Genomic DNA, 52,686 nt, shown 5'->3' with positions numbered 1-52,686 from the left:
CTACAATTGTGTGCGAATTCAAGAAAAATTAAACCACCTATCCCCTAAAGAATTTAGGGAACAAGTGGTTTAGGTGTTTTGATTGGTGTCCCGTTTTCGGGGTTCACTTCAATGATTAGAGGGCTCTTATTTTTTCGTTATGTGTCGGTAAGTCGATATATTAAAAAAATCGCTGATATAATTCGAGTTGCGCCGATATATTAAAAAAATCGCCGATATAATTCGAGTTGCGCTGATATATTAAAAAACCGCCGATATAATTTCATTTACTGTTACGCAACACAAAAAAGAGCTATTCCTAAACGATGGGAATAGCTCTTTTTCTTATGCAACCTTCTCTTCCGAAGTAACTCCGCGAATTTCATCAGCAGAGCGGATTGGATATTTACGGAACACAATAGATCCGATGTATCCGACAATAGTGGTAACGATTCCACATAATATAGCAGCAATTGTTACTTTTACAACGTCATTAAATCCGAATAAGACAAGAAGTCCTGGGATTGGTGATGCTGTTCCTGGTGCATTATTAACGAGCTGGAAAAGAGAGGTAATAATACCAGCAAGTGCACCGCCAACGAAGTTTGTCGCATAAATTGGAATCGGATTTGCTGAAACAACATCGGCTTGTGTTAAAGGCTCGATTGCTACAGCAATTGTATCTTTCTTTGAACAAATTTTTAAGCGTTTAAAGAAAATAAAGTTCATTGGGGCTGAAGCTGCTACAGCCAGACTACCAATTGCCATTGGTAAACCTGTTAATCCAAGCATTGCAGTTAGTGCCATAGAACTCAGTGGAGAGGTAGAAATAACTGTTATTAATCCACCAAGCATAATACCCATAATGATAGGACTTTCTGTAGTTGCAACTGAAATCATAGAACCGATTTTACCAAGTGTGGCGTTAACGAGCGGATCCATAAGCATTGCCATTCCGCGTGAGATTGGTGCAGCGATAAATAGGATTGCTAAAAATTCCACACCAGCTGGTAATTTCTTTTCGAGAAATTTCACGACGAAGGCACAAACGTATCCAGCGAAAAATCCTGGTAAAATACCAAATCCACTAGTAGCGATACCAATTAAAACAGCATATACGGGGGAAACACCGATTGCTAATGCGACTAAAATCGCTGCTGCGACACCGCTCATACTACCGGAAGCTTCTCCTACTGATTGTAAAAAGTCATTATGAAACATTTCTCCACCTATATAACGGTGAAATGCTTCAATAAGAAAACTTGCAATTGCTGCATTAGCTAAAGCGCCCATCGCCTTCATTCCGTAAGGCGCACGGTAACTGAAAAGTGTAAATAGACAAAGTACAACAAGTAATAGTGCTAAACCTTGCAAGATAGCCATTTGAAAACTGTCTCCTTTGATTTTTGTAATAAAAATTCGTATCATTCAATAATAATATAAAAGTGTATGAAACGGAAAAATTTTTTCTTGGGAACTGGTTGTAAGAAAAAATCCCTTACAATAATGTAAGGAAAGTGTAAGACTTTTAGATAGAGTATAGTATGCTCTTTTCCGTATAATACAAGTATAGATATAATACTAGCGAGAAAGAAGTGCAAACAGGAGGTTCATGTATGAAATTGGTAATTAAAGTTTTAGCTGTATTCGCCATTATTCTAGGTGGAACAGCGTATTATTTGAACACAAAAACAGAAGGTGTACATGCTTTTGTAGACAACTTCTTTTCAAATAAAGAAATACAAGATTATTATGCGGTTATAGATAAAGGTGAGAAAAAAGACGGAGAATACTTGTATACTTTTAAAGGGTATACAGAAGATGGAAAGTTACAGGTTATTAAAAGAATGATGAACCGTGAATTGCATACGGGGGCGTTTATAAAAATTTATGCAAAAGGTATGCAAGGAAAAGGATGGGCTGAAATCCCGAAAGAATCCATTCCGCAAAAAGCGTTGGAAAAAATAGAAAAACCATAAAAGGAGCGACTCATTCGCTCCTTTTTTAGTACGTTAAAATAGTGATAGATGTCTTCTCTTTGTGAGAAATAATTTTTGCACGTCCACCAATTGGAAAAGTGAAAATCGGGGTTGTATGCCCGAAACTTGCGTTTGCAATGATAGGGATATGTGCAAGTTCAGGTTTTGAAGCAATCATTTCTTGAATGTCTTCTATCGTACATTCTGCACCTTTTTGCATCTTTCCTATAACGATTCCCTTTATGTATTCAAAACCTTTCTGCTGCATAAGGGAATGTAAATAACGATCAAAAGTTTTAAGAGTAGATGTTCCAGTTAAACTATCTTCTTCAATAAATAAAATTTTCTCCTTTAAATTTGGCATATATGGTGTACCTTGCAGTAAGTTAAATGTGCTCATATTGCCACCGATAATATCTCCCGTAGCTTCTCCTTCTTGAATTGAAACATATCCTTCATTTTTAATAAATTCTCGATTTTCCTGATCTATATACCAAGAATCATCGCTCCATGTTTCAGATGGAAGGACTTCAATAGGCTCATTAGAAGTTAAGCACTTTAAAAAGTAATCGGTTGTATACCCGAGCCCTTTCTCCATTCCAAACGAAGAGAAATGGGGTCCTGAATATGTAACAAGCCCTGTTTTTGCGTAAATTGCATTATTTAAGGCAGTAATATCAGAATAACCACAGAAAAATTTCGGATTTTCACGAATTAAATCATAATCGAGATGTTTCAATAAACCATTTGAGTTGTATCCGCCAAGTGTAGTCAAAATAGCTTTTACATTAGAGTCTCGAAATGCTTCATGGAGGTCTTGAATGCGGGAAGAAATAGAGGAGGAAGCAAATCGATCTATCTCATCAGCATATTTTGAGAATGTAACTTGAAAGCCCATGTCAGTTAATCTTTTTATAGCAAGTTTTCTATTTTCATTTGAAACAATACTTAAACTACACGATGGTGAAATCACTCGTATTTCAGCACCCTTTTTTAACTTTGTTGGTATCACTACATTCACCTCTTTAATTGAAAGAATATTTAGATTTAAAAAATATTTTATCATATGAAATAAAGTAGAAGTGAATTATTTTTTGAAATGGAGTTTTCCTGATTTTTCAGCAGACAGACAGAGTCTTTTTTTGATATGATAGGAAAAGTGATTTATTATAAGTAGTATTTAATATCTATAACATTTGAAAGGTGTGCAAGACGTGGAGAAACAACTTGCAGGCTTGCCGGTACACGTTCATTTCGTAACAGAAATCCGTGAAGGGGCGAGGAAGGAAACCGTTGCTTTTGAAGCAAATGGTCAATACTATGTAAAAGGTCAAGGTACATATGTAACATTCCAGGAGCCGAACGAACAAGGCGAAGTGAAAACAATTATTAAAATTCAAGATGAACAAGTTCTCATTATGCGTTCAGGTGCTGTTTCTATGCGTCAGACGCATGTGAAAGGTGAATGGACAACTGGTACGTATACGAGTGAACTTGGTACGTTTGCATTGCAAACAAAGACTGATAACGTTCTTTTTAAATGGTCGGATGAAAAGAAAAAAGGACAACTCTTCTTAACGTACGCATTGCTTCTAAGTGAACAAGAAGCTGGCAGATATACTATTACAATTAATTTGAAGGAGGCAAAATAATGAATTCCTTAGAACAGGTAAAAGGATTGATTAAAGAAGAAATTCAGGCTGCTGTATTAAAGGCAGAATTAGCGACAGAAGAACAAATTCCAAACGTTGTATTAGAATCTCCAAAAGATAAAACAAATGGTGACTTCTCTACAAATATGGCAATGCAACTTGCACGCGTTGCGAAAAAAGCACCTCGTATGATTGCAGAAGAACTAGTTGCAAACTTCGATAAAGCAAAAGCTTCTATTGAAAAAATCGAAATCGCTGGTCCTGGTTTTATTAACTTCTATATGGATAATAGCTACTTAACAGATTTAATTCCAACAATCGTAAACGCTGGTGAAGCTTACGGTGAAACGAATACTGGTAAAGGTGAAAAAGTACAAGTTGAGTTCGTATCTGCGAATCCAACAGGTGACCTTCACTTAGGACATGCACGCGGTGCGGCAGTAGGTGACACTTTATGTAACCTATTAGCAAAAGCAGGATACGATGTATCTCGTGAGTACTACATTAATGACGCTGGTAACCAAATTCATAACTTAGCTCTTTCTGTTGAAGCTCGTTACATGCAAGCTTTAGGCTTAGAGAAAGAAATGCCAGAAGACGGATACCATGGTGCGGACATCATTGGAATCGGTAAACGTTTAGCAGAAGAGTTTGGCGATCGTTATGCGAAAGCTGATGAAAAAGAAAGCTATGAATTCTACCGTGAGTACGGTTTAAAATATGAATTAGCAAAACTTCAAAAAGACTTAGAAAGCTTCCGCGTTAAATTTGATGTATGGTTCTCAGAAACATCATTATACAAAAACGGGAAAATTGATCAAGCTCTTGCGGTATTAAAAGAGCGTGACGAGATCTTTGAAGAAGACGGCGCAACTTGGTTCCGTTCAATGACTTACGGCGATGATAAAAACCGTGTATTAATTAAAAATGATGGTTCTTACACGTACTTAACGCCAGATATCGCGTATCACCGTGATAAATTAGAGCGTGGTTTCGATAAGTTAATTAACATTTGGGGTGCTGACCATCACGGTTATATTCCACGTATGAAAGCTGCTATTCAAGCACTTGGTTACGATAAAGAAACACTTGAAGTAGAAATCATCCAAATGGTACAACTGTATCAAAATGGTGAAAAAATGAAAATGAGTAAACGTACAGGTAAAGCAGTTACACTTCGTGAGCTTATGGAAGAAGTAGGCGTGGACGCAATGCGTTACTTCTTCGCAATGCGTAGCGGTGACTCTCATTTAGACTTCGATATGGACTTAGCTGTATCAAAATCTAATGAAAACCCAGTATACTATGCACAATACGCTCACGCTCGCGTATGCAGTATCCTTCGTCAAGGTGAAGAATTAGGATTAGCTACAGGCGGAGACGTTAACTACAAACTTGTTACTTCTGAAAAAGAAGTAGAGTTACTGAAAAAACTTGGTGAATTCCCAGCGGTAGTTGCGGATGCAGCACAAAAACGTCTACCACACCGTATTACAAACTATGCATTTGAATTAGCAGCAACATTACACAGCTTCTACAATGCAGAAAAAGTATTAAACCAAGATAATTTAGAATTAAGTAAAGCTCGTTACGAGTTAATGAAAGCAGTACGCACTACACTTCAAAATGCATTAGCAATCGTAGGAGTATCTGCACCAGAAAAAATGTAATTAAGAAAAGCGGAAGCGGCTCGTTTAGAATAGGAGGGGGATGGAGCTCCTGACAGAGAGGCGTACTTTGCCTCGGAGGAAGGCGCGAAGCCACCGAGTATTCTAGCCGCTGGAGCTAGACAATTAAGAAAAGCGGAAGCGGACTTTCGTTTTTAAATAAAAGGCAATCACACGATGTTGTGATTGCCTTTTTATGTGGAGATAATAAAAAATAAAATTTTATCAAACAAAAAGGGAATTTGCGTCGTCTTATATAAATGACAGGAGGCTTATGATGGAAGAAAAGGTAGAAGAATTAATTGATATATATAAGAAGCAAATATATTCCTTATGCTATAAGTTAGCAAAGACGAAAGAAGACGCGGAAGATATTTTTCAAGAGACATGGATAAAAGTTTTTTCATCGCGGCACCAACTTTCTTACGTGGAGAATTATAAAAAATGGATTACTACAATTTGTGTTCGTACGTTTTATGATTTTTATCGTAAGAAAAAAAGGTGGAAAGATCGAATATTGGATTTGTTTCATAAAGAGGATGGTGGAGAAATAGATTTCGCAGATGATGTGAATATATCAGAAGAATTTATTCAAAAAGTGGAAGCGGAAATGATACGGGAAGTTATACAGCTATTGAATGAAAAATATAAAACCGTGCTCGTACTCTACTATTATGAACAATACTCTTATAAAGAAATGAGCGAAATATTAAATATACCGATTGGTACGGTAAAGTATCGGCTTAATTATGGGAAAAAGAAAATGCGAGAACATTTGGAGGGGTTCGTTCATGAAGGAAGATAAATTTGAACAGAAAATAAAGAGCAGTTTAGCAGAAGAGATAACTCCAAGCGAAGAGCTAATAAATAACACGAAGCAGGGCGTGCGAAAGGCTCAGAAGTTAGAGAGGAAATGGATGATTTGTATTCATACCATTTGGATTGTTTTGCTAACAATTGTTATAGAACAATTTGTCACTCATTTGGATTATAAAATTCCTATGTTAATAGCCATTGTGATTATGATGCATGTATACATTCCGATATATGTTGTAATACAGTCATTTTTAAAGAAGGAGTATAAATTACATGAATGAGTTCGCTAATCCGTTTGTACTATTTGAAGTAGCTGGAGTGACGATGTTTTTAGCTTTTATAGCACTTTTAATATGTGTTGCATCATGGGTATATACAGATGCTAAAGCACATCAAATGAGTAAAGGATGGAGTGTCTTAGCGGTTATATTTCCATTTTTTATCGGTTTTTTGTTATATATGGTAAGAAGAAGTAAAAAGAAAGTTGAAGGAGAATATAAGATGAACTTTGTTAAAAAACAGAAAGTAACATTAGTTGCGATATTGGCAAGTACAATGTTTGTATTACTTAGTGGTTTTGCTTTTGCACAAACGTTAGATGACGCGTGGAAAGCAGGAGATATATATTTAGAAAATGAGAAGCAAGGGGAGACAAGTTACGAGGCAAAATTCTCATCATGGGATATTGCCGGTAAAGATATTGAACTTCAGTATGAGAAGGACACAGAAGTGACATTTTCTTATGAGACAGATGCAAAACGAGGGAACTTATGCTTTAGCGTGTATGAAAGACGAGGAGAAGGTATAAAAGAGTTAAAGGAAATCTGTGAATCGAAAAAAGGTAGTTTTACAGTTACTTTAAAAGCAAATGAAGAGTATGTATTGAATATAAGTGGATTAAAAGTGAAAGATGGATTCGTAAAAGTGAATTGGCAAGAGAAATAAAAGGGGCCCTATAAAGGACCTCTTTTTTATTGAATAGTATAAGTAACAGAAAAACTAACAGGACTATAGTAAACGTAAGGTGCATGAAATTGAACATACATATTTCCATCTGTTTTTGCAGTGAAAATTCGGCCGTAACCATCAGAATAACGTCCAATTAGGTTATGATTTGAGTCATAAACACTGTAACTAGGAGTTTTGCTGTTAGGATGAATTGTTAGTTCTTGTCCTTTTTGAAGGAAAATAGGTTCTTGTTCAGAACTACCTCCAGTTTGCAAAGAATAAAATTTTGTAAAGCTTTGTTCTTGAGCGGCAGCAGCGACTTTTGTTTCAGGAATAAACGCAGTAGCTCCAGTAATTCCTGCTAAAGTTAATGCACTTGCTAAAATCATTTTTTTCATAATAGAAAAAGCCTCCTTATTAGTTGTAATCGGTGTTGTTACATTTAATATTGTATACGATAATGGGTAGGATAAAATATGCTTTTATGCATATATATTTTTTCTCAATAAAAGACCACTGATAAAATCAGTGGTCTTTTAAATGATTAAGCAGCTTTCTGTTCAGTTTGAGGAACAGGTTTTTGAAGCGAGTTATAAACTCCTGTTCCGATAACGTCTAATGCCATTCTCATTCGTTCAGGTGAAATGTTTTCTAATACGTTATCTTGAGGTGTATGGTATACCTTCTCAATATGATAGATTAATGGATTCCAACTATCGACACCCATCCAAATGAATAGAGCAGCAGGAATACCAGCTTCAGCAAATGGAACATGATCACTAGAACCAAATTTACCTTGTAGGACGAGGTCATTATTTAGTTGTTTACCTGCTTGCAAGGCAGCATCTGTTACAAAGTTTGTAGAGCCATCAGGTGTCATAGCGTATAAATTCTTTGCTTTATCATAATTTGTTGCAACCATGTCGGCGTTAAAGACACCTAAAATACGGTCGCGTTCTTTCTGGGATAGACTATTCACGTAATAATCCGAACCAAGTAATCCAGTTTCTTCAGAACCAAAGGTAATAAAGCGAATTTCTTTATCAGTTTCTACATTTTGAAAAGCACGAGCTAGTTCTAATACTAATCCAGTTCCAGAAGCATTATCATTTGCGCCAGGTGCTCCGACAACACTATCATAGTGCGAGCTTACAACGACTGCTTTCTCATTACCTGTACTCTTTTTTGGTTTCTTTTTGGCGATAACATTTAGAGATGTTAATTTAGATTCATGTCTCGCTTTTAGGGAAAGAATTGTTGTCCCTTTTTTAGCGATTTCTTCTTTAAATGCATTTCCTTGCGCATAAGCAAGACCAAAGACAGGGATAGATTGCTTTTTCGTTAGGCGGGGATTGAAGGTTTGTCCATAATTTCCGCGTCCGCCAATTAAACTGTATAAAAGAACACCTTTTGAACCTTTGCTAACAGCATTTTCAACTTGTTTATTATAGTCTGTAACTGTCGTTCCTCTTTCAAATAAAACAATTTTACCGTTTACTTCATTTGGAATATCTTCTAATTTTGTCCCACCTTGAACAAAGATAAGGGGAGCTGTAACAGCTTCTGTAGAAATGAGTGCATTAGGAGCAGCACCAGCTTGCCAATTACGTTTTGTTGATAGTGGTGATTCAATGAATCCAACGTATTGATCGGGCACCTGAAATGGTTGATATTCTACGTCATAGCCCATTGATTTAAGCTGCATACCAATGTAACGAGAAGCCCATTCTTCGGATTTTGTTCCACCGGGGCGAGGACCAATTGTTTCAGATAAGAAACGAACATGTTCAATCGCGCGGTTTGGATCAATCTGTTTTGTAATAGATGGAGTTTGTGTAACCTCTGACGTGGAATCCGCTTTTGCTTGCCCAATTGGAGCTAAGCTAACAGCGAGTGATACAGCAAGCAAAGAGCTTACTATTTTTTGTTTCAATGATTTTCTCATTTTTTCCTCTCCTATTCTTCTATTCTCTGTGACTGACAAAAGAAGACGGATAATGACTTTATTTTACCTTCGAGTCTTTTATTTTTCAATATTCTGACATTGAGAAATAAAAACAATATATGCATATTTGCATATTTTTGAGGAAGATATGTATGCTATCATTTTAAACGAAGGTTCGCTTTCTACTCTGAAAGCTCCTACATTGCATGAATCTAGTGTACCCAAACTTTAGATTATGTAGAGAAATGGAACCACTGTAGGGTTTCATTTCTCATGTTTGAATCAGTTGATGGTAATTATGTTTCCGCATTTCATAATTATTATCAGTGATATATGTAAGGCATCCATATGAAAATAAGAGGCTGTTCAAAGGTTTTCCGTACCTTTGGGCAGCCTCACCCCGTTAAAAGGACGATACTTTATGTATCGTCCTTTTTGTATAAAAAAACATCCAATCAATTGAGAGATTGATTGGAGGTGAAAAAATTATTAATAATTTTTTTTGCGTTTTGTAGCCAAAATACTTAATAATCCAGCTAGTAGAAGAAGGATACCTACTATTTGTGTAGGGTCTTCTTTATGACCTGTATTTGGAAGGTGTTTATCCGTATTTCGATCATCTTGCTGTTTGTTATCTGTTTTATTCGATGTTTCTTCGGAAGTTCCGTTTTCGTGTTTCTCAGATGTTTCATTGCCTTTGTTCTCTTCTTTATTTGGAGGAGTAACTGGCTTGTCATCTCCACCTGACGAAGATTCAATCTTTTTATTTGAAACTGTAATTTGTAGTGGTGTAGCTTGGGCTTTATCAATTGTAAAGTTTATTGGTGATGCATCTAATTGATAGCCTTTAGGAGCCTGTGTTTCTACTAATTGATAATTACCAGGTTTCAAATCATTTACGATTACTTTTCCGTGTTGGTCTGTTTTTAAACCTTCTCGGATGATTTTTCCATCTTGGTCTAAAATATTGAAAATGGCACCTTCAAGTGTTCCATGGTGATCAATATCAACTTTAGTTAACTCAATTGAACCTGTTGTTAAACTATTTAAAGCTGTAACAGAGGTAATCTGAGATTGTCCTTTCGTAATTGTGAAAGGAATTGGTTTAATGTTTAAATCATAGCCAGTTGGAGCTTTCGTTTCAATGAACTGATAATCTCCCGGACGTAAATCAGAAACAGAAATCTTCCCATCTTTATCAGTAGTTAAATCAGAACGAACATCCTTGCCGTCCATATCTACAATTTTAAAGATTGCTCCTTCAAGAGTAGTACCATCGATGTCATCAACTTTAGTTAATTCAACTGCGCCTTTAGTTAAGCTGTTAGTAGCAGTAACAGAGGCGATTTTTTCTTGTCCTTTTTTAACTGTGAACTTAATAGGTGTTTTGTTTAAGTCATAGTGTTCAGGAGCTTTCGTTTCGATAAACTCATAGTCTCCTGGCGGTAATTCATCCACAACTAAACGGCCGTTTTTATCAGTAGTTAAATCGGTAAGAACATCGTGTCCATCCTTATTAACAATTTTAAATACTGCACCTTCAAGTGTTGTGTTTTGCTTAGCATCATCAACTTTAATTAACTCAACACTACCTTCCGTTAAGCTATTAATAGCTGTAACGAAGACATGCTTTGTTTGACTTCTTTCGATTGTGAACTTAATTGGTTCTTCATTTAAGTCGTAATGTTTAGGAGCTTTTGTTTCAATAAATTGATAGTCTCCTGGTTGTAAGTCTTTAGCGATGATTTTTCCGTCTTTATTGGTAACTAAATTCGTACGAATGTCGTTACCGTTCAGATCAGTAATTTTAAATACCGCACCTTCTAGCATTTCTTTCTTATCTATAGAGTCAACTTTCGTTAATTCCACGCCACCTTTTGTTAGGCCATTCTTAGCAGTAACAGAAGCGTGAGTTAGTTGACTTCTTTCGATAGTGAAGCTAATAGGTGTTTTATTTAAATCGTAATCTTTCGGAGCTTTCGTTTCAATGAATTGATAGTCTCCTGGGCGTAAGTTTGTAGCAGTAATCTTCCCATCTTTATCAGTAGTTAAATCAGTGCGAACAATTTTACCTTTCGCATCGATGATGTTAAACACTGCATCAGAAAGTTTTGTATCTGGATTTATATCATCTACTTTTATTAATTCTACAGAACCCTCAGTTAAGCTATTTGTAGCAGTAACTTGGAGCTTTTCTTTTTGGCTTTTCTTAATTGTAAACTTAATAGGTGTACTATCTAATTTATAGTGTTCAGGAGCTTTCGTTTCAACAAACTGATAGTCCCCAGGACGTAAATCAGAAACAGAAATTTTTCCGTGTCCATCTGTTGTAAGCTCAGTACGAATGTCTTTACCATTCAGATCAGTAATTTTAAATACCGCATCTTTAAGAGCAGTACCATCTACATCATCCACTTTAGAAAGTTCCACAGCGCCTTTCGTTAAGCTATTTGTAGCTGTAACGGAGATAGGATCAGCTTGGCTCTTTGTAATTGTGAATGGAATTGGCTCTTTGTTTAAATCGTAGTGTTTCGGAGCCGTTGTCTCGATGAATTGATAATCACCAGGACGTAGGTCAGAAACGCTAATTTTACCTTGTTGATTCGTAACAAGATTTTTGCGAATTACAGTACCATTCATATCCACAATTTTAAATACTGCGCCTTCAAGAGTAGTGCCATCGACGTCATCCACTTTAGAAAGTTCCACGCCGCCTTTTGTTAAACTATTTTTCATAGTAACGGTAGCAATATCTTTTTGGCTTTTTTCAATTGTAAATATAATTGGTTTTTTGTCTAAATCATAGTGTTCAGGAGCCGTTATTTCAACGAATTGGTACGTACCAGGACGTAAGTTTTCGATAACGATTTTACCTTCACTGTTTGTTTTTAAATCTGTTTTAAGTACTTTGCCATCTTGATTTAGTAAATTAAATACCGCATCGGCAAGTTTTGTTTGAGTGTTTAAATCATCAACTTTAAGTAATTCGATACTACCTTGTTTTAAGCTATTTGTAGCAGTTAAAGAAATAGCTTTCTTCTGTCCTTTTTCAATAGTGAATTTGATTGGTGTTTCATCTAAAACGTAATGCTTCGGAGCTTTCGTTTCGATAAATTGGTAATCACCAGGACGTAGGTCGTTAATTTCGATTATTCCTTGTTCATTTGTAACAAGGTCTTTATGAACTACATCACCATTCATATTAACAATTTTAAATACTGCATCTTTAAGAACAGTGCCATCAACATCATCAACTTTAGCAAGTTTAACTGCACCCTTTGTTAAAGCATTTGTAGCAGTGACATGAAGAGTTTCAGTTTGGCTCTTTTTAATTGTAAATACGATAGGTTTTTTATCTAAATCGTAATGTTCAGGAGCAATTGTTTCAACGAATTGATACGTACCAGGACGTAGGTTTTCAACAACAATTTTACCTTCATCATTTGTTTTTAAGCCTTCTTTAACTAGCTCTCCGTCTGCATCTAATAAATTAAATACGGCGTTAGCAAGTTTTGTATTTATATCAATATCGTCAATCTTTGTTAGTTCAACGCTACCGTTTTTCAAAGCATTTTTGCCTGTAACATTGATCTCTTTCGTTTGACTTCTTTCAATTGTAAATGGAATCGTTGTTTCATCTAATACATAGTGCTCAGGAGCTTTTGTTTCAATGAACTGATAGTCTCCAGGGCGTAAATCAGAAACAGAAATTTTACCGTTTTTATCTGTAACAAGATTCGTATGAACTTCCTTACCATTCATATCAACAATCTTAAAGATTGCACCTTCGAGCATCGTACGATCGATGTCGTCAATTTTTGTTAATGTTACTGCACCTTTCTTTAAACTGTTAGTAGCAGTAACAGTAATATTCTCTTTTTGACTTTTTTCGATAGTGAATGGAATAGGGTCTTTGCTTAAGGTATAGTCTTTTGGAGCTTTTACTTCAATAAATTGATAGTCTCCAGGACGTAAATCAGAAGCAGAAATTTTACCGTTTTTATCAGTCGTTAAACCTTTGCGAATTACCTTTTTAGTATCATGAGCGTCAACGATTATAAATTCTGCACCTTCAAGAATAGTGCCATCAACATCATCAACTTTTGTTAAAGTGACGCCACCTGTAAGTAAACTGTTTTTTACAGTAACAGGGATAGGAAGATCTTCCTTACTACCTTTTTTAATTGTGAACTTAATAGGTGTTTTGTCTAATTTATAATGTTCAGGGGCTTTTGTTTCGATAAATTGATAATCCCCTGGTGCTAAATCAGGAATAACTAATACTCCGTAATCATCTGTTGTTAAATCTTTCATAATTTCTTTGCCAGTTGCATCTTGCAATGTGAATACAGCGCCGGCAAGAGCTTTACTACTTTCCACATCATCTTCTTTAATAAGTTTAACTTTTCCTTTCGTTAAACTATTTTTAAATGTAAGTGGAAGGAGTTTTTGTTGTCCTTTTTCGATTGTAAATTCAATTGGTTCTACATTTACATCGTAATAAGTTGGAGCCTTTGTTTCGATAAGCTTATAGTTACCAGGACGTAAGTCATCTACAACTAGCATTCCTTTACTATTCGTAACAAGGTCCGTACGAACATCTTCATTAGTATCTCTATTAACGATTTTAAATACTGCACCTTCAAGTGTTTCCTTTTCATCTGCAGCATTCACTTTTGTTAACTCAATACCGCCTTTTGTTAAGCTGTTTTTAGCGGTAACAGTAGCCTGAGTTGTTTGACTTTCTGTAATCGTAAATTTAATTGGTTTTGTATTTTTGTCGTAATACTTCGGTGCTGTTACTTCGATAAATTTATAATCGCCAGGGCGTAAGCCAGTAGCGATAGCTTTACCATCCGCACCAGTTTTTACATTTTCGCGAATAACTTTCTTTTCATCATTTGCATCAACAATTTTAAATACAGCACCTTCAAGAGCTGTACCATCGATATCATCAACTTTTGTTAATTCAACATCTCCTGGTTTTAAAGCATTTTCAGCTTTCACAAGTAGAGTTTCTTTCTGACTTCTATCGATTGTAAATTCAATAGGTTCTGCTCGTAAAACGTAATGTTCAGGAGCAGCTATTTCAATAAATTTATACGTACCAGGACGTAGGTTACTAACTTTAACTTTACCGTGTTTATCAGTAGTTAAGTTAGTGTGAGGGGAAACGTCATTATTATTTGTATCGACAAGTTTGAATACAGCACCTTCTAGTGGTTTTTTCTCACCAAACTCATCAACTTTTAATAATTCAACCTCGCCCGTTTTTAAGCTGTTATTTGCCGTAACAGTAGCAAGAGCTTGTTGGCTTTTATCAATTGTAAACTCGATAGGGTTTGTACTTAACGTATAATCCTTAGGAGCTTCTGTTTCGATAAATTTATAAGCACCAGGCTCTAAATCTTTAACGGTAACTTTTCCATCTGAACCTGTTTTTATATTTTCACGAATTACTTGTTTCTCGTCATTCGCATCGACAATTTTAAATACAGCACCTTCAAGGGCAGTGCCATCGACATCATCGACTTTCGTTAAAGTGACACCACCTTTAATGAGGTGATTTGTCGCTGTAACAGTAAGTGCTTTCTTTTGACTTTTTATAATTGTAAACTCAATTGGTTTTTTATCTATGTCGTAATCTTTAGGTGCTTTTTCTTCGACAAATTGATAGTCTCCAGGGCGTAAATCTTTTGCTTCGATTTGTCCTTGATCATTTGTCGTTAATTTTTCATATCCACGAATTACTTTGTTATATCGATCGCGTACACTGAACTCCGCACCTGCTAAAGTTTTTCCATCTTTATCGAATTTTGTTAAAATGGCCGATCCTGGAATCAAACTGTTTGTTGCAGTTCGGTTTATTACTGTTGTTTGATCTTCTTTGATTGTGAATTGTATAGGTGTACTGTCTAATTTATAATGCTCAGGAGCAGTTGTTTCTTGTAAGTAGTAAGTTCCTGGTTTTAAATTATCTACAGTAATTTGTCCTTGATTATTTGTTGTTAATTTTTCGTGTTCTGAAATTATTTTTTTGTCTTTATCAAGTAGTGTGAAAACGGCACCTTGCAGTGTGACGTTTTTATTCAGGTCATCAGACTTTGTTAAAACTACTTTACCGACAAACTTCTTATTTGCAAGTTTATATGTTGTAGTCTCTTGTGTACCAAGTTCAACAATTTTCCCTTGTTTTAAATCCCAGCTAATTACATAGCCTTCAGGAGCCTTTGTTTCTTTTAATAAATATTTATCGCGTTTTAAATTATTAAATTTAGCGATACCGTCTTTGTCTGTTGTAATTTTACGTATAACAGTTTTACCTGTACGATCGTATAAAGTAAATTCTGCCCCAGCTAATAGTGCGTTCTTATTGTCGTTATCTACCTTTATAATTTCAAGGTTTCCACGGCCTTTAGTAGCAGATCCTCCGCCTGAACCAGAAGACATTCTCACTTCAATCGTTTCAGTAGTTTCTGTGTTTTTAACTGTCAACTTATTGCCTGTGATTTTCGCTTTATTACTTACTTTTTCTTTATCGTCTGCATTAATAAGTGAGCGATATTCTAAAATATAAGCTCGATCAATTTTTTTCAAGAAGGCAATTTCGAAATGTTGCTTTCCGGTATTATTGTCTGTTGTTATTTTGAGTTTATAGTCTGTTCCTTCTTTTAATTCGTTTACTGTATCTTTTGTTAAATTTCCATATGGATCAACAGTTGTAGGATATAAGTGGAATGAATCTTCCACAATTACCTGATTTTCGGTTGGATCATCTGTTACAACGGCATCTGCAATGGTTGATTGGCTTTCGTTAATTGCGATACTCCAATTAATATAGTTGTCGTCTTGCACAGCTTTTTTAGTAACGAAGCTGCCACCTTTATTTACTTGAGTGTCACCTGTAAGGGTGTTTACGATTTTAGAGCCATCTTTTAAATCTGCCTCGTTTTTGTAGGTGCCTTGGATAAGTTCACCATCAAGGCTTGTTTTAAAGATAATATAGTAAGGTGAATTAATTGATTGTTTGAAATGAACCTTTAGGGTGTTTTTATTTTTCTCTGTAGGTTCTTCAAGTTCATATTTCTCAGTTGGTACAGCATTACCAGGTTGTGCATTATCAGGATTTCCATTTAGAATCATATCACGCACTTCAATGGATCCAGGCACTAATTTTTGTTTATCTTGTATTACGTCTATAACATAAGGATCTTTAATCTCAACATTATTATAGTTAAAGCCTATTATCCAAGTAATTTCCTTCGTTTGGGCGTTATAAGAACCGTATTTATAACCATTTGCCTTTGTGAAAGTATCAGGATCGAAATTAGCTTCAACTTTATTTGATTGTGGATTAGAATCCGTATCTATCCAAGAAAGGTTACCTGTATTTTTAAATGAAGTTTTACCACTTTCTAGCTTTGTATAATCAAAGTCTGTCGTATATTTTACGACTAATGTCTTTGTCATATTAGACTGATACGTACCTATAAGAGTAATTTTGAAGCCTTTATCTGTTACATCTAAAACATAGTCAGTCCCAGCTTGAAGGGTATAATTTCCGTCTTTAATTTCTAGTTTCTTATCTTTTAATTGTAATCCACCATGATCAAAGGTGTCCGTAATAATCGCGTTGCTTAATGGATAGTTGTTATTATTTACTATAATTGTCCAAGTTGTTGTTTTGTCTTTATAATTTGTTTCAGCTTTATTATTAGATTTAATAATATTTTGCTGCTTGAAGCTAGCTTCATTTTCTTTACTTGAATCATTATCAGCTGTAACTTTATTTTTTACTTTTCCATCTTCTATAACTTTATTAGTTGGCTTGGTTTTATAGGTAATCACATAAGCACTATTAATATCATCATTAAACTGTAAATCGAATCCATTCTTCTTGTTATTTACAGTGTAATTATTAACAGCGTCTCCTGTTACAAGCGTTCCTTTTTCATTATATGAAGCGTTTTTTACAACAATAGAATTTGCATCTAGTTCGTGTGTATCGTCAAAAATATCTTTTAAAATCGCATCAGCTTTTTTGATCTCTCTTTGATCACCATTGTAAGTAATTGTCCACTCAATTGTTTGCGTCTTTGGATCATATTTACTTGTTTTATTTAAGTGTGTACCACGAGAAACCGTCACAGTAGAACTTGCGTTTTGTTGCTTTTGATTATCACTCGTTATCGTAACGTTATTTCGGAAACTTTTAATATTTTCATCAGTAATTTTTGTGGCATATTCGATTTGATATGCTTTATTGATAGAATCTTTGAAAGCAATCTCCAATTTTGAGCCATCTGATGAAATAATATTGTAATCTGTTGGCTCAGCTTCTGCACCACGCGTTACATTCCCATTAACATCAACTTCTAAATAATAAACTTTAATAGAATCTTTATTTAAGCTTGTACCTTGTGGAATGTTATCTTTAAAAACAGCGTTTTTAAGGGGGGCTTTCGTTTTGTTCATCTCTACTTTCCAATTAATTTCATTTGTATTAATTGGTCTATCAGGTAAACCCTTTTTATTCGTAGCTGTTTGTACATTAGGCTTAAAGTCAACTGTAATAGAAACATCCTTATCTTTAATCGGGAAAGGAATTTCTTGTGTTGTTGTACCTTTAATTTCAGCTTTATTAAATTCTGTCTTTAATTGTAGGTTACCAGCAACATCTGGATGCTCTTCAACATAATCGTTGAATGTCATCGTGACTTTTCCATCTTTTGTAACAGTAAAATTACCAATTTGATGGTTTTCACTATCATATAAAGGACTGTTAATTGTATTGTAAATCTTAAAATGTTTAGGAAGATCAAAAATATAGTAATCTCCATTTTTCACATTCATTGATTTTAAAAGTTCCCATGTAAACTCAATATTGGCAGGGGAATCTGTACTTGGACGGTTATCCTCTGTAAATGGTTTTCCGTCTTTATCCGTCAACTTTACACTGGTTAAAATGTTTGTTGTTATTTGCTTTGGACCTGAATTTGTATTCTCAGCAGGGTCGCTTGCTAGCTTTTGTTCTGGATTGTCAGTAGCAATTTTAGCTGCTGGGTTTTGTTCCGGATTATCAGTGGCAGTTTTAGCTGCTGGGTTTTGTTCCGGATTATCAGTAACAGGTTTAGTTGTTGGGTTTTGTTCCGCATTATCAGTAACAGGTTTAGTTGCTGGATCTTGCTCCGGATTGTCAGTAACAGGTTTAGCTACTGGATCTTGCGCTTGTTTATTAGTATCCTGTTTGGTGCTATCTTCTTTAGAGTTTTCTACTTGAACAGGAACTGATATAGGCTGAACCATTGTTCCTAAAGGAAAAGCGATTTGAACTGATTTTTCTCCAGTTTTTAAAGTTGAGTTAAACACGGTATCAACTTTAATTTTTCCTTTAGCGTCTTTCAAATTTTCTACTTGATTATTAAATATTAATTTTAATTTATTATCTTTAGCTGTTATAAAATATTGACCAATATTTTTTTGATCTGTTACTAAATCTCCTTGCAAATCTTTAGATACTTTTAATGCAAGTGGTATTTGAACTACTGCTGTATCATTTGCGTGTGCAGCTTGTTGATCCTTTATTGACCAAGCGTATTCTACTTGAATGATTGATCCTATCTTTATTAAATTGTTAGGATTTTTTGCTTCGTCAATAATATGATTCGTTGCATCTTTCATTTCAACAGTGTCAAATAAGGAATCTCCTGTTAAGGTTTCCGCTTTTACTTGATTGTATGGAAAACTAGCAAGTTGCGAAAATAGTACGAATACAATTAAACATACATTGAAAAGTTTTTTCATTTTTCCTCCTCTGAACATTCATTTGTCCATTGGGGACTTATTCCACATGAACAAATGGAATATTAAAAGTATTTGTTATAAGCTATTTATTTTTGCTATCCCTCCGTTTCTATACGCGTTCTCAGACAAACAGGATTATGTTCAAAGTAAAATTGTTTAACGTAAAACAAAATGTATATTTACACAGTTCTATGGAAATATACACAATTCGACAAAAAATGTCGAAAAAAATACTGATATAAAGAATGATATCAGACCTTTATATGTGAGATAGTTTTCATGTATATCTAGTAAAAAAGAATGGTTATAAAGGTAAGTTTTACGATACATACTAACCAATGTAGTGTATCCCTTTGTGAAGGCTTATTTTTGCCTTAAAGTTATGTGGAGATAAAAAGCTAGATAGGGTTGGTTTTGGTCAGAATGAAGACAATATGTACTTTGAAAATAGTCATTTATTTTGTCTAAAGAGAGTTGTGCGATTAGTGGACCGAAGTTGAAAGATGATAGTTTCTTACATTGTTAGAGGAATATAAGAATTACAGAATATTCGACTAACACGTTACTACGGTCATTTTTGAGACTGTTTAAACAATAAGAAAGAAGGTGTTTTTAGTTACAATATCTTTTTAGTAAAGATAAGCTTAAGTAACCTCCGCTAAAGATTATATACTTAAATGATAAAGAGTTCAACAGTAGTTCACATATTTTCCCAAAAATAAAAACGGCTGTTTTATGTGGAATAAATCTACAAAACAGCCGTTTTTGGTATTAGATTTCTGTTAAAATTATTGGTTCGCCGCGCGTTACGACAACCGTATGTTCACATTGTGCAACAAGACTTTTATCAGGTGTAACGAATGTCCAGCCGTCGTCACCACGTTCAATAATATGATCAGCTTTCATAGAGATGAACGGTTCTACAGCGATAACAAGACCGTCTTTTAGAAGCGCATTATCCATTGGATCATAGTAACTTAAAATGTGATTTGGTGCTTCATGTAAGCTAAGACCAATGCCGTGACCAGTTAAGTTTTGAATAACATTGTATCCACTTTTATGTGCGAAGTTTGAAACAGCACGACCAATTTGATTTTGTTTTGAGCCAGCTCTAACCTTTTTCATTGCTGCCCAAAATGCATCAACTGCTGCTTGGCAAAGCTTTTCTTTTGCTTCGTCTTCTCCAAGAACAAATGAGATACCTGTATCTGCATAATAGCCATCAAGTGCAGCAGATACATCGACGTTTACTAAGTCGCCTTCTTTTAATACGCGATCTCCTGGAATACCATGAGCAACTTCCTCATTTACACTAATGCAAGTTACACCTGGGAAATCATATTCTTTTTCAGGTGCAGAAATAGCACCATGCTCATCTAATACTTTTTTACCGATCAAATCAAGCTCTTTCGTTGTCATACCTGGCTTCGCTTCTTTTTTCATTTCTTCACGTGCAAGCGCAACGATGCGGCCGATTTTTCGTAAGCCTTCTAAATCTTGTTCATTACGAATAATCATGAAAACCACTGTCCTTCCTCGAATATATATCTTATCCGATTGTATCATGTTTATTTTCGTCCTGCTACTCGCTTGCGGTATGCGGGTTGATTCCTCTCATAAAGAATACATGACAATTGTCATATCGATGTCATGACGCATCATACTGTTTCCTAAGTTTTCCAAGTAATACAATGTAAATATAAGAAACAGCGGGGGTGGAGAGATGGAAAAGATTATTGAAGTAAATGGTGTTTCTAAAACATTTAAACATAAAAACGCAGTAAATAATGTTTCATTTCATGTAAATAAAGGGGAAATAGTAGCGTTACTTGGTCCGAATGGTGCGGGGAAAACAACGACGATGTCGATGATGCTTGGATTAAAGGACCCGACAGAAGGTAAGGTCTTTATATTTGGAAAGAGTCCAAAGCATAGAGATGTTCGTAATAGCCTCGGTGCGATGCTGCAAGAAGTAAGTGTCATTGATAGTATTACGGTGGAAGAGGCAATCGAGTTATTCCGTAGTTATTATACGAATCCTATAGCGAAAGAAACGTTACTGCAGCTATCAAATTTAGAATCAGAGCGAAAGCAAAGATGTGAGAAGTTATCAGGTGGGCAAAAAAGAAGGTTGAATTTTGCGCTTGCACTTGCGGGAAATCCAGATTTGTTATTTTTAGATGAGCCGACAGTCGGAATGGATATTACGTCTCGAAGAATGTTTTGGGAAACGATTCGAAAGTTAGCAAGTGAAGGGAAAACAATTATTTTAACGACGCATTATTTAGAAGAAGCAGATGCTTTAGCAAATCGTATCTTATTATTTGCGAACGGAAAGATTATCGCAGATGGTACACCAGACGAAATGAAAGCGACGATTTCGCGAAAAACAATCACATTTTACTCGAAGGAAAGCATTCCTACAAAATTACTAAAGGAATTACCAAATGTAACAGAAGTAAAGTCAAGCGAAGGACGCCTCATTTTAACAACGGAGGATACGGATGCAACTTTAAAAGCCATTTATCAAAAGAGTTTACCTGTAACAGATGTTTCAGTTGAACGTGGAAGTCTTGATGAAGCATTCGAACAGTTTGTCGCAAATCAGAAGGAGGAAATCGCATGAGAGCATTATGGATGCAATGCAAAATAGAAATTTTACGTACATTCCGCAATAAATTATTTATCTTTTTCTCATTATTAATGCCTGTTATGTTTTACTACATTTTCACAAATGTTGTTCAAGTACCACAAAACGGAGATGCGTGGAAAGCACATTATTTAATTTCGATGGCAACTTTCAGTATTGTAGGGACTGCACTCTTTAGTTTCGGTGTGAGACTTTCTCAGGAAAGAGGGCAAGGATGGACACATCTTCTAAAAATTACACCGCTTCCAGAGGGAGCATATTTAACAGCAAAAATTATCGCTCAAACAGTAGTAAATGCTTTTTCAATATTAGTTATCTTTATTGCAGGGATACTAATTAATCATGTTGAGTTAACGATAGGGCAATGGATTGGTGCGGGATTATGGTTATTGTTAGGGGTAACACCATTTTTAGCGTTAGGAACAGTAATAGGTTCCATTAAGAAGGCGGACGCAGCTGCTGGCTTAGCAAATATTTTAAATATGAGTTTAGCTATAGTTGGCGGGTTATGGATGCCGATTGAAGTATTTCCCAAAATATTAAGAACGATTGGTGAATGGACACCGACATACCATTTCGGAAGTGGTGCGTGGGATATTGTAGCTGGAAAATCAATTGGATGGGAAAATATCGCGGTATTAGGAGGTTATTTCCTTATATTTGTTGTAGTATCAATATATATAAGAAAAAGACAGGAAGCGGTATAAATGATAGAGAAGAAGAGGATTGAGATTTTTCCGAAACATATGGGATTCTTCCCGTATATGTGGTTTGTTTATCTATTATTTCCAATTTATCACTTAGCGCAGGCATCAGGATGGAAGCTTGTAATAGGAAGCGGTATGTTGATAATTTTTATCGTCACATACCGTCAGCTTTATTTTGTTCAGAGGACGTTTGTTTTTTGGGCGTGTATTCAAATGGTACTCATCTTTTTATTTGCTTTATTTTATAATCCTTTTATGATATTTTTTGGCTTTTTCACAGCAAGTGCGATGGGATTTGCGCCAAATAAGAAAGTATTTCGAGTGCTGTTATGTTCGTTAGTTATCATGCTTGGAGCATTTTTATTTGTAAATATGAATCAACTAACAACTACAAGTTTAGTAAATATCGTTCCAATGTTTATTTTAATGATTCTTACGCCATTTGGTATGCGCAATTTTAATCAGAAAAAGATGTTAAGAAATCAATTGGATCAGGCGAACGAGCAAATTAAAGACTTAGTAAAACGTGAAGAACGGCAGCGGATTGCAAGAGATCTTCATGACACATTAGGGCATACGTTATCTCTTATTACTTTGAAAAGCCAGCTTGTAGAGAAGTTAATTGTGAAAAATCCAGAGCGTGCAAGTGCGGAAGCGAAGGAAATTACACAAACGTCTCGTACAGCCTTAAAACAGCTGAGAGAATTAATTTCTGATATGCGTATGATTACGGTAGAAGAAGAGCTAGAGCAAATAAAAGCGATCTTACAAGCAGCTAATATTGAATTAGAAGTGAGGCAAGAAGCAAGATCGAGCTCGTTATCACCAATTGAACAAAATATTGTCGGGATGTGTTTACGTGAGGCCGTTACAAATGTTGTAAAACATAGTAAGGCAACGCGGTGCGCAGTTTCTGTATTAGAATCACAAGGTGAACTGATTTTGAAAGTAGAAGATAACGGAATCGGTTTAACAGATCAAAATCATGATGGAAATGGTATTCGCGGCATGAAAGAACGAATTGCTCTTATTGATGGATTTGTTGAACTAGGTACAATCAATCCAGGGACGTTATTAACGGTAAAAGTTCCAGTTGTTATTAGAACAGGAAAAGATGAGGTGAGGGCATGATTCGAATTATTATTGCAGAAGACCAGCGGATGCTTCGTGGTGCATTAGGGGCCCTGCTTGATCTAGAAGATGATATCGAAGTAATTGGGCAAGCTGCGAACGGGGAAGAGGCGTTAGAATTGATTGAATCGTTAAAGCCAGATGTAAGTATTATGGATATTGAAATGCCGATTCAAAGTGGATTGGATGTCGCTGAGACTTTAAAGAAAGAAAAATCATCATGCAAAGTAATGATTTTAACAACATTTGCACGGCCGGGATATTTTGAAAGAGCAATGAAAGCTGGTGTGCACGGCTATTTATTAAAGGATAGCCCAAGTGAAGATTTAGCGGCAGCAATTCGTAATGTAATGAAGGGGAAACGAGAGGTCTCCCAAGATTTAATGTTTGGCTTATGGCAGGAGCAAAATCCGTTGTCAGATCGCGAAAAGGAAGTACTGTTGCTTGCGAAAGAAGGAAAGACGGCAAACGAAATTGCGAAGGCACTTTATCTTTCGCCGGGTACAGTACGTAATTATATTTCTGAAGTATTAGCGAAGCTTGATGCGAAAAATAGAATTGAGGCAATTACAATTGCGGAAGAAAAGGGTTGGATATAAAAAGAAGGTTACCTATGAGAGGTAACCTTCTTTTTATAATTATTGTACTTCTATTACTTGATTTACTTTTTGTAACGGTTTGTAACCGTGTGCTTCAAATGCCTTTGCAAATTCATTTGATACGGCAGTGCCATATAAATCTTTGGCAGCTTGTACGATATGAGATTGAAGTGATTCAAAGTCTTCAGCGGAAGTTGCATAATTTTGCAATGCACGCATAACAACTTTACTTACTTTTTCATTTCCTTGTTTTTGAACAGCAACACCGTTATATGTTTTACCTTCAGCTAATTGATATAATACGTGACTGATAATACCAGAATTCACGTGTGATTCTTGATTATTACCATCGTTATAGAAATCTTGTAAATTTGTATATAGTTTATGACCGCCGTCACCAATTTCCCTTGGGATATCACGAATTGTTAGGCCACCTAATGTATCGCCCATAATCCAGTTTCCTTTATCTTTCTTTACGTAATATTCGATTTGTGTACCCCAGAAATCCGCTAATCCCTCGTTTAGTGCAGATGTTTCAGCGCTTGGATATCTCACGACTTTATTTTTCGTCGTGCCACTGAATACAGCATGTCCAAATTCATGAGCTGTTACATCAAGAGCGGATGTTAGTTTTCCGTCTAAACCATCACCAAATACCATTTGGTTCCAAGCGGGATGCCAAAATGCATTTACATAGTCTTCTTTTACACCATCACTAACTTCAGTAGAATCAAAACCGTGTACACTAGCAACAACTTTTGAATCTTTATTGTCGTAACTTTTTAGATTATGTTCTTTCTTAAAGTAATCGTAAATATCACTCATGTTCTTCATAGCGCCCGCGGCTTCTTTATCTGCAAAATTAGGAGTACTACTTGAAATTAGTGTCCCTGGATAACCAGCTTGACTATATCCTCCAAGGGAATCGGCGTAGTTTGCATTATAAATATAAATACCATTTCCGCGTGATAAATCCGCTAAATAAAATTTTCCATCAGTTCCTTTGGCAATATTGAAAGAGATGTTTTCTTGAAGTGCATTTTTCCCAGTTCCTTGCTCACTTGCAGGGGATAATCTAGGTGATGTTACTTGATTTATAGTCTTATTCTCTTTGTTTTTAATGAACTTTTCTTGGAAAAGTACTTCTCCAGTTTTTAAATCAACGATAGCATTGCCGTTTATAATTTGTTCATTGTTTTCATAAGTAAATGTAATAACAGTTGCGAATGTATAATAGCCATCTTTTTTCTTATAAACAACGGTTTCGCTAGAGAATTCTGTCTCAACTGCATCGCTTGGAATTTGAACTATATCGCGTAATTTAGATTTTACTTCATTTTTCGACAAAAAATTTGTTATAGTAAGATTAGGTTGTTGATTTAAATTTTGAACAACTTTACCACTAACAGTTGTGATTACTCCATTTTTATCTACTTTTACAATGAGATCTTGGCCATATACTTTATAGTTTTTATATGTTTGTGCAAGGCGAACTTCGGTTTGATTTTCTTTGGTTTCTTTATTTGTAGGTTGGAAATCTACATTTTTTTCAGTAGTGACTTGTTCTTGTTGAGCTTTCGCCCCATTTACCTCACCTTTTAAATACTTTTTAGCAATATTTTCTTTCGTATCATTTTGAGGTTGTGTTAATTTCCCGATTGTTAAACCAGGCTGAGCAATTTCAACTTTGACTGCACTTTTGTCTAATTCTTGAGCATGAATAGCTTCTGTTGATAAAGGGCAAAGAAGACCGAATGTAACGAAAGCACTAGCAAGTTTTCTATAATTCATCTATAACACTCCTAATCTATTATTGTATGTGAGATGAATTGTATGAAAAATTTGCCGAATTTTATATATATTATGCATTATTTCATATCAAAAATTGTCGAATTCACATTATTGTAGTGGTATGACAACTCAAAAAATTAGATTGTTCTAATGGGATGGTGAGTAAGTATGCACGCAGAAAAATTAGGAAGTGAAATTAAGAAAATTAGGGTGATGAGAGGATTAACACAGAAACAGTTATCCGATAATATATGTCATCAATCGGAAGTGAGTAGAATTGAATCGGGTGCGGTATACCCAAGTATGGATATATTGCAAGGTATCGCAGCAAAATTACAAGTTCCTATTATTCATTTTTATGAGGTACTCATTTATTCCGATATTGAAAGAAAAAAACAGTTTAAAGATCAAATCATTATGCTTTGTAAGCAAAAAAGATATAAAGAAATTTATAATAAAGTATGGAATGAGCTGAAAAAGGAAGAATATCATCCTGAATTCCAGCAATTTCTTCAATGGCAATATCATGTAGCAGCTTACATATTAAAGAAAATCGATTACGAATATTGTATTTTAGAATTAAAAAAATTGTTAAATCAACAGTTAGCTGGAATAGACGTATACCAAAATCTTTATATAGAAAATGCGATTGCAAATATTTATGCTGAAAATAGCTATTTTAAGAAGAGTATTGAGTTATTTGAAGATATATTAAAACAATTAGAGGTATTGCATGATAATGAAGAATTTGAAGTGAAGGTAAGATATAATCATGCGAAAGCATTATATTTAGATAATCAATATGAAGAGTCACTTTATCAAGTAAATAAAGCGATTGAAATATCATGCCGAATTAATAGTATGGCATTAATTGGACAGCTATATTATCAAAGAGGTGAATGCCTAGGGAAGTTGGAGTACGATGGGGCAGAGGTTGAAGATGCATATAAAAAGGCAAGCTTCTTTTTTGATATATTAGAAATGCATACATATAAAGAAGCTCTCGTAAATAAAATCAGTAGATAAATATCCTAAAAAATGGGTATGCATAATTGCATATAATAGAGATAAATTTTCATGATATATTAAAATAAAAAATGTGGGTGATGGAATATGAAGAAATTACTTATTGGTAGTTTATTAACGTTAGCGATGGCATGGGGTATTTCATTAGGCGATACGGCATTAGAGAAAAGCCATATAATTTCTCATAACGATCAAGAGGTACAATTAGCTAAAGATTTACCTTTTGAATATTAAAAAACAACCGTCTTACTTAGGCGGTTGTTTTTTTATGGAGTAACATCCAAACGTCTTTACTAGAAACAGGTTTGCTAATAAAGAATCCTTGAATGTGATCACAATTTTGTTTATGTAAAAATTCCCATTCTTCTTCCGTTTCTACACCTTCTGCAATCACTTCTAAATTTAGTTGTTTTGATAGTGTAATAATGGAAGAGACAATTGCTTCTTCTAAAGGGCTAGTTGTAATTCCACAAATAAACTCTCGAGCGATTTTTAATGTGTTGATTGGATATTTTGTTAAATAAGCTAAAGAACTATAACCAGTTCCAAAGTCGTCGATTGAAATTTGAATACCGAGATTTTGAAGTTGTTCTAGTTTTGCAACTACAGATTGATTTTGATTAATTGCGATGCTTTCCGTAATTTCAATATCTAGTGCTTCTGGTTTCAGTTCTGTTTCTTCCAATACCTTTGAAATAGTTGGGATTAAATCTGCATGGTTAAATTGAACAACAGATAAATTTACACCAACTTTTAAGTGAGAGAAACCTTGATTATGCCATCTTTTTGCCTCTAAACAAGCAGTACGTAAAATCCAATTGCCAAGTTCAATAATAAAACCAGTTTCCTCTGCTAGAGGGATAAATTGGGCAGGAGATACGATACCGAGTTTTGGATGCTTCCAACGTATTAATGCTTCAAAACCGATAATTTGTTTTGTTTTTGTGCTTACTTGTGGCTGGTATTCAAGGAAAAATTCATTTTGTTGTAATGCTTTTGAAAGTTCACCTTCTAAGAATTGAATTTCATTTTGAGCGATACTCATTTCTTTTGAGAAGAAAACAAATCTGTTTTTTCCATTTGCTTTCGCACGATACATAGCCATATCAGCATTTTTCATTAACTCATTTACATCAGTTCCATAATCAGGGTACATCGCAATTCCGATACTTGGTGTAATAGAGAGTTCTTCGCCTTGAATGAAGAATGGTTTGTTTAAAATAGTTAAAATCTGTTCAGCTATAAAAATTGCACTTTTTTCTGAGTACATTTCTGGTGATAGAATTGTAAACTCATCTCCACCTTGGCGAGCGACGATATCTTTTGAACGCAAGCAACCGCGTAATCTTTTTGCTACTTCAATTAATAATAAATCTCCAACGTCATGGCCAAGTCTATCGTTAATTTTTTTAAATCGATCTAAATCAAGGAATATGACGGCGACATCATTTGCGTTAGTTTGGGCTGTATTTAAAATGGCTTTTAAATCTTTTTCGAACTTTCGACGATTTGGTAATCCAGTAAGTGCATCGTGAAAGGCTAAATGTTCTACTTGTTTTTGTTTTTCATATAAGGTGGTAATATCACGTGCTATCCCAAACATTCCGACCACTTCTTTGTTTATAAAAGTAGGGATAAGTGTAATATGGAGATAATAATAATAGCCTTCTTGTTCTTTTGTACGAACTTCTAACGTTTGTGGCCTACCTTCCTTTGTAATTTGTAAAGCCTTCTTTAGTAGTTCGTGGTCTTTTGAATCAATGAAGTGTACCAGAGAATAGCTTGCCACTTCGCAATAATAGGCAGTAAATAAGCTTTCGCACGCCTTATTAGATTGTTGAAAAATGCCATTCATATTTAAAGAGAAAACGGCATCGGGATGGTCCTCGAATAAAGATTTATAACGTTGTTCACTTTTTGATAATGCAAATGCACCTTCTTCAACTTCGTCCTCTAGTTGTGTAGTCAACTGTTCATATGTATGAATTAGTGCTTGATTATCTTTCCACATGTAAAGTTGCCGCAAGAATAACAAAATAAGTGATAATACGAGACCGATTAACATGAATTTATCATCCCAAGGTTGAATGATAATAAAAGAAAAAGTAATAATTATACTAAAATAAGGTAGTATAAAACGTACATAATCGAATCGATAATATTTTGTTTTCGTTTCATGCTGCATTGGTTTATCTAAAATATATAGTATGGAAGAAAGTCCAATTAATAAAATAGAAGCAGTGTGTATTAAATAATTAATTTCAGCAGAAGTTTTCATCCCAAAATTCAATTGAAACAGATGAATATAACCGTATACGAGTATAATAGTGAAACCGATAATTAATGCAATTCTACTAGAAGAATATTGTTCTCTTCTATATAGGCTAATAACGGCGTAAATTACTAATGATTGTGCAATGAAATACCCAATTAAAATCCAAGTATCCTTTGTTAACATGCGGAAGCTTGAAAGGTCTAAGATAAAAGTTAAGGTGAAATAAATGTTCATAATAACAATAAAGATGCTATCGAATGAAAATTGAGCAAGACCCTTAATAGAGTAAATTTTTATAAACTTTATAGCAAATCCAACAAAGAGCAAAATATATTGTATGATAAAAAAAGGTAATGCTTTATATGAAAATATAGATTGATCATGTATAGAAAGTGAACTAAGAAATAGGGTTATCTCCATAACTAACCCACATAGGCAAGTACATAGTAATAAAATCCAAAATAGTTTATCGCTGCGTTTCATTCTCTTAATAGCTTTATATAAACAGTGACAAGAAAAAAGTGCAGCGAAACAGAATAAGAAAAGAATTCCAATCTCCTTTATATGCGATTCATTTGGAATAAAGAGTATCCAAAGAGCAAATATAGATATGTATATTATGACAAATTGTACATATTTTTTTTGATTAATCATATTATGACTCCGTTTCAATAAAGTTGAATCTCGAGGGAATGCTAATTTAAATAATAGCATATAAAATAGGATGTTTTTTACTATAAAAATTACTTTTTTGAAAAAATGGTGCAAAGTTACAATTTACCACTGTAACATTGCACCACCTATTCTTTTAATTCCTCTTATAGCAGAAAGTTCATCTATTAATTGGAATAGTGCTAAGTCTTTTTGTTTACTTTCAATCATAATATCGAAATTATGATTGTGTTTTTTTGCAATGTGTAAGAAAGGCTTAATAAACTCTAAATCGATATATTCAGCATGAGCCCTAAATTCTTTTTCCGATCTCGGGGAGGAAATGTGAACTTTAGGAGAGATATTTGTATGTGACCAAGTTTCAAAAATTGCAGGAAGCAACTCTTCTAGTGGTTCCTCGCAAAGATTGGCCATATGATGATGATAATCAAATACAAATGGAATATTTTCTTTTTGGCAAATTGATAAAGTTTCAGCGGTTGTATAGGTTTTATCATCATTTTCAAGAGTCATTTGTTTTTTTATATGTGTAGGAAGTTTTTTTATGTTTTCATGGAAGCGCTCAATTGCCTTTTCTTTATTTCCATAGGCTCCACCTACATGAATATTAATGTAAGAAGAATCTGCAATGCCTATAGCATCCAATATTTTATAATGATAAGTCATATCCGTAATAGCGTTAGTAGTAATATGTGGCTTGTCGCTTGTAAATAGCGTAAATTGATTTGGATGAAAACTTATTCGTAAATTGTGTTCTTTAATTAAAGCCCCTATTTTACGCCAAAGTGGTGTGAATACCCCAATATAGTCAAATTCGACTTCGGGATGTGTTGCAAGTGGGACGATGGAAGACGATAGGCGATATAGTGGGATTTCATGCGCTATATTGTAATGAAGGATACGTATTGTGTGCTCTAAATTTTGCCTTATAACATGGTACAGTTTGTCTTCTCGCTCTTGCTTGCTGAGTTTCTTAAAGCTTGTAAACGTCATTGTTTTGGCAGGAGAACAGTCCCAGAGTGCCATTGCATGTGAGACATATCCAAACCGTATAAGCATATGAGATACACCTCTTTTATTCATTGTCTTTCCTATAAAAAGAAAGCAAACATTGTTCCAATCCATTCCTTTCCTCTATCGATAAGAGAAGGCGGGTTTACATCGCTATAGGAAAGTACAGATGCATTCTCTAGATCTTCATGGAATTTCTTTTTTACTGTTTGAATGAAATGTTTATTATATAACAGGCAGTTTATTTCATGGTTAATATATAAACTTCTCATATCAAAGTTTGCTGTTCCGATATCGCAAATATCATCGTCTACTATAATAATTTTGGCGTGAAAAAAACCTTGTTGAAATGCATAAATATTGCAACCAGCCTGTATTAATTTTCGGCAGTACGGAAATTTGGCTTCTCGAACAAGAGGGTGATCAGCTTTTTCTGGAACAAGAATTGTGATTTGAACCCCTCTTTCTCTTGCTTTTAATAAGGCATTCATAATTTTTTTTCCAGGAATGAAATATGGTGTACCGATACAGATTTCTTTTTTTGCCGCGTTAATTAAATGTAAAAAAGTATGCTGTAAATAAGCCCCATCAGTCGGAATAAATTGATGCAGGATGGTACCTGGGTTTTGTTTTGGAAAATAAAGAGAAGCATCTAATAAATTTTGTTTCGTATCATCAAACCAGTCATGCAAAAATTGCTTTTGTAAATCTTGAACCCCTTCTCCTGTAAGACGTAAATGGTAGTCTCGCCATAATCCTAAATATTCATTATGCCCTAGATACTCTTCACCGATATTAAATCCCCCGATATAGCCGGTTTTCCCATCAATCACTGTAATTTTCCTATGATTTCGTTGATTGGCAGAAAAGAAAGGCAGAGGAAATTTTACCTTATGACAAAATGAAAAAGATACACCATGTTTTTGCAGGGAGCGAATAGCTTCGTTTGATAAAGAATGGCTGCCAAATCGATCAAGTAAAAGTCGTACTTCAATTCCTTCCTGAGCCTTATCAATCAGCAATTTTAAAAATTCACGACTGATTTTATCGTTTTTTACAATGAAGAATAAAATATGAATGTGATGCTGTGCTTGTTTTATATCAGTAAATAAAGCGTCATACAAATCTTTCCCGTATGTATAAAGGTGAAAATCACTTTGACGTAAAGGGAAAGTGCGAGAGCTTACTCGTTTTAAATGAAGAAGTCTCCCGTATGAAAGGTCAATTGTAATCCAAAGAGCAACGGATATTAACAAAAGAGATAAGTAGAGCATTAGTGAATTCCCTCCTTCGCATTCTTTTCACCTTCAGTGTGTTACAAATGATACGGGTAGCACGGCTGTTATTATAAATTTCTTTAGAGGATAGATCTTGTACTGATTAAAGGTTCACTTTATCCCGCTTTAACGGGCAGTAAGCTTCCTATTTCAAAAATTGATGAATAAGCAGAAGCTAGTTTGGAAATCAACTGCCCGTAAAAGCCCGATTGGTTCAACTAATAATCAGCGGGGGATGAACCACCCCTGCTGATTAAAGTTTCACTTTATAGTTTCACCGAAATAAACAGCTTTATGAAAAAATGTGTTGTTCTATAACAAAAAACTGTTGACTGAATGCTCACTCATTATATAATGGGGATAGGGGATATAATTCAGAAAATTATATATTTTTGAAGATTCAAAAAAGAAAGAGGGCTTACAAAGAGAGGGGTAGCATAAAAATGAATAGCTTACTGATCATTAATTGGCTGGCTGCCATTGCTGTTATTGCTTATGCAGGATATTTGTTTGTATATCTTATACGGACGAGAATGGCCTACATACAATTAGGAAAAAAAATTGAATTTGACCGTCGTTTTAAAGAGCGTTGGGATCTCCTTAAGGTCAATGTTTTCGGTCAAAAAAAGCTGCTGAAAGATAAGAAAAGCGGCATCATTCACGTTATGTTCTTTTACGGATTTATTCTTGTCCAATTTGGAGCAATTGACTTCGTTTGGAAAGGACTCGCACCAGGATCACATCTTCCACTTGGACCACTATACCCTGCATTTACATTCTTCCAGGAAATTGTCACACTTGTTATTTTAATTGCAGTATTTTGGGCTTTTCATAGACGTTATGTAGAAAAGCTTGTTCGTTTAAAACGTAACTTCAAATCAGGTCTTGTTCTTATCTTTATCGGTGGCTTAATGATTTCTGTGCTACTTGGTAACGGTATGGGACTTATATGGCATGGCGAGGAGCTTTCATGGAGTGAACCAATTGCTTCTGCAATCGCTTACGTTTTTAGCGGGATAAATGAAACCGTAGCCATTTCAGTGTTCTATTTTTCTTGGTGGGTGCATTTACTAATTTTGTTAACGTTTTTAGTGTATGTTCCACAATCAAAACATGCGCATTTAATTGCAGGACCAGCTAATGTATTCTTCGGTCGTCTTTCAAACCCAGGGAAGCTTGAAAAGATTGATTTTGAAGATGAAACGCAAGAAACATTTGGTGTTGGTAAAATTGAAGACTTTAGACAAAATCAACTTATTGACTTATACGCTTGTGTAGAGTGTGGCCGTTGTACAAATATGTGTCCGGCGACAGGAACAGGAAAAATGTTATCGCCGATGGACTTAATTTTAAAACTTCGCGATCATTTAACTGATAAAGGAGCTGCGGTAACATCAAAAGCACCGTGGGTTCCAGTAGTTGCCTTCAATAATACACAAGGAAATCAGTTAGCAATGATGGCAGCTGGAAAAGGACAACAAGAATCAGCGTCTACAACGCTCGCTTACGATCCGAGTTTAATCGGAGATGTTATTACAGAAGAAGAGATTTGGGCATGTACAACGTGTCGTAACTGTGAAGATCAATGCCCAGTTATGAATGAGCATGTTGACAAAATTATTGATTTACGTCGATATCTCGTTTTAACAGAAGGAAAAATGGACGCGGAAGCACAACGCGCGATGACAAATATCGAGCGTCAAGGGAATCCGTGGGGTCTGAACCGTAAAGAGCGTGAAACATGGCGCCAAGGTGATGACGAAGTAACAGTTCCAACTGTAAAAGAAAAATCAAAAGCTGGGGAGGAATTCGAGTATTTATTCTGGGTTGGTTCAATGGGATCATACGACAATCGTAGTCAGAAGATTGCGATATCGTTTGCGAAGTTAATGAACGAAGCAGGCATTTCATTCGCAATTCTCGGTAATAAAGAAAAGAATTCTGGAGATACACCACGCCGCCTCGGAAATGAATTTGTATTCCAAGAGATGGCGACAAAGAATATCGAAGAATTTGAAAAGGCAGGAGTGAAGAAAATCGTTACGATTGATCCTCATGCTTATAACACATTTAAAAATGAGTATCCGGACTTTGGCTTGCAAGCAGAAGTCTATCATCATACAGAATTGTTAGCTCAGTGGGTGAAAGAAGGGCGCTTAAAGCCTGTTCACGCTATTAAAGAAACAGTTACGTACCATGATTCCTGTTATTTAGGAAGATACAACGAAGTGTACGAAGCGCCACGTGACATTTTGAAAGCGATTCCTGGAGTGAATCTTGTAGAAATGGCACGTAACCGTGAAACTGGAATGTGCTGTGGCGCAGGTGGTGGCTTAATGTGGATGGAAGAAACAACAGGTTCTCGTATTAACGTTGCTCGTACAGAACAAGCATTAGCTGTACAGCCATCCATTATCGGTACAGGTTGTCCATATTGCTTAACGATGATCAGTGATGGAACGAAAGCGAAAGAGGTAGAAGAGAAAGTTCAAACTCTTGATGTGACAGAGATTTTAGAACGATCTGTTATCGGACAGAAAAAAGAAGCAATGTAGTTTGTAAGAATGTATACAACTTTAGAAGGAGGTGCAATGATTGCACCTCTTCTCAACGTAGGGATACCGAGCGAGCGCTCAGTGTTAAAAAATGAAATGGGGGAAAGAAACATGAGTAAAACAGTTATTTTAAGTGCTGCAAGAACACCAGTTGGAAAATTTGGAGGATCTTTAAAGGATGTAAAAGCGACGGAACTTGGAGGAATTGCAATTAAAGCAGCACTTGAAAGAGCAAATGTTGCGGCTAGTGATGTTGAAGAAGTTATATTTGGAACGGTTATTCAAGGTGGGCAGGGACAAATTCCATCGCGCCAAGCTGCGAGGGCTGCTGGAATCCCTTGGGAAGTGCAGACGGAAACAGTGAATAAAGTTTGTGCATCAGGGCTTCGTGCGGTTACGTTAGCGGATCAGATTATTCGTACTGGCGATCAATCACTGATTGTAGCTGGCGGTATGGAGTCGATGAGTAACAGTCCTTACATTTTACGTGGAGCAAGATGGGGATACAGAATGGGCAACAACGAAGTTATTGATTTAAACGTTGCTGACGGTTTAACATGCGCATTTTCAGGTACACACATGGGCGTTTATGGCGGAGAAGTTGCAAAGGAAGATGGAATTTCTCGCGAAGCGCAAGATGAATGGGCATATCGTAGCCATCAGCGTGCGGTTTCAGCGCATAAAGAAGGGCGTTTTGAAGAGGAAATCGTGCCAGTAACGATTCCGCAAAGAAAAGGCGATCCTATTGTCGTTGCAAAGGATGAGGCGCCACGTGAAGATACAACGATTGAAAAGTTAGCAAAGTTAAAACCTGTATTTGATAAGACAGCGACGGTGACAGCTGGTAATGCGCCGGGACTAAACGATGGTGGTGCCGCACTTGTATTAATGAGCGAAGACAGAGCGAAGCAAGAAGGAAGAAAGCCATTAGCGACAATTTTGGCGCATACAGCAATTGCAGTGGAATCTAAAGATTTCCCAAGAACTCCAGGTTATGCAATTAACGCATTGCTTGAAAAAACAGGAAAGACAATTGAAGACATTGATTTATTCGAGATTAATGAAGCCTTTGCAGCGGTAGCAATTGCAAGTACAGAAATCGCAGGAATTGATCCGGAAAAATTGAATGTAAATGGCGGCGCGGTAGCGATGGGACATCCAATTGGAGCAAGCGGAGCGCGCATTATCGTTACACTAATCCATGCACTTAAGCAGCGCGGCGGTGGAATTGGAATTGCTTCGATTTGTAGCGGTGGCGGTCAAGGGGACGCAGTGATGATTGAAGTTCACTAATTAAAGTTCGAGGGTATAAAATTTATTAACAATTAAGGGGGAAGAAAAATGGGTGTACAAAACATTGTTGTAATTGGTGCAGGGCAAATGGGATCAGGAATTGCACAAGTATGTGCAATGGCAGGATATGACGTGAAGGTACAAGATTTAAAGCAAGAGCAATTAGATAGAGGATTGGCTATCATTACGAAAAACTTAGCACGCCAAGTAGAAAAAGGACGTATGAAGGAAGAAGAGAAGGAAGCCACATTAAATCGTCTTACAGTAACGCTTGATTTAGATTGTGTGAAAGAAGCGGATCTTATTATTGAAGCAGCTGTTGAGAAAATGGATATTAAAAAGAAAATCTTTGCGAATCTAGATGAAATTGCTCCAGAACACGCAATTTTAGCAACGAATACGTCATCTCTGCCAATTACAGAAATTGCAGCGGTAACGAAGCGTCCGGAAAAAGTAATCGGTATGCACTTTATGAATCCAGTTCCAGTTATGAAGCTTGTTGAGATTATTCGTGGTTTGGCTACCGATGATGCGGTATATGAAGCAATTGAAGATATTACGAAAAAAATTGGGAAAGTACCAGTTGAAGTGAATGATTTCCCAGGTTTTGTATCAAATCGTATTTTGCTACCGATGATTAACGAAGCAATTTATACGTTATATGAAGGTGTAGCGACGAAAGAAGCAATTGATGAAGTCATGAAGCTTGGTATGAACCATCCGATGGGGCCTTTGACACTCGCCGATTTTATCGGTTTAGATACGTGTTTATACATTATGGAAGTGTTGCATGAAGGATTAGGAGATAGTAAATATCGCCCATGTCCGTTATTACGTAAGTATGTGAATGCAGGATGGTTAGGGCGTAAAACAGGTCGTGGATTCTACGTTTACGAATAAATGCCCCCTTTGTTACAACATAGTGGTCTTACCAAATTATTTAAAGGATATATAGCAAATGGAGGCGGAATATATGAACTTTCGTTTTAATGAAGAGCAGCAAATGATGAGGAAAATGGTTCGGGATTTTGCACAGAAGGAAATAGCTCCCTTTGTTCCTAGTATGGAACAAGGGGTGTTCCCGAAAGAGATTTTGCAAAAGATGGGTGAGCTTGGATTAATGGGTATTCCAGCGCCTGCAAAATACGGTGGGGCAGAAATGGACTTTATATCTTACATTCTAGCAATTGAGGAAATCTCAAAGGTAAGTGCAACAGTTGGTGTAATTTTAGCTGTACATACGTCAGTTGGAATGAATCCGATTTTATATTTCGGAACAGAAGAACAGAAGAAAAAATATGTTTCTAAACTTGCAACTGGGGAATATTTAGGTGCATTTGCTTTAACAGAGCCAAATGCAGGATCAGATGCAGGGAGTTTGAAATCAAGAGCTGTGAAAAAAGGTGATCATTATATTATTAATGGATCGAAAGTGTTTATTACAAATGGTGGTGAAGCAAGTACATACATTGTATTCGCTTCTACAAATCCAGAGGCAGGAAAAAGTGGTATTTCTGCATTTATAGTAGAGAAAGATACACCTGGTTTAATCATCGGAAAAGATGAACATAAGATGGGACTTCTCGGTTCTCGTACAGTACAACTTACTTTTGAAGATATGAAAGTGCCAGCTGAGAATTTACTTGGGGAAGAAGGACAAGGATTTAAGGTGGCGATGGCGAATTTAGATGTTGGGCGAATTGGAATCGGTGCGCAGGCGTTAGGAATTGCTGAAGCGGCGCTTGGCTGTGCAATTGATTATGCAAAAGAAAGAGAGCAATTCGGGAAGCCAATTGCGGCGCAGCAAGGGATTGGCTTCAAGCTTGCAGATATGGCAACAAGTGTCGAAGCAGCAAGGTTACTCGTATATAGAGCGGCATCTCTTAGGGCACAGGGATTACCATGCGGTAAAGAAGCATCTATTGCGAAATTATTTGCTTCTAAGACAGCGGTTGAAGTCGCGATTGAGGCGGTGCAAGTGTTTGGTGGTTACGGTTATACGAAAGACTATCCAGTAGAACGATTTTTCCGTGATGCGAAAATCACGCAAATATATGAAGGAACAAGTGAAATACAGAAACTTGTTATTAGCCGTGCTTTATAAAAGGGCGAGGGGGAGACGGAGATGCATTTTAAACTATCAGAAGAACATGAAATGATAAGAAAAATGGTTCGAGATTTTGCTAAAAATGAAGTGGCACCAACAGCAGCTGAGCGTGATGAGGAAGAGCGATTTGATCGAGAATTATTTGATCAAATGGCAGAGCTTGGTTTAACCGGTATTCCGTGGCCTGAAGAGTACGGTGGAATTGGAAGCGATTACTTAGCGTACGTAATCGCTATTGAAGAATTATCCCGCGTTTGTGCTTCAACAGGCGTAACACTGTCCGCGCATACTTCACTTGCGGGATGGCCAATTTTTAAATTTGGGACGGAAGAGCAAAAGCAAAAGTTTTTACGACCGATGGCTGAAGGAAAGAAAATTGGTGCATACGGCTTAACGGAGCCAGGATCTGGATCGGATGCTGGTGGAATGAAGACAATCGCAAAGAGAGATGGAGACCATTATATTTTAAATGGATCAAAAATTTTCATTACAAATGGCGGTATTGCTGATATTTATGTCGTTTTTGCGCTAACTGATCCTGAATCAAAGCAGCGCGGTACGAGTGCATTTATTGTAGAAAGTGATACACCGGGATTTTCAGTTGGGAAGAAGGAGAGCAAGCTAGGGATTCGCTCTTCACCAACGACTGAAATTATGTTTGAAGATTGCCGTATTCCTGTAGAGAATCTACTTGGAGAAGAGGGGCAAGGGTTTAAAGTTGCGATGCAAACATTAGATGGAGGTCGTAACGGTATTGCGGCGCAAGCTGTTGGTATTGCACAAGGGGCTTTAGATGCTTCTGTAGAATATGCAAGGGAGCGCCATCAATTTGGAAAACCAATTGCGGCGCAGCAAGGGATTGGCTTTAAACTTGCGGATATGGCAACAGATGTAGAAGCGGCACGCCTTTTAACATATCAAGCGGCTTGGCTTGAATCAGAAGGGCTTCCGTATGGAAAAGAGTCAGCGATGTCAAAAGTATTTGCAGGAGATACAGCGATGAGGGTGACGACTGAAGCGGTGCAAGTATTTGGTGGTTACGGTTATACGAAAGATTATCCAGTAGAGCGTTATATGCGAGATGCAAAAATTACACAAATATATGAAGGAACACAAGAGATTCAGAGGCTTGTAATTTCTCGTATGTTAACGAAGTAGGAACGAAAGCGTAGGTATTTTCCTACGCTTTTTCCTTCCAAAAAATAATAGAGAGAGGTGAAGGGAATGGTTAAACATAATGTACATGCATCGGTGAAAGATGAAAAATTAGTTGCGTTAAGACGTGAGCAAATGATTAAAGGTGCGGTGCAACTGTTTAAACAAAAAGGATTTCCGCGTACAACAACGAGAGAAATTGCAAAAGCGGCTGGATTTAGTATAGGGACACTTTATGAGTACATTCGTACAAAAGATGATGTTTTGTATTTAGTTTGTGATAGTATTTATGAACATGTAAAAGAAAGATTAGAGGAAGTAGTTTGTACAGAAAAAGGGAGTGTAGAAAGTTTAAAGATAGCAATAACGAATTACTTTAAAGTGATGGATGAATTACAGGAAGAAGTATTGATAATGTATCAAGAGGTACGCTTTTTACCGAAAGAATCACTTCCGTATGTATTAGAAAAGGAGTTTCAAATGGTAGGAATGTTCGAGAATATTTTAGAACAGTGTACGGAAAATGGAACATTTACATTAAATAAAAAAGAAATACAGCTTCTTGCCCATAATATTTTTATACAAGGACAGATGTGGGGATTTAGACGCTGGGCGCTGCAAAAACTGTATACGCTCGAAGAATATACAGAAATGCAAATTAGGTATGTATTGCAAGGGGCCCATATGCTTCCGAAATAAGGAACAGACAAATTATAATTTTACTACCCTATAAAAGTTTCCCGTTTTTTTTGTAGCATATTTGTGCGACTTTTGTTTATAATGAATAGTATGGATTTTTTTAAGCAGGCCGTTATATATAAGGTTATATTTGATGAAAGGAAGTGCCGCATAAGTGGATTTTAAGCAATATTCACCAGAAGAGCTAAAAGAATGTTCAATGATTGAAGTTGTACATAGCGTTTTAGGGGATAAAAAACAAGCAACGACATTCAACGAGTTGGTTCAAGAAATCGCTCAAGTGCTGGGACTATCTCAAGAGCAAGTTAATGCGAAAATCGCACAATTTTATACAGACTTAAACATCGATGGACGTTTCATTAATTTAGGAGAAAATCGTTGGGGGCTACGCAGCTGGTACCCATACGAGCAAATTGATGAAGAAATCTTGCCTCAACCAAAACCGAAGAAGAAACGTAAAGTTGAAGAAGACGGTTTTGACGACTACATTGAAGAAGATGAAGATGACTTCGACGATGCAGATGTAAATGAAGACGAAGATGATGATGTAGAAGATTTGGACAAGGTTCTTGAAGAAGAAGACGGAGATGACGACGATCTTGATGATTTAGACGAAGATGACGACGACTTCGCTGAAGAAGAACTTGAGTATGACGAAACTGAAGAAGAAGAAGAGGAAGAACTGTAGTTCTTGACTTTTCATTATCGTCCATGTAGAATCATTTTTGGGCTCTTTAAAAAAGGACGATAATACTTTTAAAGTGTAAATATAAAAGAAAATTGCTCCCTACTTATTACTTTTTGTGATGAGGGGAGCAATTTTCTTTTTTGTTTTTTGTTTAGAAAATAAAAAGAGTCTAACAATAAGATGGATACAGTGTTATCTACATACGTTGCGCTTTGCAACGGTGATTATATAACAGCAAAATAGAAGGGAGCTTTTTCATGACTAAGTATATTTTTGTAACAGGCGGTGTAGTATCGTCTTTAGGAAAAGGTATTACAGCAGCATCTCTTGGAAGACTTTTAAAAAATCGTGGTTTAAACGTAACGATTCAAAAGTTTGATCCATACATTAACGTAGACCCAGGGACTATGAGCCCATATCAACACGGTGAGGTATTCGTAACAGATGATGGCGCAGAAACTGACTTAGACCTTGGTCACTATGAGCGTTTTATCGACATTAACTTAAACAAATACAGCAACGTAACAACAGGTAAAATTTACTCTTCAGTTCTTCAAAAAGAGCGTCGCGGTGAATATTTAGGAGGAACAGTTCAAGTTATTCCTCACATTACTAACGAAATTAAAGAACGCGTATATCGTTCTGGTCGTGAAACAAATGCCGATGTTGTTATTACAGAAATCGGTGGAACTGTTGGTGACATCGAGTCTCTACCATTCTTAGAAGCAATCCGTCAAATTAAGAGCGACATCGGTCGTGACAATGTAATGTACATTCACTGTACGTTAATCCCGTACTTAAAAGCAGCGGGTGAAATGAAGACAAAACCAACACAACATAGTGTTAAAGAACTTCGTAGCTTAGGTATTCAACCAAACATTATCGTTGTTCGTACAGAAATGCCTGTTTCTCAAGATATGAAAGACAAGCTTGCATTATTCTGTGACATTGATACAAAAGCAGTTATCGAAGCTCGCGATGCAGATACTTTATATGCGGTTCCATTATCTCTTCAAGAACAAAATATGGACCAAATCGTTTGTGACCACTTAAAATTAGACAATCCAGCTGCAGATATGACAGAGTGGACTGCTCTAGTTAACAAAGTGCGTAATCTTTCTAAGAAAACAAAAATCGCTCTTGTTGGTAAATATGTAGAACTTCAAGATGCTTATATTTCTGTTGTAGAAGCACTTCGTCATGCTGGTTACTCATTCGACACAGATGTAGAAGTAAAATGGGTAAATGCTGAGCACGTAACAGCAGAAAACGTAAAAGAATTAGTTGGCGATACAGATGGTATCCTTGTACCAGGTGGCTTCGGTGATCGTGGTGTAGAAGGTAAAATCGTTGCGATTCAATATGCTCGTGAAAACAAAGTTCCATTCTTAGGAATTTGCTTAGGTATGCAACTTGCATCAATCGAATTTGCACGTAATGTATTAGGTTTAGAAGGTGCTAACTCTTCTGAAATCAACCCTGACACACCATATGCAATCATCGACTTATTACCAGAACAAAAAGATGTAGAGGACCTAGGTGGTACACTTCGTCTTGGTCTATACCCATGTAAGCTTGCTGAAGAAACAAATGCTTACAATGCTTATAATGAGCCGGTTGTATATGAACGTCATCGTCATCGTTATGAGTTCAACAACCAGTTCCGTCCGGATATGGAAAAAGAAGGATTTGTATTCTCTGGTACAAGCCCAGACGGTCGTCTAGTTGAAATCATTGAATTAAAAGATCATCCTTGGTTCGTGGCAGCACAGTTCCACCCAGAACTTGTTTCTCGTCCAAACCGTCCACAACCATTGTTCCATGACTTCGTAAGAGCTTCTATTACGAATAAAGAGAGCAAGTAATAAAAAAAGCGCCTGAAATAAGGCGCTTTTTTTAATATTCATTTAACATTTCATCGATTGTGAATTTGATCCCGTGATAAGCAAATAAGGCTACTATTAAACTTGGGAATCCGTAGCGATTACCTTCATCGTCTGGAATAAGACCTTTTAACAGTTTTGTATCAATATGTACGTCTGTATATCGTTCGAGTGATTCCGTACCTTCTTGAAGAGCAGAAATGCCGACAATAGAGTGTCCCTCTTCTTGTAGTTTTTTTGCAATTTCTACAACCGCTTCATCTGTTGAAAAACGGCTAATAAGAAGTACACGATCCGCAGAGGTTACTTCTGCTTCTTTACCATTTTCAAATAAGCGTTTTGCTTGCTTCATTGGTTCAGCACCGAATAGTGCCTCGGCAACAACGCCCTCCATTTCATTTGTACCATGTAAATAAATGAAACCATCGCCAACTAGTGCTTGAGCAAGTAAACGAGCGCTATCTTCTATATTCATTTCTTCTTTTTGAGAAACTCTGGAGAAATAACCACTTAATTGAGTTGAAAAAATTTTTAACATAATGTTACTCCCTTCGTACGTGTTTGCCGGCTTTCATTATAATTTATTTTTTTAGAAAGGTGAAATCGTAGGGTAGCATAACAAAATAGGAAACGGTAAAATAAGAAAGAATAGGAAGGAATTTGCCAAAGAATAGCGAAATTAAATCGTTAAGATATAAGAAGCTTTAAATCTTGTACTTACACAGAAAGGTTGGGAATTATGGAAGGTAAAATTTTAATCGTTGATGATCAATATGGGATTCGTGTGTTATTACATGAAGTGTTCCAAAAAGAAGGTTATCAGACATTCCAAGCAGCGAATGGATTTCAAGCTTTAGATATCGTGAAAAAAGATAATCCAGATTTAGTAGTGTTAGATATGAAAATTCCAGGCATGGATGGTATAGAGATTTTAAAGCATGTAAAAGAAATTGATGAGAGTATTAAAGTAATTTTAATGACTGCTTATGGAGAGCTTGATATGATCCAAGAAGCAAAAGATTTAGGAGCTTTAATGCATTTTGCTAAACCATTTGATATTGATGAAATTCGTCAAGCTGTGAGAAATGAGCTCGCTGTAGAGGCATAAAAATGAATTTTTTATAAAAAATATGGAAAAAAGCGTTTACATGGACTATTGTGCAGGTGAATACGGTTGAGTTTTTGAGTACAAGTTGTTATCCTATTGAGTGTAGAAAAAAGTCCGGTATGTAGATATACATATTTTACCTTATTCTGGTCATACTACCAGCGATAAGAACTTATCGGATACAAAAAACGTTTTTTAGGAGGATTCACCATGCCTTTAGTTTCTATGAAAGAAATGCTAAACAAAGCACTAGAAGGAAAATACGCAGTTGGTCAATTCAACATGAACAACTTAGAGTGGACTCAAGCTATCTTAGCTGCTGCGGAAGAAGAAAAATCTCCTGTAATCCTAGGTGTATCTGAGGGTGCAGCTCGTCATATGACTGGTTTCAAAACAGTTGTAGCTATGGTTAAAGCTTTAATCGAAGAAATGAACATCACTGTTCCTGTAGCGATTCACCTTGACCATGGTTCAAGCTTCGAAAAATGTAAAGAAGCAATTGATGCAGGTTTCACATCTGTAATGATCGACGCTTCTCACCACCCATTCGAAGAAAACGTTGAAACTACTAAACAAGTAGTAGAATACGCACACGCTCGTAACGTATCTGTTGAAGCTGAGCTTGGAACAGTTGGCGGACAAGAAGACGACGTAATCGCTGAAGGCGTAATTTACGCTGACCCAGCAGAGTGTAAGCACCTTGTTGAAGCAACAGGTATCGATTGCCTAGCTCCAGCTTTAGGTTCTGTACACGGTCCTTACAAAGGTGAGCCTAACTTAGGATTCGCTGAAATGGAACAAGTTCGTGACTTCACTGGCGTACCTTTAGTATTACATGGTGGTACTGGTATCCCAACTGCTGATATCGAAAAAGCTATCTCTTTAGGTACTTCAAAAATCAACGTAAACACTGAGAACCAAATCGAGTTTACAAAAGCTGTTCGTGAAGTATTAAACAAAGACCAAGAAGTTTACGATCCTCGTAAATTTATCGGACCTGGCCGCGACGCTATCAAAGCAACTGTTATTGGTAAAATTCGCGAATTCGGTTCTAACGGTAAAGCGTAAGAATAAAATTCCGTTTTGGAAACCGTCTAGTCTTTTAGACGGTTTCCTTTCGTTGTATAATGAAAGCGTGAACAAGTCTAAAGATTTTATCATTTTTGGTTTTTAAATAGAAAATAATGTGCATAGTCCTATTAATAAATGTGATAACGTATCTAAATTGATAAAGTAAATTCGATGAATAGTTGATCTTTATCTATTCGTGCTACAGGAGAAATGAAGATAATGGTTTCCTATTTATTGAGTTTTGGGATGGAAAGAGTAATTGAGATTCTTAAGGGGAGCTTTCTATAAAAAGATAGAAAGTAAATACATTCACAAGAAGGGAGCTCAATATGGAAAAATTGCTAATTGAAGGCGGAAGAGCTTTAAATGGAACAATTCGAGTAAGTGGTGCAAAGAACAGTGCCGTTGCATTAATTCCAGCGACAATTTTAGCAGATACTCCAGTAACTATTGGTGGTGTCCCTAATATTTCGGACGTGAAAATGTTAGGAGACTTACTAGAGGAAATTGGAGGGAAAGTAACTTATGGACAGGAGGAAGAGATGGTAGTCGATCCTTCTAACATGGTTGCAATGCCTTTGCCAAATGGAAAAGTGAAAAAATTGCGCGCTTCTTATTATTTAATGGGTGCAATGCTTGGCCGTTTTAAAAAAGCTGTTATTGGGCTTCCGGGTGGATGTCATTTAGGACCGAGGCCGATTGATCAGCATATTAAAGGGTTTGAAGCGCTAGGTGCACATGTTACGAATGAACAAGGTGCCATCTATTTAAGAGCAGATGAGCTACGCGGGGCACGTATTTATTTAGATGTTGTTAGTGTAGGAGCTACGATTAATATTATGCTAGCAGCTGTACGAGCGAAAGGTAGAACTGTTATTGAAAATGCAGCGAAAGAGCCTGAGATCATTGATGTAGCTACATTGTTAACAAGCATGGGAGCACGTATTAAAGGTGCTGGTACTGACGTAATCCGAATAGATGGTGTTGACTCTTTACATGGTTGTCACCATACTATCATCCCAGATCGTATTGAAGCTGGTACGTATATGATTCTAGGAGCTGCATCAGGAGGAGAAGTAACGGTTGATAACGTTATTCCTCAGCATTTAGAATCAGTTACTGCAAAGCTAAGAGAAGCTGGTGTTCAAGTTGAAACGAACGATGATCAAATTACGGTGAACGGTAATAGAAAGTTAAAAGTAGTTGATATCAAAACGCTTGTATATCCAGGTTTTCCAACGGATTTACAACAGCCGTTTACGACGCTTTTAACAAAGGCACACGGGACGGGAGTTGTAACAGATACAATTTACGGTGCCCGTTTCAAACACATTGATGAATTACGTCGTATGAATGCTCAAATTAAAGTAGAGGGTCGTTCGGCAATTGTAACTGGTCCTGTGTTACTGCAAGGTGCAAAAGTGAAGGCGAGTGATTTACGAGCAGGAGCGGCACTTGTTATTGCAGGGTTAATGGCAGATGGAATTACAGAAGTAACAGGACTTGAGCATATTGATCGAGGTTATGAGAATATAGTGGACAAGCTTAAAGGGCTTGGTGCAAACATTTGGCGAGAACAAATGACAAAGCAAGAAATTGAAGAAATGAAGAACGCATAAGTGATACTTCCGCAAGGGGGAAGCGAAGCATCACTACTTGCGGAAGTACACTTTATAGAAAAACACGGTTCACAAAATACGGCAGAAATATAAAGGCTTAAAGGAGAGGGATTATCGTGGAAAGAAGTTTATCTATGGAGTTAGTACGTGTAACAGAGGCTGCAGCTTTATCATCAGCGCGTTGGATGGGGCGCGGGAAAAAGGATGAGGCAGACGGTGCAGCAACATCAGCTATGCGTGATGTATTTGATACAATTCCGATGAAAGGTACAGTTGTAATTGGTGAAGGTGAGATGGATGAAGCACCAATGCTATATATCGGAGAGAAATTAGGTACAGGATATGGACCACGTGTAGACGTTGCGGTTGATCCTTTAGAAGGGACAAACATCGTAGCAGCCGGTGGCTGGAATGCTCTTGCTGTCATTGCAATTGCAGACCACGGTAATTTGTTACATGCCCCTGACATGTACATGGATAAAATCGCGGTTGGCCCAGAAGCAGTTGGGGCGGTCGACATTGATGCGCCTATTATTGATAACTTACGTGCAGTTGCGAAAGCGAAAAATAAAGATATTGAAGATGTTGTAGCGACAGTTTTAAATCGTCCACGTCATCAAGAAATTATCGAAGAAATTCGTAAAGCTGGTGCGCGCATTAAATTGATTAATGATGGAGATGTAGCTGGAGCGATTAATACAGCGTTTGATCGTACAGGTGTAGATATTTTATTTGGATCTGGTGGAGCACCTGAAGGTGTATTAGCAGCAGTTGCTTTAAAATGTTTAGGTGGAGAAATTCATGGAAAACTATTGCCGCAAAACGAAGCTGAATTAGCACGTTGTAAAAAAATGGGCATAGAAGACATTAATCGTATCCTTCGCATGGAGGACTTAGTAAAAGGTGACGATGCAATCTTTGCAGCAACAGGCGTAACAGATGGAGAACTATTACGCGGTGTTCAATTTAAAGGTAGCGTAGGAACAACGCAATCCCTTGTTATGCGCGCAAAATCAGGCACAGTTCGCTTCGTAGATGGTCGTCATAGCTTAAATAAAAAACCGAACTTGGTTATTAAGTAAAAAGCAGAGGTGGCTTGCTCAGAAGGGGAAGGCATTGGAACTCCTGACGAAGAGGCGTTTTGTGCCTCGCAGGAAGGGGTGAAATGACTGACCCTTCTAGCCACCGGAGCTGGATTTAAGTAAAAAGCGTAAGCAGCTTGTTCAGAATGGGAGGTGGATGGAGCTTCTGACGTAGAGGCGCTTTTTGCCTCGCAGGAAGAAGTGAAGCCACTGACCATTCTAGCTGCTGAAGCTAGATTAAATAAAAAGCGTAAGCAGCTCCTTCAGAAAGGTTAAAATGGTCGATCTTTCTAACTATCGGAGCTGGAACTAAATTAAATAAGAAGCGAAGACAAATTTTCTTGTCTTCGCTTCTTGTATTTGTGTTCCAACGTATTGATTAAAACTAGATAAAAGGGTTACAATAGTGAATATTACCCTACTTGAACTTATTGCCTTTCATTATTAATTATTTGCCTTCCGTATTTTTTCCCTTTACCCATGAAAAAAGAGAATAACGTTAAAGTGTGGTGTCTGAATGAATTTGTCAATTGCAGCATTAGAAAACATGAAATTAAAAGAGTTATACGAGCTTGCGAAAGAATTTAAGATTTCGTATTATAGCAAGTTAACGAAAAAAGAGCTGATTTTTTCTATTTTGAAAGCTCGAGCAGAAAAAGAAGGTTTCTTTTTCATGGAAGGCGTATTAGAAATTATTCAATCAGAAGGATTTGGATTCCTACGTCCTATCAACTATTCTCCAAGCTCAGAAGATATTTATATCTCAGCTTCGCAAATTCGTCGTTTCGATTTACGTAATGGAGATAAGGTTTCTGGTAAAGTACGACCTCCGAAAGAAAATGAACGCTATTTTGGGTTATTACAAGTTGAAGCTGTAAACGGAGATGATCCAGATTCAGCAAAAGAGCGTGTGCATTTCCCTGCATTAACACCATTATACCCAGATCGCCAAATGAAATTGGAAACGGAACCGAAAAAGTTACCGACACGCATCATGGATTTAATCGCACCAGTTGGATTTGGACAACGTGGTTTAATTGTTGCGCCTCCAAAGGCTGGTAAAACAAGTCTATTAAAAGAAATCGCGCACAGTGTTACAACAAATCATCCGGAAGCAGAACTAATTGTACTTTTAATTGATGAGCGTCCAGAGGAAGTAACAGACATTGAACGTTCTGTTAAAGGAGATGTTGTAAGTTCTACTTTTGATGAAGTACCAGAAAATCATATTAAAGTAGCTGAGCTTGTGTTAGAACGTGCGATGCGTCTTGTAGAGCACAAGAAAGATGTTATCATTTTAATGGATAGTATTACCCGTTTAGCTCGAGCTTACAACCTCGTTATTCCACCAAGTGGTAGAACATTATCAGGTGGTATCGATCCAGCTGCCTTCCATAGACCGAAGCGTTTCTTTGGAGCTGCACGTAATATTGAAGAAGGCGGTAGCTTAACAATTTTAGCAACAGCCCTTGTTGATACAGGATCACGTATGGACGATGTTATTTACGAGGAATTTAAAGGAACTGGAAATATGGAACTTCACTTAGATCGTTCATTAGCTGAACGTCGTATCTTCCCAGCGATTGATATTCGTCGTTCTGGTACACGTAAAGAAGATCTATTAATTCCAAAAGAACATTTAGACAAGTTATGGGGCATTCGTAAGACAATGCGTGATACACCAGACTTTGTTGAAAGTTTCTTACGTAAGCTTCGTCAAACGAAGACAAATGAAGAGTTTTTACAAAACATTGTTGCAGACTCGAAAAGGTATGTAACAACTAAGTAAAGGGAAAAATCAAGACTCGCTTATTTTATAGTAAGCGAGTTTTTTATGCTGTTTAGGTGATATTAAAGAGAGAAATAAGTGAAAGAACCTGAGTTAGTCAGAGCTGGATGAGCTCCCTCCAGCGGCTAGAATGGTCGGTGGCTTCGCGTCTTCCTACAAGGTAAAAAGCACCTCTACGTCAGAAGCTCCATCCCCCTCCCATTCTGAACGAGCCGCTTCTGCTTTTAAATTGTATCTAGTTCCGACGGCTAGCTCTTCGTGTCTAAGAACCTCCCGCACTAAAGGTAAAAAGCACCTTTTGTGCGAGAGAACCTTAGCCGGTCAGAGCTAAACGAGCCGTCTACATTTTTAATTTCAAAAGACAAAAACAGGTAGTTGCAAAATGAAGTTAGCCTTGTTATAATTTCATCATATGTGTTTCATCAATATAGTTGTGTATGCAGCTGAAGATGAAAAACTCTGTTTCGAAAATGATTCAGGGCGGAAGGAGATGAAAAGAATGAAAGCAGGAATTCACCCAGATTACAAGAAAGTTGTATTCATGGACACAAACACAGGCTTCAAATTCTTAAGCGGATCTACTAAAGGATCTAACGAAACTGTTGAGTGGGAAGATGGTAACACTTATCCATTACTAAAAGTTGAGATCAGTTCTGATTCTCACCCATTCTACACTGGACGTCAGAAGTTTGCTACTGCAGACGGACGCGTTGACCGCTTCAATAAGAAATACGGTCTTAAGTAATAAAAACATAAAACAGGCAAGTGTATGTATTCGCTTGTCTGTTTTTTTTGCGAAAATATTATACCTTTACCCTACTTTTAACTGAAAAGTAGATGAAAGGAGAGCTTCATGTACTTAATAAATCAAAATGGCTGGATTGAAGTGATTTGCGGTAGTATGTTTTCTGGCAAGTCAGAAGAGCTAATCCGCCGTGTGCGCCGTACGCAATTTGCAAAACAACATGCAATTGTATTTAAACCATGTATTGATAATCGATATAGTGAAGAAGATGTTGTATCACATAACGGATTAAAGGTAAAAGCAGTTCCTGTTTCAGCTTCAAAGGATATATTTGAACATATTACAGAAGAGCTGGATGTTATTGCAATCGATGAGGTGCAATTTTTTGATGGGGACATTGTGGAAGTGGTGCAAGTATTGGCAAATCGTGGCTATCGTGTCATTGTAGCTGGTTTAGACCAAGATTTCCGTGGTCTACCATTTGGACAAGTTCCTCAGCTGATGGCGATTGCTGAACATGTGACAAAACTACAAGCGGTATGTTCTGTATGTGGATCTCCAGCAAGTCGTACACAACGATTAATTGATGGAGAACCAGCGGCATTTGATGATCCAATTATTTTAGTTGGAGCTTCAGAATCGTATGAACCACGTTGTCGTCATTGTCATGCAGTACCTGCAAACAAAGATAAGTAAAACTCGCTGCGCAAGGCGGGTTTTTTTCAAAATAGAGAGAATGAGCGGTGTGAGCCGCTTGCGCTTTTAAATATATCTAGTTCCGGTGGCTAGCTCTTCGCATCTAAGAACCTTCCGCCCGAAAGGTAAAAAGCACCTTTAGGTCGAAAGAACCTTAGTTGGTCAGAGCTGAAAGAGCCACTGCCACTTTTAAATATATTATCTAGCTCCAGCGGCTAGAATCTCCGGCCATTTCGCTCTCTCGCTCGAAGCAAAAAGCGCTTCAAGGTCGAGAGCTCCAATGGCCTGCAATTCTGAGCGAGCCGCTTGCGCTTTTAAATATAATTTGCGTTTTTTTGAGTAAGTACCATATACTATTTGTATTAGATACTAGGATGTAGAGGTGAATGATGTGTTAGATCGTTTGCAAGCTGTAGAAAATCGTTATGAGAAGTTAAATGAATTGTTAAGTGATCCAGCGATTATTAGTGATTCAAATAAGCTTCGTGAATATTCAAAGGAACAGTCTGATATACAGGAAACGGTAGAGGTGTATCGTGAGTATAAGGATGTTCGTGAGCAATTAAAAGATGCGAAAGCAATGTTAGAAGATAAGTTAGACGCAGAAATGCGTGAAATGGTAAAAGAAGAAGTTTCTGAGTTAGAATCACAAGATAAAACATTATCAGAGCGTCTGAAAATTTTACTTGTTCCAAAAGACCCTAATGATGATAAGAACGTTATCGTTGAGGTTCGTGGAGCTGCTGGTGGAGACGAGGCAGCTTTATTTGCTGGTGACTTATACCGTATGTATAGCCGTTACGCTGAGGTACAGGGCTGGAAAACGGAGATTATTGAGGCTAGCTATACAGAGTTAGGTGGATATAAAGAGATTATCTTTATGATTAATGGTAAAGGTGCTTTCGCGAAGCTGAAATTCGAGAATGGTGCTCACCGTGTACAACGTGTTCCTGAAACGGAATCTGGTGGACGTATTCATACATCTACAGCAACTGTAGCTGTATTACCAGAGGCAGAAGAAGTAGAAATTGATATTCATGAGAAAGATGTTCGTGTTGATACATTCGCTTCTAGTGGACCTGGTGGACAGAGCGTTAATACAACGATGTCAGCGGTGCGTTTAACGCATTTACCGACTGGTGTAGTTGTATCTTGTCAGGATGAGAAATCACAGATCAAGAATAAAGAAAAAGCGATGAAAGTATTACGCGCACGTGTTTATGATAAGTTTAGACAAGAAGCGCAAGCTGAGTATGATCAAAACCGTAAACAAGCTGTTGGTACGGGAGATCGTTCAGAGCGTATTCGTACGTATAACTTCCCGCAAAACCGTGTTACAGACCATCGAATCGGTTTAACGATTCAAAAGCTAGATCAAATCTTACAAGGTAAGTTAGATGATTTCATCAATGCCTTAGTGATGGAAGATCAGGCTCAAAAGATGGAGGCAGCGGAGTAATGCGTGTCTATGAAGCCCTGAAATGGGCTTCTTCTTTTTTACAGGAAAATGGACGAGATGAAAATGCGGGAGAAATTGTCCTTTGTCATGTATTAAAGGTGAACAGAACAGGATTACTTATGAATATGCGTGAAGAAATAACTGAGGAACAAGAGAAAAGCTTTACGGAGTTTATCCATAAGCATGTAGAAGGTATTCCTATTCAATATATGATTGGTTATGAAATGTTTTATGGACGGTCTTTCTTTGTGAATGAAGAAGTATTAATACCAAGGCCGGAAACAGAAGAGCTTATAGTGGGAGTATTAGAAAGAATCGAGCGCCATTTTGGTGATGAGAAACTACATGTAGCAGATATAGGTACAGGTAGTGGAGCGATTTCTATTACGCTTGCTTTAGAAAATAAAAATCTTCATGTGTATACAGTAGATATTGCACAAGAGTCGATTGAAGTTGCAAAAGAAAATGCAAAAGCTTTAGGTGCAGAAGTAACGTTCTATCACGGTGATTTATTGTCACCATTTCATAAAACGGGTCAAAAGCTAGATGTTGTTGTTTCAAATCCTCCATATATACCGGAAGAGGATTGGCGTGGTCTTTCTCCTGTTGTGAAAGAGCATGAGCCGAAGAGAGCACTTGTTGGTGGTGAAGACGGATTAGATTTCTATCGCCGTTTTATGGAAGAATTGCCGAATGTGTTGCAGAAGAAAGCGATTGTGGCGTTTGAAATTGGAGTAGGACAAGGTGAGGATGTAAAAAGATTGTTACAACAAGCTTTTCCACATGCTCATGTTGAGGTTGTTTTCGA

The 52,686-nt window shown here is 36.6% G+C and carries 41 protein-coding genes (1 of these 41 cut by a window edge); 30 read left to right on the top strand and 11 right to left on the bottom strand.

The features are described from left to right. A partial coding sequence (locus ACTFSL_RS21620) for an IS3 family transposase (RefSeq protein ID WP_326245104.1) occupies positions 1–73 on the top strand: 73 nt, incomplete at its 5' end. A gap of 251 nt (positions 74–324) precedes the next feature. Here the strand turns inward: ACTFSL_RS21620 and ACTFSL_RS21615 are convergent. Beyond that, complete coding sequence (locus ACTFSL_RS21615; RefSeq protein WP_000996319.1) at positions 325–1,362, bottom strand: PTS sugar transporter subunit IIC; 1,038 nt, start codon at positions 1,360–1,362, stop codon at positions 325–327. A 233-nt stretch (positions 1,363–1,595) separates the two neighbouring features. On the opposite strand from ACTFSL_RS21615, the gene ACTFSL_RS21610 reads away from it, so the two are divergent. Beyond that, positions 1,596–1,958 carry a YxeA family protein gene (locus ACTFSL_RS21610; protein ID WP_000779921.1) on the top strand — a complete coding sequence of 121 codons (363 nt, stop codon included), beginning with the start codon at positions 1,596–1,598 and terminating at the stop codon, positions 1,956–1,958. A gap of 25 nt (positions 1,959–1,983) precedes the next feature. Here the strand turns inward: ACTFSL_RS21610 and ACTFSL_RS21605 are convergent, their stop codons facing one another. Further along, positions 1,984–2,970, bottom strand: a complete 987-nt coding sequence (locus tag ACTFSL_RS21605) for a S66 family peptidase (protein WP_017672904.1) — start codon at positions 2,968–2,970, stop codon at positions 1,984–1,986. Positions 2,971–3,172: 202 nt separating this feature from the next. Here ACTFSL_RS21605 and ACTFSL_RS21600 point away from each other — a divergent pair, with 202 nt between their 5' ends. From ACTFSL_RS21600 to ACTFSL_RS21580, 5 genes are all read left to right on the top strand, one after another. Continuing rightward, a complete protein-coding gene (locus ACTFSL_RS21600; protein WP_000414867.1) occupies positions 3,173–3,610 on the top strand; it encodes a DUF1934 domain-containing protein in 438 nt (145 codons plus the stop codon). Then, the gene (argS, locus tag ACTFSL_RS21595) at positions 3,610–5,280 is read left to right on the top strand and encodes an arginine--tRNA ligase (RefSeq protein ID WP_001086456.1); all 1,671 of its coding nucleotides are present in this window, start codon (positions 3,610–3,612) and stop codon (positions 5,278–5,280) included. The genes ACTFSL_RS21600 and argS overlap by 1 nt, the downstream gene beginning before the upstream one ends. Positions 5,281–5,554: 274 nt before the next feature. Then, positions 5,555–6,082 carry an RNA polymerase sigma factor gene (locus ACTFSL_RS21590; protein WP_000391642.1) on the top strand — a complete coding sequence of 176 codons (528 nt, stop codon included), beginning with the start codon at positions 5,555–5,557 and terminating at the stop codon, positions 6,080–6,082. Further along, positions 6,069–6,374, top strand: coding sequence for an ECF-type sigma factor negative effector (locus tag ACTFSL_RS21585; protein ID WP_000656684.1), 306 nt, complete (start codon positions 6,069–6,071; stop codon positions 6,372–6,374). The genes ACTFSL_RS21590 and ACTFSL_RS21585 overlap by 14 nt, the downstream gene beginning before the upstream one ends. Next, positions 6,367–7,038 (top strand): ECF-type sigma factor negative effector, encoded by a 672-nt coding sequence (locus tag ACTFSL_RS21580; protein ID WP_001001596.1) that lies wholly within the window; start codon positions 6,367–6,369, stop codon positions 7,036–7,038. The genes ACTFSL_RS21585 and ACTFSL_RS21580 overlap by 8 nt, the downstream gene beginning before the upstream one ends. A gap of 26 nt (positions 7,039–7,064) precedes the next feature. On the opposite strand, the gene ACTFSL_RS21575 is transcribed toward ACTFSL_RS21580, so the two are convergent. The 4 genes from ACTFSL_RS21575 to map all read right to left on the bottom strand — a co-directional run bounded on the left by ACTFSL_RS21575 (position 7,065) and on the right by map (position 20,356). After that, positions 7,065–7,439, bottom strand: a complete 375-nt coding sequence (locus tag ACTFSL_RS21575; protein WP_440042375.1) for a hypothetical protein — start codon at positions 7,437–7,439, stop codon at positions 7,065–7,067. A 146-nt stretch (positions 7,440–7,585) separates the two neighbouring features. Continuing rightward, the gene (locus ACTFSL_RS21570; protein WP_440042373.1) at positions 7,586–8,986 is read right to left on the bottom strand and encodes a M28 family metallopeptidase; all 1,401 of its coding nucleotides are present in this window, start codon (positions 8,984–8,986) and stop codon (positions 7,586–7,588) included. Between the two features lie 489 nt (positions 8,987–9,475). Then, positions 9,476–18,790: a SpaA isopeptide-forming pilin-related protein gene (locus ACTFSL_RS21565; RefSeq protein WP_440042371.1), complete on the bottom strand. Its 9,315-nt coding sequence runs from the start codon at positions 18,788–18,790 to the stop codon at positions 9,476–9,478. A 771-nt stretch (positions 18,791–19,561) separates the two neighbouring features. Next, positions 19,562–20,356, bottom strand: coding sequence for a type I methionyl aminopeptidase (gene map, locus ACTFSL_RS21560; protein WP_047792083.1), 795 nt, complete (start codon positions 20,354–20,356; stop codon positions 19,562–19,564). A gap of 157 nt (positions 20,357–20,513) precedes the next feature. On the opposite strand from map, the gene ACTFSL_RS21555 reads away from it, so the two are divergent. From ACTFSL_RS21555 to ACTFSL_RS21540, 4 genes are read left to right on the top strand one after another with little or no spacing between them, the layout of a single operon-like run. Then, entirely contained in the window at positions 20,514–21,416 is a 903-nt protein-coding gene (locus ACTFSL_RS21555; RefSeq protein WP_440042369.1) for an ABC transporter ATP-binding protein, read from the top strand. Further along, positions 21,413–22,147 carry an ABC transporter permease gene (locus ACTFSL_RS21550; protein WP_001202429.1) on the top strand — a complete coding sequence of 245 codons (735 nt, stop codon included), beginning with the start codon at positions 21,413–21,415 and terminating at the stop codon, positions 22,145–22,147. Before ACTFSL_RS21555 ends, ACTFSL_RS21550 begins: the two co-directional genes overlap by 4 nt. Next, positions 22,148–23,278: a sensor histidine kinase gene (locus ACTFSL_RS21545; RefSeq protein ID WP_000570606.1), complete on the top strand. Its 1,131-nt coding sequence runs from the start codon at positions 22,148–22,150 to the stop codon at positions 23,276–23,278. Further along, entirely contained in the window at positions 23,275–23,877 is a 603-nt protein-coding gene (locus tag ACTFSL_RS21540) for a response regulator transcription factor (RefSeq protein WP_000619237.1), read from the top strand. Before ACTFSL_RS21545 ends, ACTFSL_RS21540 begins: the two co-directional genes overlap by 4 nt. A gap of 39 nt (positions 23,878–23,916) precedes the next feature. Here ACTFSL_RS21540 and ACTFSL_RS21535 read toward each other — a convergent pair whose 3' ends face one another. After that, the gene (locus ACTFSL_RS21535) at positions 23,917–25,668 is read right to left on the bottom strand and encodes a M4 family metallopeptidase (RefSeq protein ID WP_001109512.1); all 1,752 of its coding nucleotides are present in this window, start codon (positions 25,666–25,668) and stop codon (positions 23,917–23,919) included. Between the two features lie 168 nt (positions 25,669–25,836). Between ACTFSL_RS21535 and plcR the strand changes: the two genes are divergently transcribed. Together plcR and ACTFSL_RS21525 are read left to right on the top strand one after the other, a co-directional pair. Further along, positions 25,837–26,694: a transcriptional regulator PlcR gene (gene plcR, locus ACTFSL_RS21530; protein ID WP_000542912.1), complete on the top strand. Its 858-nt coding sequence runs from the start codon at positions 25,837–25,839 to the stop codon at positions 26,692–26,694. Positions 26,695–26,781: 87 nt separating this feature from the next. Then, positions 26,782–26,928, top strand: a complete 147-nt coding sequence (locus ACTFSL_RS21525) for a quorum-sensing peptide PapR (protein ID WP_000734730.1) — start codon at positions 26,782–26,784, stop codon at positions 26,926–26,928. A 16-nt stretch (positions 26,929–26,944) separates the two neighbouring features. Here the strand turns inward: ACTFSL_RS21525 and ACTFSL_RS21520 are convergent, their stop codons facing one another. From ACTFSL_RS21520 to cls, 3 genes are all read right to left on the bottom strand, one after another. Beyond that, a complete protein-coding gene (locus ACTFSL_RS21520; protein WP_440042366.1) occupies positions 26,945–29,623 on the bottom strand; it encodes a DUF4084 domain-containing protein in 2,679 nt (892 codons plus the stop codon). 123 nt (positions 29,624–29,746) lie between these two features. Continuing rightward, positions 29,747–30,700, bottom strand: a complete 954-nt coding sequence (gene uvsE, locus ACTFSL_RS21515; RefSeq protein WP_002184090.1) for a UV DNA damage repair endonuclease UvsE — start codon at positions 30,698–30,700, stop codon at positions 29,747–29,749. 32 nt (positions 30,701–30,732) lie between these two features. Next, the gene (cls, locus tag ACTFSL_RS21510) at positions 30,733–31,926 is read right to left on the bottom strand and encodes a cardiolipin synthase (RefSeq protein ID WP_000966423.1); all 1,194 of its coding nucleotides are present in this window, start codon (positions 31,924–31,926) and stop codon (positions 30,733–30,735) included. A 446-nt stretch (positions 31,927–32,372) separates the two neighbouring features. On the opposite strand from cls, the gene ACTFSL_RS21505 reads away from it, so the two are divergent. The 8 genes from ACTFSL_RS21505 to pyrG all read left to right on the top strand — a co-directional run bounded on the left by ACTFSL_RS21505 (position 32,373) and on the right by pyrG (position 42,291). Then, a complete protein-coding gene (locus tag ACTFSL_RS21505; RefSeq protein ID WP_440042365.1) occupies positions 32,373–34,484 on the top strand; it encodes a heterodisulfide reductase-related iron-sulfur binding cluster in 2,112 nt (703 codons plus the stop codon). A 9-nt stretch (positions 34,485–34,493) separates the two neighbouring features. After that, a complete protein-coding gene (locus ACTFSL_RS21500) occupies positions 34,494–35,777 on the top strand; it encodes an acetyl-CoA C-acetyltransferase (RefSeq protein WP_002195957.1) in 1,284 nt (427 codons plus the stop codon). Positions 35,778–35,825: 48 nt separating this feature from the next. After that, the gene (locus ACTFSL_RS21495) at positions 35,826–36,677 is read left to right on the top strand and encodes a 3-hydroxybutyryl-CoA dehydrogenase (protein WP_000538874.1); all 852 of its coding nucleotides are present in this window, start codon (positions 35,826–35,828) and stop codon (positions 36,675–36,677) included. A gap of 73 nt (positions 36,678–36,750) precedes the next feature. After that, on the top strand, positions 36,751–37,881 hold the full coding sequence (locus ACTFSL_RS21490) for an acyl-CoA dehydrogenase (protein WP_001011179.1): 1,131 nt from the start codon (positions 36,751–36,753) through the stop codon (positions 37,879–37,881). A gap of 21 nt (positions 37,882–37,902) precedes the next feature. After that, a complete protein-coding gene (gene acdA / locus ACTFSL_RS21485; RefSeq protein ID WP_000545544.1) occupies positions 37,903–39,042 on the top strand; it encodes an acyl-CoA dehydrogenase AcdA in 1,140 nt (379 codons plus the stop codon). 66 nt (positions 39,043–39,108) lie between these two features. Then, positions 39,109–39,738: a TetR/AcrR family transcriptional regulator gene (locus ACTFSL_RS21480; protein WP_000238605.1), complete on the top strand. Its 630-nt coding sequence runs from the start codon at positions 39,109–39,111 to the stop codon at positions 39,736–39,738. A gap of 154 nt (positions 39,739–39,892) precedes the next feature. Then, positions 39,893–40,426: a DNA-directed RNA polymerase subunit delta gene (gene rpoE, locus ACTFSL_RS21475; RefSeq protein ID WP_000346278.1), complete on the top strand. Its 534-nt coding sequence runs from the start codon at positions 39,893–39,895 to the stop codon at positions 40,424–40,426. Between the two features lie 257 nt (positions 40,427–40,683). Then, positions 40,684–42,291, top strand: a complete 1,608-nt coding sequence (pyrG, locus tag ACTFSL_RS21470; RefSeq protein WP_000170460.1) for a CTP synthase — start codon at positions 40,684–40,686, stop codon at positions 42,289–42,291. Positions 42,292–42,322: 31 nt separating this feature from the next. Here the strand turns inward: pyrG and ACTFSL_RS21465 are convergent, their stop codons facing one another. Continuing rightward, positions 42,323–42,847 carry a DUF2529 domain-containing protein gene (locus ACTFSL_RS21465; protein WP_000912402.1) on the bottom strand — a complete coding sequence of 175 codons (525 nt, stop codon included), beginning with the start codon at positions 42,845–42,847 and terminating at the stop codon, positions 42,323–42,325. 201 nt (positions 42,848–43,048) lie between these two features. Here ACTFSL_RS21465 and spo0F point away from each other — a divergent pair, with 201 nt between their 5' ends. From spo0F to prmC, 9 genes are all read left to right on the top strand, one after another. After that, entirely contained in the window at positions 43,049–43,417 is a 369-nt protein-coding gene (spo0F, locus tag ACTFSL_RS21460; protein ID WP_000398594.1) for a sporulation initiation phosphotransferase Spo0F, read from the top strand. 210 nt (positions 43,418–43,627) lie between these two features. After that, positions 43,628–44,485, top strand: coding sequence for a class II fructose-bisphosphate aldolase (locus tag ACTFSL_RS21455; RefSeq protein ID WP_001131855.1), 858 nt, complete (start codon positions 43,628–43,630; stop codon positions 44,483–44,485). 332 nt (positions 44,486–44,817) lie between these two features. Continuing rightward, the gene (murA, locus tag ACTFSL_RS21450) at positions 44,818–46,107 is read left to right on the top strand and encodes a UDP-N-acetylglucosamine 1-carboxyvinyltransferase (protein WP_000413254.1); all 1,290 of its coding nucleotides are present in this window, start codon (positions 44,818–44,820) and stop codon (positions 46,105–46,107) included. Between the two features lie 116 nt (positions 46,108–46,223). Next, positions 46,224–47,189: a class II fructose-bisphosphatase gene (gene glpX / locus ACTFSL_RS21445; protein WP_000442340.1), complete on the top strand. Its 966-nt coding sequence runs from the start codon at positions 46,224–46,226 to the stop codon at positions 47,187–47,189. A 517-nt stretch (positions 47,190–47,706) separates the two neighbouring features. After that, positions 47,707–48,978, top strand: coding sequence for a transcription termination factor Rho (gene rho / locus ACTFSL_RS21440; RefSeq protein WP_001053903.1), 1,272 nt, complete (start codon positions 47,707–47,709; stop codon positions 48,976–48,978). A gap of 499 nt (positions 48,979–49,477) precedes the next feature. Next, positions 49,478–49,723, top strand: coding sequence for a type B 50S ribosomal protein L31 (locus ACTFSL_RS21435; RefSeq protein WP_000643433.1), 246 nt, complete (start codon positions 49,478–49,480; stop codon positions 49,721–49,723). A gap of 108 nt (positions 49,724–49,831) precedes the next feature. Then, on the top strand, positions 49,832–50,419 hold the full coding sequence (locus ACTFSL_RS21430; RefSeq protein ID WP_000280859.1) for a thymidine kinase: 588 nt from the start codon (positions 49,832–49,834) through the stop codon (positions 50,417–50,419). Between the two features lie 391 nt (positions 50,420–50,810). Then, positions 50,811–51,878, top strand: a complete 1,068-nt coding sequence (gene prfA / locus ACTFSL_RS21425) for a peptide chain release factor 1 (RefSeq protein WP_000887064.1) — start codon at positions 50,811–50,813, stop codon at positions 51,876–51,878. Next, on the top strand, positions 51,878–52,686 hold the 5' portion of the coding sequence (prmC, locus tag ACTFSL_RS21420) for a peptide chain release factor N(5)-glutamine methyltransferase (RefSeq protein ID WP_001267065.1). 43 nt of this gene lie beyond the right edge of the window; 809 of the gene's 852 nt are visible here — the first part of the coding sequence; the start codon lies at positions 51,878–51,880; the stop codon falls past the right edge of the window. The genes prfA and prmC overlap by 1 nt, the downstream gene beginning before the upstream one ends.

It is taken from the genome of Bacillus cereus group sp. MYBK108-1, assembly GCF_051917185.1.
GTDB classification, from domain to species: domain Bacteria; phylum Bacillota; class Bacilli; order Bacillales; family Bacillaceae_G; genus Bacillus_A; species Bacillus_A cereus.
Note: the sequence above shows the minus strand (reverse complement) of the source record. Positions and strands in the feature narration are given on the sequence as shown.

Excerpts from the sequence above, each read along its gene's own strand:
- ACTFSL_RS21610 (WP_000779921.1), top strand. The coding sequence starts at position 1,596 with ATGAAATTGGTAATTAAAGTTTTAGCTGTATTCGCCATTATTCTAGGT.
- ACTFSL_RS21435 (WP_000643433.1), top strand. The coding sequence starts at position 49,478 with ATGAAAGCAGGAATTCACCCAGATTACAAGAAAGTTGTATTCATGGAC.
- uvsE (WP_002184090.1), bottom strand. The coding sequence starts at position 30,700 with ATGCTTATACGGTTTGGATATGTCTCACATGCAATGGCACTCTGGGAC.
- cls (WP_000966423.1), bottom strand. The coding sequence starts at position 31,926 with ATGCTCTACTTATCTCTTTTGTTAATATCCGTTGCTCTTTGGATTACA.
- ACTFSL_RS21575 (WP_440042375.1), bottom strand. The coding sequence starts at position 7,439 with ATGAAAAAAATGATTTTAGCAAGTGCATTAACTTTAGCAGGAATTACT.
- ACTFSL_RS21580 (WP_001001596.1), top strand. The coding sequence starts at position 6,367 with ATGAATGAGTTCGCTAATCCGTTTGTACTATTTGAAGTAGCTGGAGTG.
- ACTFSL_RS21570 (WP_440042373.1), bottom strand. The coding sequence starts at position 8,986 with ATGAGAAAATCATTGAAACAAAAAATAGTAAGCTCTTTGCTTGCTGTA.
- map (WP_047792083.1), bottom strand. The coding sequence starts at position 20,356 with ATGATACAATCGGATAAGATATATATTCGAGGAAGGACAGTGGTTTTC.
- argS (WP_001086456.1), top strand. The coding sequence starts at position 3,610 with ATGAATTCCTTAGAACAGGTAAAAGGATTGATTAAAGAAGAAATTCAG.
- plcR (WP_000542912.1), top strand. The coding sequence starts at position 25,837 with ATGCACGCAGAAAAATTAGGAAGTGAAATTAAGAAAATTAGGGTGATG.
- ACTFSL_RS21590 (WP_000391642.1), top strand. The coding sequence starts at position 5,555 with ATGGAAGAAAAGGTAGAAGAATTAATTGATATATATAAGAAGCAAATA.
- ACTFSL_RS21550 (WP_001202429.1), top strand. The coding sequence starts at position 21,413 with ATGAGAGCATTATGGATGCAATGCAAAATAGAAATTTTACGTACATTC.
- ACTFSL_RS21430 (WP_000280859.1), top strand. The coding sequence starts at position 49,832 with ATGTACTTAATAAATCAAAATGGCTGGATTGAAGTGATTTGCGGTAGT.
- ACTFSL_RS21535 (WP_001109512.1), bottom strand. The coding sequence starts at position 25,668 with ATGAATTATAGAAAACTTGCTAGTGCTTTCGTTACATTCGGTCTTCTT.
- ACTFSL_RS21490 (WP_001011179.1), top strand. The coding sequence starts at position 36,751 with ATGAACTTTCGTTTTAATGAAGAGCAGCAAATGATGAGGAAAATGGTT.
- acdA (WP_000545544.1), top strand. The coding sequence starts at position 37,903 with ATGCATTTTAAACTATCAGAAGAACATGAAATGATAAGAAAAATGGTT.
- ACTFSL_RS21480 (WP_000238605.1), top strand. The coding sequence starts at position 39,109 with ATGGTTAAACATAATGTACATGCATCGGTGAAAGATGAAAAATTAGTT.
- ACTFSL_RS21585 (WP_000656684.1), top strand. The coding sequence starts at position 6,069 with ATGAAGGAAGATAAATTTGAACAGAAAATAAAGAGCAGTTTAGCAGAA.
- ACTFSL_RS21615 (WP_000996319.1), bottom strand. The coding sequence starts at position 1,362 with ATGGCTATCTTGCAAGGTTTAGCACTATTACTTGTTGTACTTTGTCTA.
- ACTFSL_RS21495 (WP_000538874.1), top strand. The coding sequence starts at position 35,826 with ATGGGTGTACAAAACATTGTTGTAATTGGTGCAGGGCAAATGGGATCA.
- murA (WP_000413254.1), top strand. The coding sequence starts at position 44,818 with ATGGAAAAATTGCTAATTGAAGGCGGAAGAGCTTTAAATGGAACAATT.
- ACTFSL_RS21455 (WP_001131855.1), top strand. The coding sequence starts at position 43,628 with ATGCCTTTAGTTTCTATGAAAGAAATGCTAAACAAAGCACTAGAAGGA.
- ACTFSL_RS21540 (WP_000619237.1), top strand. The coding sequence starts at position 23,275 with ATGATTCGAATTATTATTGCAGAAGACCAGCGGATGCTTCGTGGTGCA.
- ACTFSL_RS21465 (WP_000912402.1), bottom strand. The coding sequence starts at position 42,847 with ATGTTAAAAATTTTTTCAACTCAATTAAGTGGTTATTTCTCCAGAGTT.
- ACTFSL_RS21500 (WP_002195957.1), top strand. The coding sequence starts at position 34,494 with ATGTATACAACTTTAGAAGGAGGTGCAATGATTGCACCTCTTCTCAAC.
- ACTFSL_RS21520 (WP_440042366.1), bottom strand. The coding sequence starts at position 29,623 with ATGATTAATCAAAAAAAATATGTACAATTTGTCATAATATACATATCT.
- rho (WP_001053903.1), top strand. The coding sequence starts at position 47,707 with ATGAATTTGTCAATTGCAGCATTAGAAAACATGAAATTAAAAGAGTTA.
- ACTFSL_RS21545 (WP_000570606.1), top strand. The coding sequence starts at position 22,148 with ATGATAGAGAAGAAGAGGATTGAGATTTTTCCGAAACATATGGGATTC.
- ACTFSL_RS21505 (WP_440042365.1), top strand. The coding sequence starts at position 32,373 with ATGAATAGCTTACTGATCATTAATTGGCTGGCTGCCATTGCTGTTATT.
- ACTFSL_RS21555 (WP_440042369.1), top strand. The coding sequence starts at position 20,514 with ATGGAAAAGATTATTGAAGTAAATGGTGTTTCTAAAACATTTAAACAT.
- spo0F (WP_000398594.1), top strand. The coding sequence starts at position 43,049 with ATGGAAGGTAAAATTTTAATCGTTGATGATCAATATGGGATTCGTGTG.
- ACTFSL_RS21525 (WP_000734730.1), top strand. The coding sequence starts at position 26,782 with ATGAAGAAATTACTTATTGGTAGTTTATTAACGTTAGCGATGGCATGG.
- pyrG (WP_000170460.1), top strand. The coding sequence starts at position 40,684 with ATGACTAAGTATATTTTTGTAACAGGCGGTGTAGTATCGTCTTTAGGA.
- ACTFSL_RS21565 (WP_440042371.1), bottom strand. The coding sequence starts at position 18,790 with ATGAAAAAACTTTTCAATGTATGTTTAATTGTATTCGTACTATTTTCG.